The sequence below is a fragment of the Yersinia sp. 2553 StPb PI genome (assembly GCF_052217105.1).
GTDB lineage: Bacteria > Pseudomonadota > Gammaproteobacteria > Enterobacterales > Enterobacteriaceae > Yersinia > Yersinia enterocolitica_E.
Genome location: NZ_JAZGPX010000002.1, coordinates 4,030,557 through 4,088,227, shown reverse-complemented (window position 1 = coordinate 4,088,227; position 57,671 = coordinate 4,030,557). Strand labels below are relative to the sequence as shown.

Sequence of the window (57,671 nt, the reverse complement as noted above, 5' to 3'; positions counted from 1 at the left end):
GTAATCTTGTTACGGCAAAAACCAGCGCCAAACCACAAATCGTCAACGTGCGCGACTTCGGCGCAGTTGATGATGGCAAGACATTGAATACCAAGGCGATCCAACAGGCAATCGATAGTTGTAAGCCAGGCTGCCGGGTTGAAATCCCCGCGGGTACTTTCAAAAGTGGCGCGCTGTGGCTAAAAAGTGATATGACCCTCAACCTGCAAGCAGGTGCAACACTATTAGGCTCAGAGAACCCTGATGATTATCCAGCGGGTTACCGTTTATATCCCTATTCCACCATTGAGCGCCCAGCCTCACTGATCAATGCCATTGACCCGAATAAAAGCACACCAGGGACTTTCCGCAACATCCGTATTACCGGTCCGGGGGTGATTGATGGTAATGGCTGGCAACGGGCAAAAACGGCTGAAGTGACCGATGAGCTAGGTCATCCATTGCCACAATATGTGGCGAGCAAAAACAGCAAAGTGCATGAAGATGGGATTCTGGCTAAAAATCAGGTTGAGAAGGCTGTTTCTGATGGTATGGATTTGAAAAATGCCTATGGTCAACGTCGCTCCAGCCTGATGACATTGCGCGGTGTAGAGAACGTCTATCTGGCAGGTTTTACCGTACGTAACCCCGCATTCCACGGCATTATGAATCTGGAAAACCACAACGTGGTCGCCAACGGTTTAATTCATCAAACCTATGATGCAAACAACGGTGATGGTATCGAGTTTGGTAATAGCCAAAATGTAATGGTGTTTAATAACTTCTTTGATACTGGCGACGACTGCATCAATTTTGCTGCCGGTACTGGAGAAAAAGCACAGCAGCAAGAGCCGATGAAAGGTGCATGGCTGTTTAATAACTATTTCCGTATGGGCCACGGTGCCATTGTAACCGGTAGCCATACCGGTGCCTGGATTGAGGATATTCTGGCGGAAAACAACGTGATGTATCTGACCGATATTGGCCTGCGTGCCAAGAGCACCAGCACCATTGGTGGTGGCGCCCGTAACGTGACATTCCGTAATAATGCCATGCGCGATTTGGCCAAACAGGCGGTAGTGATGACGCTGGACTATGCCGACAGTAATGCCAATATCGACTATCCACCAGCTAAAATACCGGCTCAATTCTATGATTTCACAGTAAACAATGTGACATTAGATAATATAACCGGCAAAAACGCTGCGATTGAAATCAAAGGCGATACGGCAAACCAAGCCTGGCACCGTTTGGTACATGTCAACAATGTGCAATTGAAACAGGTAAACCCAACCGCTATCAGTGATTTACGTGACAGTGAATTTAATAACGTGGTCTTTACTGAGTTACGGGGTGATACCCCTTGGCACTTCAGCGACGTGAAAAACGTGACTGTCGATGGCAAACCCGTAACGCCTTAGCGGGGTAAAAACGGGCAGACCAAGACACTGCCCGTTACTGTTTTCGCCTTCGTGGCAATTCTTAGCTTTCACTACTGTTTCTTCGCATTCGCTAATTGCGCACGAATATTGGCCAGATGACTCTGGCCTTTCTGCATCCGCTCTTCCGGGCTAACAGCTTTGCGCTCATCTTCCCATTTCAAGTCGTCTTGCGGTAACTCCATCAGAAAGCGACTGGGTTCCGGCCGAATCAGCTCACCATACTGCCGCCGCTCTTTGCACAAGGTAAAGAACAACTCACGCTGGGCGCGGGTGATACCCACATAGGCCAAGCGCCGCTCTTCATCTACATTATCTTCATCGATACTGCTTTGATGCGGCAGCAAGCCCTCCTCCATGCCAACCAAAAACACATAAGGGAACTCCAGCCCTTTGGAGGCATGCAAGGTCATTAATTGCACTTGATCCACTTCTTCATCACTTTCTCCCCGCTCCATCATGTCGCGTAGGGTAAAACGTGTAACGACCTGAGTGAGTGTCATCGGCTCATTCAGCTCAGAGCCTTCCAGCATTTCAGTCATCCAACTGAATAAGAGATTAACGTTCTTCATCCGCATTTCTGCTGCTTTTGGGCTGGGAGAAGTTTCGAACAACCAACTTTCATAATCGATGCCGTGAATCAGATCGCGTACTGCCGCCACTGGCTCACGTTCTACCAACCGAATAATACTATCTATCCAGTGCGTGAAACGCTGCAATGACTCCAGACCACGGCCTTTCAGATGCTCGCCTAATCCCAAATCAAAACTGGCTCGAAACAGGCTTTTATTACGTAAATTGGCCCATTCCCCCAGTTTTTGCACGGTCGTTGAACCAATCTCACGCTTGGGTGTATTCACGATACGTAAAAATGCACTGTCATCGTCCTGATTGGTCAATACCCGCAAATACGCCAATAGGTCTTTGATCTCTGGCCGCGAGAAAAATGAATCGCCTCCCGAAATACGATAAGGGATACGGTTTTGCATCAGTAGCTTTTCGAACAACCGCGACTGATGGTTACCGCGATACAAAATGGCGTAATCACTGTATTGAGTCTTTTTGACAAAGTGATGGGCGATAAGCTCACCGATCACTCTTTCCGCCTCATGATCTTCATTATTGGCAGTGATCACTTTCAGCTCATCGCCATAACCCAGCTCAGAAAAGAGTCTCTTTTCAAAAACATGGGGGTTATTGGCAATCAGAATATTTGCCGCCTTTAGAATACGGCCCGAGGAGCGGTAATTTTGCTCCAGCTTGATCACCTGCAATTGCGGGAAATCTTCATTCAATAAGACTAAGTTCTGTGGTCGCGCTCCGCGCCATGAATAGATAGATTGGTCATCATCACCGACTACGGTAAAACGCGCCCGGTTGCCCACCAGTAATTTAACCATTTGATATTGGCTGGTATTGGTATCTTGGTATTCATCGACCAGTAGGTATCGCAGACGATTTTGCCAGCGTTCGCGCACGTCCAGATTGTTTTGCAGCAGCAGTGTCGGCAGGGTGATAAGGTCGTCGAAATCCAACACATTGCAGGCTTTCAAATGGGCGTCATATAAGCCGTAGCAATGCACAAACAGCTTATCACGCTCGGATCGCGCCAGTGCCGCAGCCGCCGCTGGCGAGAGCAGATCATTCTTCCAGTTGGAGATCTGGGATATCAATTGTTGCAGTAACGTTTTATCGTCTTCCAACCACTTGTGGGTCAGATCTTTCAATAGCCCCAATTGGTCTTGTGCATCAAACAGCGAGAAGTTGGATTTCATCCCCAACGCCACATACTCTTTTTTGATAATCTCTAATCCCAGAGTATGGAAGGTTGCTATCATCAAGCCACGTGCTTCTTTACGCCCCAATGTTTGCGCCACACGTTCTTTCATTTCACGCGCCGCTTTATTGGTAAAAGTCACCGCCGCAATATGTTTCGGTTGATAGCCACACTGGCGGATCAAATGGGCAATCTTGTTAGTGATAACTCTGGTTTTGCCCGATCCCGCACCGGCCAACACCAGGCAGGGGCCAGTAACGAATTCGACGGCTTGTTGTTGGCTGGGATTTAATCGCATGGCACTCGGAAGCTCAGTGGGTTAACGGGGGAACAGGATTGTAGCAGAAAGCGGTCGGCGAAAAAAAACCACCTGCTGTTTTTGATTTGTAAAACGCTCGCCGCAGTGGCCCCATTACGACCAAAATACGCTACACTGGCGCGCTTCAAGCCCTATTGAAGATAACCTTCGTTCAAATAACTATGTAGTCTAAATAACTTAGTGGTGATTGTTACTATGGCAAACAAAGCTTCTGCACTGCACATTTTGGTTGATGATGAAAAGCAGGCAAACGATATTCTGGCGCAATTGAATAACGGTGCAAATTTCCAAGAGTTAGCGAAAAAATTCTCTAACTGCCCGTCAAAACGTAATGGCGGCGATTTGGGCGAGTTCAATAAAGGGGATATGGTCCCAGCTTTCGATAAAGCGGTATTTAGCTGCGAACTGCTGCAACCTTATGGACCGGTTAAGACCCAGTTTGGATATCACATTATTAAAGTGTTATATCGTAACTAAGTTAGTGATGCGCCACCTTTCTGGCGGCGCAATAACTCAGTTTTAGTCCAGTGGCTCTCATCTGACGTAATCCTCATGCTATAAGGTTATTTTTAATAAATAATATTATGGATATTATATCCCTCATGATTTTATCTATACTTTCTATACAAATACTCCACTAAACTTTACAAAATAACCAGTAAAATTATATTGAAAAGCTATTTTTAGGTGCTAGAAAACAGCAAAACCAAGATTTTTTAACAAAAACAACAAGAAAGATCCCATTAGTTGTTTTATTTTAAATAAAAAAACCATTTAAATACAATAAGTTGAGATATAATTTATAGACACACAGTTTTTGTAGGAATATTCCCACATAGATTGGTTCGTTTATCTGATGTGAAGTTAAGACAGCTTTCTATATTATCTCCCTCATCAAGTAACAGACGTGGCGGAATAATTACCACCGATTTACTTAAACGAAAAGAATGTGGAAAGCTGACAAGTATAATCGAATAACATTCGCACATATAGTCATTAACCCACTTCATATCTATTAAGTTAAGTATTCATTCATATTTAAATTCGAATGAATGCTCACCCACATTTAATTATTATATTGGAGTTTTAAATGAACAAGTTAACTTTGGCTATGGTGTTATTCTCAGCATCTACAACTATTGCAATGGCAGCAAGTAATAATACAATTACTTTCCAAGGTGAAGTCACAGCACAAACCTGTTCTGTTACCGTCAACGGTGTTGATGCCAACCCAATGGTATTGCTGCCAACTGTATCCAGCAGCGATTTGGATGCTTCAGGGAAAACAGCAGGTAAAACGGCCTTTACCCTGGGTGTATCTGGTTGTGCAGTTGGCCCTGATGATATTGATGTCAAAACTGTTTTCGTCGCTAACCAAGTCACAGCTTCCGGTAACTTAAAAAATACCGGCACAGCAGCAAACGTTGAGCTTCAATTGCTGAAAGACACAACAACGACTTCGGGTATCGATCTGAATAGTGGTTTGGCGCAAGATGGTATAGTGTTAAAGGCTGGTGATACAGCAGCAGAGCATGATTTTGCAGTTCAATATTTTGCAACTGGACAAGCAGGCGCTGGTTCTGTGATCGCATCAGTACAATATGCAGTTTCTTACCTGTAATACCTGCTTTGCCGAATAGGATATACTTTAACTAATTGGCGCTGCAATCAGGCAAAGTAAATGACAAATCGGTCATAGACCTTTTTGAATAGCATTTATGCTAGCCCGCAGGGTGAGCCTCAATGAGGCTCATTAATCCCGATAATCTTCACAATAGTGATTCGGGTAAAGTTCCCCGATGTGTATTCAGCAGCTTCAAGCACCAACAAAATAGCTATTCGGCCAGTTTCATTCAGAGGGTATCCCCATGATGGTTAACATACATAGCTACAGTTATCGTTATCTGTTCATCGCGTTATTAATTCTTATGGGCATCTCTTCTGCTAAAGCCAGCGTCATCATGACGGGTAGCCGAATTATATATTCGGCGGGCGAAAAAGAGCACAGCGTACAATTAACAAATAAAGACAACTTCCCCAATGCGGTTCAGGTCTGGCTAGACAGTGGTGATGCCCAATCAACACCAGAAACAGGCAAAGCACCCTTTATCGTCACACCACCGTTCTTTCGCATGGAAGCCAATGCGGGACAAACATTGCGGCTGAAATATACCGGTAGCGGCCTGCCAACAGATAGAGAATCCGTGTTCTATCTTAATTTTTTACAGGTGCCTCCCGTCAACAAAGCAGAAAAAAGTAATAAAATGTTAGTGTTGATGCGTAACCGCATTAAAGTATTTTATCGACCTGAAAGTATTACTGGCCGTGTTGATCAGGTCTCCAGCGCACTGACTTTCAGTGTGCGCCAACGTGGTAAAGATGTTGTTGTAACAGGGAAAAACCCAACAGGATTCTATGCCACCATTGCCAGTGGTGAAGTTGTTGGCAGTGGTAAAAAACTTAAAATGAAATCCGAGATGATTTCACCGATGTCTCAAGCAGAATGGGTTATCCCAAATTCATCTGTACCTTCTAATGCTATTGTTAATTTCCTGATAGTGAATGATTTCGGCGGGCAAGATACCGGAAGTTATCGTATTTAGCCGGTAAAGGAAGATTTATGAGGCTTGCACGCGCTTCTGTGAAGAGAAAATTCTTTGGACGCAAGAAAGCATTAACACTATGTATTGCTTTAATCTTACATGTTGATACGGCTTTGGCTCAGGATGAGCCACAAAACCTCGAGTTCGATGAATCTCTGTTTTTAGGGACCAATTTTGCTTCAGGTTTGAATCAACTCAATAAAGAGAATTCTGCCACAGCCGGAAATTACGATGCTGTCGATGTCTTGGTTAATAACAAACCGTTTAAACGCACTACCATTGAATTTATTAAGAACGCTGACTCATCAGAGGTTTACCCCTGCCTGAGTGATGAATTCTTAACTGCGGCTGGCGTTGTTCTTACTGGCAAAGACAGTACTGCAACCAAAGAACCTAATACGCTCAAAACAGAATCCGCCCCCTCGGATACTGCGGCTTCGTCTACAGAACAATGCAAGCCGCTGGCTGAGCGGGTAAAAGGTGCCTCTTTTCACTTTGACCAAGCCAAACTTCGTCTAGAATTGTCGATCCCACAAGCTTTGTTGCAAAACCGGCCCAGAGGTTATATCGAGCAAAGTGAATGGCAGGAAGGCGAAAAGCTCGCATTCATTAACTACAGTTCCAACTTTTATCGCAGTGAGACGCAGTCTCAGCAAAACAACACCTCTGATTACGGCTTTGTTGGGGCTTTGTTGAATAATTCGGATTTAGATAAAAGCGCCTCTCGTCACTGACTTCCTCAGGCAATCCGCACACTTTCTGGCATCCCTGCACGCGTCATTTTGTTTAAGGCACGGATCATGGCCATAGTTTCTCCAACCTGCGCATCGTAATCCCTCAACGTAAGATGCCCACCAAACAGCTGTTTTACGCGGTACATCGCCGTTTCGGCCACTGAACGCCGGTTATAAGCCGTGTGCCATTTCCAGTACGCATTGCTCCCAGTAAGCCGTTGCCTCGCCACCGCCTGATTTCTGTCGGCATACTCCACCGGCCAGTAGCCGGCGCGCGTTCGCGGCGGGATAAGCGCCTTAATTTTCTTGCGCCGCAACTCGTCGTGGCACCGCTTTGTGTCATAAGCCCCGTCGGCACAGGCGGCCCTGATTTTCCTGTGCGTCTGACGGATAAGCCCCGGGAATGCCTCTGCATCAGTCACGTTGTTTAGGGACAGGTCAGCGCAGATAATCTCATGCGTATCAGCATCCACCGCCAGGTGCAGTTTCCGCCAGACGCGGCGCTTTTCCTGGCCGTGTTTTTTCACCTTCCACTCACCCTCACCGAAGACTTTTAAGCCGGTGGAATCGATAACCAGATGGGCAATTTCACCGCGTGTTGGGTTTTTGAAAGGGATGCTGACGGATTTAGCCCGCCTGCTGACGCAGGAATAATCCGGGCAACGGAGCGGGAGCTTCATTAGGGTAAAGATGGAGTCAATGAATCCCTGCGCAGCGCGAAGTGTGAGGCGAAAAACGCGTTTGAGCATCAGAACGGTTGAAATGGCCAGCTCAGAATAACGTTGCGGACGACCGCGTAAAGACGTGTTGGGCTCGTCATACCATGCCTGAATGGCCGACTCATCAAGCCAGAATGTCAGTGAGCCCCGATTGACAAGCGCCTTGTTGTAGGTGGCCCAGTTGGTGATTTTGAACTTTTGTTTTGCCACGTGATATCGCTGCAGGATCAGGAGTGTGGTGATCTGATCCTAACTACGGCCAAAAGTTCGATTTATTCAACAACGCCTGTCATGATTCTTAGGTTTTCAATATTGTAAACCTCTCCTCCGTTATTTATAAACTTAACATGATGAATTTCATATTTTTTCCTATCACCAATTTGCTCTATGGAAGGTGGGTATGGGGCTCGTTGATTTAGCATTTCGACGTAGTTAGTTTTATTAAACTGCCCAGATAGCTCAGGATCATTCGCAACCTCCTGCCAAAACGCTGCCCTAAATCTATCAAAACTACTGAACTTCCTGCCACGTAATTTATCGGCAATCTGTACTGGGATGGGTGCTCCCAGCCCCTTACCCGCCTCTGCCAACCAAACGCCTGCAACTTGCTGCCCACGACCGGTTACTTCACCCGGCTCATCCCGTGGCGTTTTAAGATAAATATACACCGGTTCCAGCCCCGACTCTGCTGGGAACCAAATGACGTAATCGTGGAAATCAATCTCCTCATGTGCAAGGAACGTCAGTGCTCGCTTTGTCGCCAGAAAAGTGATATCAGCCCCAGTATGCGACGGAACAACCGGCGCACTGGCAGGTTGTGGTAATACCGAGCTGATATCCATGCTGGGCGGTTGTACTGGAGTAAAAGTAAAGGTGCGTGGCGGCTGGCTGTCGGTGGTAAATGTATAAACACCATTTGACCTATCAAGCTGTGCTTGCCCGACCTTCACCTTAGCAGCAACATTTGCAGCTTGGGTTTTTACCGCATAAACACCGGTCCAATCATCCTTTTGGGCCATCAAAATTCGGACCGGAGAATCTACGTCACCTTGATGTAGTAACGGCGCGCCAAGGGATAATCCTATGTCCCTGAGAGAGAAACTACCGACTAATGGCGGCTGATTCGCTCCTTCCCTATCATTATCCGAATAGAAGCCCGTACCAATAATGACAGCCATTGGATCGGCCAACGAACTTGTGTCTATGCTGCGAAATCGCTCCGATACCTGCCGTAATGAGGTACCTAAATGATTAGCAACCTGAGGACTTAATGTTATAGCACCCGCACCGCCTGCGGCAAAACTGGGAGAATGTGCGCCCCCTGGCGGATGAGCAGATAAGGAGAAGGTATTTTGGGGAGTGACAGCCTGCTGTCTGGCGAGGTAGGCTGCCGCCAGTCGCTCACGTTCAACACGCTGTCTGGCGGGTGCTTCTACAATCCACCGGGCTTCGGCCTCAACCAGTTGCGCCCTGACTACCTGTATATGCTGATCAGCATTGTTGACTTCATTCTTGGCCGTATTTAACTCATGCTGGGCCTGATTTATATTGTCTCGCGCCGTCGTTAAACGCCGATATATCCGTTCTAATGTCGCAATATTTGTATCACGGGCATGTTGCTCACCCTGACTTTCTGACTGAAAGGTATACAAAAGAGGGTACATGACCATCGGCCCCTTTTGTAAAAAATAGTCTCGCGCAACCGCTGAATTAATCGATATATCCATCTTAATGGTTGTTTTTGAGTATTCAAACCAAGCTATAAGGTATTCCTCCATCGGAAATTTTTCCGGGTTTAAGAATGATTTACCCTCAGCCGTCTCCTTGACTGCATGCAATATTGCCTCTTTTTCAGCCACAGTCTGAATGGCACGTTGTTTTTCAAATAGAGCCTGTTGCACTTGTGGATACTTCGCATCCCATTGTGCTTGTTTTTGCCGATTTTCCTCCTCCACCTGTTTAATCTGCTCTGGTATTAGCACTGTCGTGACTGAAATATAGACAGGGTCAGTGTTCGCTTCTGCGGGGAAGTAGACAATCGCGTCATGGCTGTTACTTCCCAGTGGAGAAAATACCGGTGTTACAGGGCTATCCCTCACCTCACTGACACCGCTTGGTTGCGTTGCCGTGGGAGGGGAAGAACTCGTATCAATATGGATGTGGATAGGTGGCATCCCATTGAGGATCTGAGCGGTAAATACCCCTGTCCGATCAGTGGGTTTAGCCTGTACTACTGGCACCGTAATCGGCACATGTTTGGATTTCACTATCGCGATTTTCTGCACACCATCCTGTACCACATCATGCAGCCGGACATTAGCCACTACTGCTGATTGTGTGGGTAATTGTGCCAATGGCACGCTGATGATGCGCTCGGCAGGCAGGGTGACGACCGTGCGCCGGGTCACTGACATATCATCTTTCGCGATTTCAGAGGGTGCCAGCAACATGCCAACAACCCCGGCGAACCGCCCGATATAAGGCGCCGCGTCCACAGCAAACATCGCCATCCGCGTAAGAGCCAGATCAAGTGCCGCAGCAACTACCTTTGGTTTAAGCAGCGTAAACCCCCATTCACCAGCAACCAGTGATAGGGGAACGGCAACACCGGGGACTATTGCTACTTGTAGCTCTGGCCTTTGTGCCAGATTAGGGGGACTTGGAGGATTGCCGCGATGACGTGAACGGTTATTGCCACCTCGATTACCGCCAGAACGGCTACCGAACTTGCTTGGATTATAATTGCGAATAGCCCCATAGGGGGTTTGCGATACTCCCCACCCTCTACCTTTATTAGGATTTCCAGCACTAAGCCCTCTCGGCACGCCCTTGACGCCATCAGTTGAGCCACGGCGGCCCTGACCCATTACATTACTGTGTCCTTTTCCCATACTTTATTTCCTTATTTAAGTTTTTATAATTAACGAGAATATTGACTGCTAAACCTATTTATCTTTTTCACCTCCTTAACATTATTTAAATGTCATGAGTTTTATTCTTTAGCTTTGCCAGACCCACAAATAAAAACACCCCGCTAATTAGCGAGGTGCGTTATTACCTTCATAAGAATATTATGATTAATAGCGTTTAATACTGAGTTTGTCTGCGATGTGTTAAACCACGATTAACACCTTACTGGATTTTTTTCGGGCCGGGATAGCATTAATTTAATAAATTTTCGCCTGTAAGATATGGCTTAAATTTGAGATAAAAAAAAGCCGCTACCATTATTTAATGGCAGCGGCCTGTTTCACGCAGAGTTAAACGCCGCTAAAAACCTGACGGCGTCAAAGACAAAAGGGACTTAGCCCGCAACTGCAATACGCTTCATATCGGTCATATAGCCACGCAGTTTGTGACCTACGGCTTCAATTGGGTGGTTACGAATGGCTTCATTCACATCACGCAGTTGCGCGTTATCAACCGCAGTACCGGCAACGCTCTTACCCAAATCCCCTGCTTGCAGTGAATCCATGAATTTGCCTTTCAGCAACGGAACCGCCGCGTTCGCGAACAGATAGTTACCGTATTCAGCCGTATCAGAAATAACCACGTTCATTTCATACAAGCGCTTACGGGCAATGGTGTTGGCGATCAATGGCAGCTCATGCAGTGATTCATAATATGCAGACTCTTCGATGATACCGGAGTCAACCATAGTTTCGAATGCCAACTCAACACCGGCTTTCACCATGGCAATCATCAATACGCCGTGGTCGAAATATTCTTGCTCAGAGATTTTGCCTTCAAACTGTGGCGCATTCTCGAATGCTGTTCTGCCGGTCTCTTCACGCCAGCCCAGCAATTTAACATCGTCTTGCGCCCAATCAGCCATCATACCGCTGGAGAAAGCACCGGAGATGATGTCATCCATATGCTTTTGGAACAACGGAGCCATGATTTCTTTCAACTGTTCAGACAGCGCATAAGCCCGCAGTTTAGCCGGATTGGACAGACGGTCCATCATCAGCGTAATCCCGCCTTGTTTCAGCGCTTCGGTAATGGTTTCCCAACCGAACTGAATCAGTTTCTCAGCATAAGCCGCGTCAGTACCTTCAGAAACCAGCTTATCGAAACACAGCAATGAACCGGCCTGCAACATACCACACAGGATAGTCTGCTCACCCATCAGATCAGATTTTACTTCCGCAACGAAAGAGGACTCCAACACACCCGCGCGATGGCCACCGGTTGCTGCCGCCCAAGCCTTGGCAATCGCCATGCCTTCGCCTTTAGGATCGTTTTCCGGGTGAACCGCGATCAGCGTCGGCACACCAAAACCACGTTTGTATTCTTCACGAACCTCAGTGCCAGGGCATTTCGGCGCTACCATCACAACGGTGATGTCTTTACGAACTTGCTCACCCACTTCAACGATATTGAAGCCATGAGAATAACCCAGTGCTGCACCATCTTTCATCAGTGGCTGAACTGCCTGAACCACTGCGGTGTGCTGTTTGTCTGGTGTCAGGTTAACCACCAAATCAGCCTGTGGGATCAACTCTTCGTAAGTGCCTACTTTGAAGCCATTTTCAGTCGCTTTACGCCATGAAGCACGCTTCTCGGCAATCGCTTCTTTGCGCAGAGCGTAAGCCACGTCCAGACCAGAGTCACGCATGTTCAAGCCTTGGTTCAGACCTTGTGCGCCACAACCGACGATCACCACTTTTTTACCGTTCAGGTAGCTTGCTTCATCGGCAAATTCGTCACGTGCCATAAAGCGACACTTACCTAATTGCGCCAACTGCTGACGCAGGTTCAATGTGTTGAAATAGTTAGCCATGGTATTACTCCGTTCGGGTTCTGTTTTGTGGGTGCAGCTATTTATTTTGGTTACTGCAAACGAATATTGTGTTTGTGTAGCTAATGTTGTGTGTTGCTGTTTTTCACATCCCCTGTCTGGTCCGGGGATTATCTTGGATTCACTATATGACAGGAAACACATTGCTGAAATTGATATATTAACAATGTGACGTTGCAAATTCTGCAATACAGTTTATTTCTTATGCAATACAATAGCTCTTCTCACCTAAGAGGCTGTCTGTTATGGATTTACGTGACCTGAAATTGTTTCTGCATTTGGCTGAAAGCCGCCACTTTGGCCGCACGGCTAAAGCGACACACGTCAGTCCATCCACCCTATCGCGCCAGATTCAGCGGCTGGAGGAGACGCTCGGACAGCCCCTGTTTTTACGAGACAACCGCACGGTGCAACTGACCGATGCCGGTACACAGCTCAAGGCTTTTGCTCAACAGACATTGCTACAGTACCAGCAGCTGCGCCATGCCTTGGGTCAGCACGGGCCATCACTCAGTGGCGAACTGCGGCTATTTTGTTCAGTCACCGCCGCCTATAGCCATTTACCCCCCATTCTCGATCGTTTTCGCGCACGTCATCCGTTGGTTGAAATCAAACTCACTACCGGTGATGCCGCCGATGCGGTAGATAAAGTGCAATCGAATGAGGCTGATCTCGGTATTGCTGGTCGCCCTGAAGTGCTCCCCACCAGCATCGCCTTTACCCAGATTGGCGAGATTCCGCTGGTTTTGATTGCGCCAGCCCTGCCTTGCGCAGTGCGTTCACAGGTCTCGGTGGAACAGCCCGATTGGGCCACGGTCCCCTTTATTTTGCCTGAGCATGGCCCATCACGAAAACGCATTGATTTGTGGTTCCGCCGCCAGCGCATCAGTAACCCATTGATTTATGCTACGGTTTCCGGCCATGAAGCAATTGTATCAATGGTAGCATTGGGCTGCGGTGTGGCACTGATCCCATCAGTGGTGGTGGATAACAGCCCGGAACCGGTGCGCAACCGTATTTCCTTGCTGGATGATATCTCGTTGGTCGAGCCATTTGAGCTGGGTGTGTGTGTGCCCAAAAAACGGCTCAATGAGCCGTTGATCGAAGCATTTTGGGGGCTGCTGTAGTTTACAATCGTGAAGCGTAATTCATGGCAGGAACAAGACTCCTTGCCCCCAGGCTTATAGGTCCGCTACTGGCCGCTGCCACAGAAATAGATACTTTCTCTCTAGTTGGGAAACTGTTTATCGAATCGGTCAGTTGGCAGGTGTCGCTTTGCAAGTTGTTGGTAATGTTTACGTTGGGATAGGTATCAACCAGGTTATAAGTGATTTCACCAGCAGCATTAGTTTTCTGTTCAGCGCGGTGCGTTATATTATTTTTAGCATCGAAACTTTGTTTTACTACCACTGTTTCGCTCAATTGTACTGCCTTTTTAACTGGGTCATAACTAAAACTTTCAACGACCCTCTTAGTCATATTATTGTTAGAATCAAAGTGCTCGATAGCCTGATTTATCGTATTGGTAGCTGCATCAAAGGTTTTCACTTTAACCGTTTTATTGCTTGCAGCATCGATGCGTTCTCTTGTTACAATTTGCCTAACGATCTCCCCTTTGCGACGCGTTGTTTCAATTGTTGTCGTCCCATCACGCATTGAATAAGACCGAATTGAGTTTTGCAGGGGATTCAAACGGTTACTTAGCGGCGTAGGGGGTATGTAGTCAGGCGCCGATGATTTAATTGATGCTTTAATCAAGGCTAATGTTTCACTCATATAAAAACTCCATATATTATTCAAACCATGAAAAATAATCATTCAACAACATGGTTATTAACTGCGATATTATTCATCTCAATTAATAAATCCACAGATGATATTACGCTGCACTAATACTGAATTTCATTTGGAATGCTTATTTTTGAGAATATATAAGAAGATTAAATATAACTAAGTGGAAATAAAAAACTCAGCGCTTATTAGCCCTGAGTTTTATTGTGGTTGATAGGTATTCACCGCCACTTCATCCAGCCAAAACTTAACCCGCCAAAAAGAACTTAAACGCCGGGTTGTTGGTTTCATCATGGCAATCATAGCCCAAAGCGGCCAAGTGCTCTTCAAATTGCGGCTCAGAATCTGACAACTCAAACCCTGCCAATACCCGACCAAAATCAGTGCCATGGCTACGATAGTGGAACAAAGAGATATTCCAGTGCGTACCTAATGTATGCAAGAACTTCAGCAATGCGCCCGGTGATTCAGGGAATTCAAAGCTGTACAGCCGCTCACGCAATGGTTTGGAAGGTCGACCACCCACCATATAACGCACATGCAGTTTGGCCATCTCGTCGTCAGATAGGTCCACCACCTGATAATCTTTTGCCTGTAGCTCAGCCAATATCTCTGCCCGCTCGGCATAGCCGCGCGTCAAACGTACCCCTACGAAAATGCAGGCATTATCGGCATCCGCATAACGGTAGTTGAATTCAGTGACCGAACGCCCCCCCAGCAACTCGCAGAAACGGAGAAAACTGCCTTTTTTCTCGGGGATAGTTACGGCCAGCAAAGCTTCACGCTGCTCGCCCAGCTCACAACGTTCTGACACATAGCGCAGACCGTGGAAGTTCACGTTAGCACCGGACAGCACATGGGCCAGACGTTCGCCTTTGATATTATGCTGCTGAACATACTTTTTCAGGCCCGCCAGCGCCAAAGCACCAGAAGGTTCGGCGATGGCACGCACATCTTCAAATAAATCTTTTACTGCCGCACAGATAGCATCACTGTCGACGGTTATCACCTCGTCCAAATACTCTTGGCACAGGCGGAATGGCTCATCGCCAATACGTTTAACGGCGACACCCTCGGCAAATAACCCAACACGGGCCAGGTCAACCGGCTTGCCCGCATCCAGTGCGGCACGTAAACAAGCTGAGTCTTCCGCTTCAACCCCGATCACTTTAATCTGCGGCATCAGTTGCTTGATAAGCACCGCCACACCGGCCACCAGCCCACCGCCACCGACCGGGACAAAAATCCGATCAAGGTGTGCGTCTTGCTGGAGTAACTCCATCGCCAGCGTCCCCTGCCCGGCGATAACGGCCGGATGGTCAAACGGCGGCACAAAGGTATAACCCTGCTGCTGGGATAACTCGATAGCTTTGCCTTTGGCTTCATCGAAATTGGCACCGAACAGCAGCACCTCACCACCAAAACCGCGCACGGCATCCACTTTGATGTCAGCGGTTGCTACCGGCATCACGATAAGTGCCTTGATACCCAGCTTACTGGCTGAGAGGGCGACACCTTGCGCATGATTACCGGCAGAGGCGGTTATCACACCACAGGCTTTCTGCTCTTCTGTCAGACCCGCCAGCATCGCATAAGCACCACGCAGCTTAAAACTGTGCACTGGCTGGCGATCTTCACGTTTAACCAAAATAGTATTAGCCAGGCGGGAAGAGATTTTTTCCATCACTTGCAACGGGGTGACTTGCGCCACCTCATACACCGGCGCGCGCAATATCGCCCGCAGATATTCTGCCCCGCAAGGGGCAGCAGATAAGGGTTGTGATACCGCCATGGGTATTAGCCTCCCAGCTTACTTTTGTCGCGCACAGCACCTTTGTCGGCGCTGGTTGCCAGCAGAGCATAAGCGCGCAGTGCATAAGAAACCTGACGTTCGCGGGCTTTAGGCGACCAGGCAGCATCGCCACGGGCTTCTTCAGTTTCACGACGAGCGGTCAGCTCAGATTCGCTCACATCCAACACAATGCCACGGTTCGGGATATCGATATCAATGAAATCGCCATCCTGCACCAGACCAATCAGGCCACCACTGGCCGCTTCTGGTGAAACATGACCAATCGACAAACCAGACGTCCCGCCGGAGAAACGGCCATCAGTCAGCAAAGCACAGCTCTTGCCTAATCCCATGGATTTCAAATAAGTGGTCGGATAGAGCATTTCCTGCATCCCCGGCCCACCTTTTGGCCCTTCGTAACGGATAACGACCACGTCACCCGCCACAACTTTACCGCCGAGAATCGCTGCTACCGCATCATCCTGACTCTCATACACTTTTGCCGGGCCACGGAAGGTCAGGCTCTCTTTATCCACACCGGCGGTTTTAACAATACAACCGTTCGCGGCGATATTGCCGTACAGCACAGCTAAACCGCCGTCTTGGCTGTAAGCATGTTCGCGAGTACGGATACAACCCTCTTCGCGGTCAGTATCCAGTGATGGGAAGCGGCAATCCTGCGAGAAGGCTTTAGTGGTACGAATACCCGCCGGGCCCGCGGCGTACATCTGCTTGACCCCTTCGTCACCGGTAAGCATCACGTCATAGGTTTCCAGCGTATCGGTCAGATTCAGCCCCAACACATTACGCACCTCGCGGTTAAGCAAGCCAGCCCTGTCCAGTTCGCCTAAAATACCCATAACCCCACCTGCACGGTGCACGTCTTCCATATGGTATTTCTGCGTGCTCGGCGCGACTTTACACAAATGAGGCACCTGACGAGATAAACGGTCGATATCACTAATATCGAAATCAACCTCCCCTTCCTGTGCTGCGGCCAGTAAGTGCAGCACGGTGTTGGTCGAGCCGCCCATCGCGATATCCAGCGTCATAGCGTTTTCAAATGCGGCTTTGTTCGCGATGCTGCGCGGCAAGGCACTAACATCATCCTGTTCGTAATAACGTTTAGTCAGCTCAACAATGTGCTTACCAGCATCGAGGAACAGTTGTTTACGGTCAGCATGGGTCGCCAACAGTGAACCGTTACCCGGCAGCGCCAGACCCAGCGCCTCATTTAAGCAGTTCATCGAGTTGGCAGTAAACATCCCCGAGCAGGAACCACAGGTCGGGCAGGCAGAGCGTTCAATCTGCTCACTGTCGGCATCACTGACATTCGGGTTTGCGCCCTGGATCATGGCATCCACCAGATCCAGTTTGATGATTTTATCGGACAGCTTGGTTTTACCCGCTTCCATCGGGCCGCCGGACACAAAGATCACCGGAATATTCAAACGCAGAGACGCCATCAGCATCCCTGGGGTAATTTTGTCGCAGTTAGAGATACACACCATGGCGTCCGCGCAATGAGCGTTAACCATGTATTCTACGGAGTCGGCAATCAATTCACGTGAAGGCAGTGAATAGAGCATGCCGCCGTGGCCCATCGCGATCCCATCATCCACCGCAATAGTGTTGAACTCTTTAGCCACGCCGCCAGACGCTTCAATTTGCTCCGCTACCAGCTTGCCTAAGTCGCGCAAATGAACGTGGCCCGGTACAAACTGGGTAAATGAGTTAACCACTGCAATAATCGGTTTGCCGAAGTCATCATCGGTCATACCGGTAGCGCGCCACAGTGCACGAGCGCCGGCCATATTGCGGCCATGAGTGGTGGTATGGGAACGGTACTTAGGCATTGTCTCTTCACTCCAATGTATTCTGTGTTGCAGGTGGCGAACGAACCACCTGCTGATTCTGTCTGTCAGTTTTTATTGATTATTGATTGATTGGATCCAGCCAACCGTACTTATCTTCAGTTTCACCGGTGAACAGGCCAAAGAATGCTTGTTGGATCTTGGTGGTAACCGGGCCACGTTTACCAATACCGACTTGAATACCATCCACGCTGCGTACCGGGGTAATTTCTGCCGCAGTACCGGACATAAAGACTTCATCCGCCAAATAGAGAGATTCACGTGACAACACTTGCTCACGCACTTCCAGACCCATATCTTTCGCCAGTTTGATAATCGCATCACGGGTGATACCCGGCAGGGCTGAAGAGGTAAACGGCGGCGTGAACAGGATGCCATCTTTTACTTCAAATAGGTTTTCACCCGCACCTTCAGACAAGAAGCCATGAATATCCAGCGCAATCCCTTCCTGATAGCCGTGACGGCGTGCTTCGCTGCCCACCAACAAGGAGGACAGGTAGTTACCACCGGCTTTTGCCGCAGTTGGAATGGTATTTGGTGCCACACGGTTCCATGAGGACACCATGGCATCAATGCCTTGCTCCAACGCTTCCGCACCCAGATAAGCACCCCATGGGAACGCGGCGATTATCACATCTGTTTTATAGCCATCTGGCGGGTTCACACCCATACCGACATCACCAATAAACACTAACGGGCGGATATACGCGCTGGTCAGATTGTTTTTACGCAATGTCGCACGGCAGGCTTCCATCAGCTCATCAACCGACTGGGAAACCGGCATACGATAAATTTTAGCTGAGTCATGTAAACGCTGCATATGTTCGCGGTGACGGAAAACTACCGGCCCTTTGTGGGAGTCGTAGCAACGGACACCTTCGAAGACTGACGTGCCGTAGTGTAACGCGTGAGACATCACGTGAACTTTAGCCTCTGCCCACGGAACCATGTCACCGTTAAACCAAATAAAATCAGCTTTCTTCGTCATTCTTTTCTTTCCTTGTGGCGCATCAGGCGCGTATCTGTAATGTATTAGGTTGTAGGATCTCGACGCAGGCGACATCCATAAGCTTACTTAACTGAGAAGACAGTAAATCGACAGGTCGCCCGCTGGCAACGGTCAATTCAATATTAATATTCTCAGCATTAATCATTGGCGACATATTCATAGCACAAACCTGGAAGCCACGGTGCCGCACAACCCGCAATACACGCTCTAACATTTCAGGGCGGAAGCGGGCTTGGATAGAGATTTGATGTTGGATAGAGGATTGATGGTGCATCATGAGATTTTCTCCAGCATGGTTTCATTACCTGCGCCTGGCGGCACTAACGGCCAAACGTTTTCGAGTTCGTCGATGGAAACCTGGAGCAGATAAGGGCCTTCGCTGTTAAACAGCGCATCCAGAGCGGCGTCGACTTGGTCTTTGCGGGTGATACGTTGGCCGGGGATATTAAACGCACTGGCCAGTGTGATGAAATCGGGGTTATCAGAAAGATTGGTTTCGCTATAACGTCCATCAAAAAACAGTTGCTGCCACTGTCGAACCATACCCAATCGCTGGTTATCTAATAATACGATTTTCAGCGGTAACTGTTTTCGTTTTATCGTGCCCAACTCCTGAACATTCATCATAAACGAACCGTCACCGGAGATACAGATAACCATGTCATCAGGACGGGCCATTTGTGCGCCAACCGCGGCCGGCACACCAAAACCCATCGTGCCCAAACCGCTGGATGTGATGAAATTCTCAGGTCGGGTAAAGTTCATATGCTGCGCCGTCCACATCTGGTGCTGGCCCACATCGGTAGTCACTACCGCTTGTGGTGCTTTGCGTTCAGATATCTGCTTCAGTAACAACGGAGCATAAATTGCCTGGCCAGGGTGATCGTAGCGCCAGCTATGCTGGTGTTTCAATGCCATGACCTCATCACGCCACGGCTGGATATCCAACGGTTGCTGTAATGCGGGCAGCAATACTTTCAAATCGCCCTGCAACGCGACATGCGCCTGACGCAATTTACCCAATTCAGCCGGGTCGATATCCATATGGATAACTTTTGCTTTTGCGGCGAATGTATTCAGCTTGCCGGTGACTCGGTCATCAAACCGCGCGCCAACTGCTATCAATAAATCGCAATCCTGCACCGCAAAGTTTGCGGCTTTAGTGCCATGCATCCCCAGCATACCCAGATAACACGGGTGATTAGTATCCGGTGCGCCTAAACCCTTCAGAGTGGCAACCGCAGGAATACCCGTTACCTCGATAAAAGCACGTAAAGCAGGAACGGCCTGTGCCATGCCAACCCCGCCACCGACATACAACATCGGTTTTTGCGCGGTTGCCAGCATATCCCAGGCTTGTTGTAACTCGGCAGCAGAATCAACAAGATGCTCTTCAACTGGCATCAGGTGCGGGGTTAAATCACCCACAGCTAACTGAATATCCTTCGGAATATCGATTAAAACCGGTCCAGGACGGCCACTGGTAGCAATGGCAAACGCCTCCGCCATGATACCAGGCAACGCCTCTAATGATTCAACCAGAAAACTGTGTTTGGTACAGGCAAGTGACAAACCCAATACGTCAATCTCCTGAAAAGCATCAGTACCGATTAAAGCAGACCCCACCTGACCGGTGATAGCAATGACCGGCACTGAATCCAGCAATGCATCAGCCAAACCGGTGATCAGATTAGTGGCTCCAGGTCCAGAAGTGGCAATACACACCCCGACTTTACCGGTTGCACGGGCATAGCCAATGGCAGCAATCGCAGCACCTTGCTCATGGCGGCAGAGCAAATGCTCGACACCACCATCATACAAAGCATCGTAGACAGGCATTATTGCTCCACCCGGATAGCCGAATACCGTATCAACACCCTGCGCACGCAACGCTTGAACCACCCACTGAGCACCATTCATAGTTATTTCCCCGACCTTTCGCGGGAGGCACAGGATTTTATTCTGTTGTGCATTTTATGTTCCTCGCGTCTTTAACGTACCAATAAAAAAACCCCCGGACCTTTCGGTGCGGGGGTTCTCTTGAGATTAAGGCTTGATTTTTATGCCTTTATTCGTCCAAGTGCAGCCCCGCACGGTGGGATAATAATCACCACCACGCTAATTAGGACTAGGTTAATCACTTGGACAATCGCTTTCATAATTAGGTTGTTCATCTGTCAGTGTCGAACGAATACCTACAGAGTTATCACAGTTATTGGTTATCTGACAATATTTATTTAAATTATTATTCTGTGAGCCGCTACACGATATGACACAAATATATTATTTATCAATTAGTAATACTCATATCAGTAGTTTGGCCATTTTTTGCGTACCGTATCGCAATTTTTAATTTTGATACTTCCCTTGCAGCGAAATTTCTCGCGAGCGTTCGCAAATCAATTCTTTTTCGCTGTACTCAAAAAAGACCTAGGGCACACTGCTGCGGCTACCTCATATCTCAGCCCGGTCGATTAATAAAAGTCCCGGTAGCCCTAAGGACACATCACGGCAAAGGAAAGCAGCATGTCACTGGCAACCATTCATACCCGCGCCACATTAGGCATTCAGGCCCCACCGGTTACAGTAGAAGTTCATATCAGCAATGGGCTCCCCGGATTGATTTTGGTTGGATTACCGGAAACCACCGTAAAAGAGGCTCGAGATAGGGTTCGGAGCGCATTAATCAACAGTGGATTCACCTTTCCGGCGAAACGTATCACTGTTAGTTTGGCACCGGCAGACTTGCCGAAAGAGGGTGGCCGCTATGATCTCCCTATCGCTTTAGCAATACTGGCAGCGTCAGAACAGATTCCTGCGGATAAATTAACCCACTATGAGTTCTTGGGTGAGTTAGCCCTATCAGGTGCGCTAAGGCGGGTTAGCGGCGCAATTCCGGCAGCACTCGCCAGTAGCCAAGTTCAGCGGCAATTAATTCTTCCGGTCGCGAATAATCTTGAGATAGGTCTTATTCCACAAGGTAACAGCCGGGTTGCCGATCACTTGTTAGCCGTGTGCGGTTTTTTACAGGGTGAAAATACCCTTGATCAGGGCCAGCTAGTTGAATCTACACCAGAGTGGGATAGCAGCCTCGACCTGCAAGATATCATTGGGCAGTCACAGGCTAAGCGAGCCTTAGAAATTGCTGCGGCGGGGGGCCATAACCTGCTATTACTCGGGCCACCAGGAACGGGCAAAACGATGCTGGCAAATCGGTTAACTGGATTATTGCCGCCGCTGACGGATCAAGAGGCATTAGAGGCCGCGGCCATTAACGGTCTACTGCACAGTAACGTGCTACCCGCCCAATGGCGTTGCCGGGCTTTTCGCGCCCCCCACCATAGCGCCTCAATGGCGGCACTGATTGGCGGTGGTTCTATTCCACGCCCCGGTGAAATCTCATTGGCGCACAATGGTGTACTCTTCCTGGATGAATTACCTGAATTTGAACGTCGGGTGCTGGATTCACTGCGCGAGCCACTGGAATCAGGCGAAATTATCATTTCTCGTGCAGCGGCTAAAGTGTGCTTTCCTGCCAAAGTGCAACTGATTGCCGCAATGAACCCCAGCCCCAGCGGCCATTATCAGGGTGTCCATAACCGTACACCGCCACAACAGATTCTGCGCTATCTGGCAAAATTGTCGGGGCCGTTTCTGGACAGGTTTGATTTGTCGATAGAGGTGCCATTGCTGCCATCAGGTATGCTGGGGGCTCAGAAACATCAAGGGGAAAGCAGTGAAACGGTCAGGCTACGAGTATTGCAGGCAAGGCAGAGGCAATTGGATCGAGCAGGGAAGATAAATTCTCAGCTTAATAGCCAAGAAATTGCCGAATATTGCTCCCTCACTCCTGAGAATGCGGCCTTTCTGGAGCAAGTTCTGCTGACGCTGGGTTTGTCGGTACGCGCCTGGCACCATATTTTAAAAGTAGCGCGGAGCATTGCCGATCTCGCTCAGGAGAATTACATCCAAAGAAATCATCTTTCGGAAGCACTGAGCTATCGTTGTATGGACCGGCTGCTGTTGCAGTTACACAAGAGCCTGATGTAAATAGGGGAGAAAAAAATCCACTATTATCAAACACCTCTCTGATATCCAAAGTCATTGGAATCGCAGGTAGGCAGCAAGCAAACGCATCCCGATGAGCTTACTCAAGTAAGTGATTCAGGTAAGAGCGCGCCGCTAACACCCCTGTGGTTCCACTAACGAAGAGTATTATCCAAAGTCATTGGAATCGCAGGTAGGCTGCAAGCAAACGCATCCCGATGAGCTTACTCAAGTAAGTGATTCGGGTAAGAGCGCGCCGCGAACACCCCTGCGATTTCAAGGACGAAGGATAAGAGGGGATTAATCGTCGCTATCGGTATAATCTTCCACCGCATCCATCTGCGGCTTGCCGCCTGATAGAGTATGGAATCGTTTAGGACGACGAGTTCGGGTCACATATTTGGACCAGACTTTCTCCTCGGCACTGACGGGCTCACGTTCGCCGCGACAAACAGCAACAAACAACTGTTCTTCTTCCGTTACAGGCTGGCGTTTTCCGAGATCGAGTTCGTTGAAGGCGTAGCCATGGCGCTCTAGTAATTGCGCCTCTTTAATGGTGAAATCGCCGTGGCGCGAGAACCCGCGAGGATAATGCTTATTATCAAAAAAACGATTGGTCGTGATGAAGCTATCCGCCATCTGACACGCTCCTAATTCTCTCATGGTCGTGCTGTTTATGGCGCGGAGTATTAGATAGGCTTGACAGCGTGTAAAACAAAACATTTAAATCTTAACGACAAAAAAAATTGGAGATGGGTTTGGATACCGAATTACTGAAAACCTTTTTGGAGGTCAGTAGGACTCGCCACTTTGGTCGCGCTGCTGAATCTTTGTACTTAACACAGTCGGCGGTAAGTTTTCGTATCCGTCAGTTGGAAAATCAATTAGGTGCAAATTTATTCACTCGTCATCGCAATAATATTCGTCTGACACCTGCGGGAGAACGTTTGGTGCCTTACGCAGAAACACTGATGAGTACCTGGCAACTAGCCAAAAAAGAGGTTGCTCACTCACTACAGCATACCGAGTTGTCCATTGGTGCAACCGCCTCACTGTGGGAGGCATACCTCACTCCGTGGTTGCAACAATTATATAAACAACGAGAGGCATTGCGCCTTGAGGCGCGGATTGCACTGCGGCACTCGCTGGTGAAACAGTTGCACGAGCGGCAACTGGATTTATTGATAACGACCGAACCGCCTAAAATGGATGAACTGGCAAGCCAACTGTTAGGGCATTTTTCGCTGCGACTATTTTCTTTTGAGCCGATTGATTTATCGAAAGAAACTGAGCCAGACGCCGAGCATAAAAATGCAAATGAGGCACCTTACATCAAGCTTGAGTGGGGAGCTGATTTTCATCAGCAAGAGAATAGATTGCTGGAGAGCGAGCAAATGCCGGTATTAACGACCACATCAGCACATTTGACCCGGCAGCTATTGGAAACCACCGGTGGCTGTGCTTTCCTGCCCGAACACTGGCAAAAAGAATACCCTCAATTGGCCATGAACGCTGATATGCCAGCTATTATGCGGCCACTGTATGCTGTTTGGTTGCAAAACAGTGACCAGCAAACATTGATTCGACAACTGTTAAAAACACCGATGAATAACGCAGCTCAGAGCGCTATACGGGATTAAGTGGCGGCGACTGAGGGCGAGCACGCCGGTTCAGATAAAAAGCACTCATCGCCTTCTGAATCGCAATAAAGCTAAATAATAATATTCCGATGACAATTTTGGTCCACCATGAGCTAAGTGTGCCATCGAATGTGATATAGCTCTGAATCAACCCCTGAATCAAGACGCCAAACAGCGTGCCGAAAACTGTCCCGATACCACCGGTAAGTAATGTGCCACCGATAACGACTGCGGCAATGGCATCTAGCTCAACACCACTGGCTGCTAATGCATAGCCAGCAGAGGTATAGAGTGAGAAAACGATTCCCGATAGCGCGGCTAACGTGCTCGATAACATATAAATTTTAATTGTCGTTTGCCTGACAGGAACACCCATCAGTCCAGCAGAAACGCTATTACCGCCAATGGCATAAACATTATGGCCAAAGCGGGTTCGATGAGCCAACAGAATGCCAAATGCCACAACCATTAGCATGATGAAGGCTAATAATGTGAATCGCCCGCCACCAGGAACTTTCCAGGCATAATTCGCCAGCGTGGCATAAAGTGGGTGATCAATAGGTATCGACTCTTCAGAGACGATAAAACTCATACCACGAACGAAGAACATCCCAGCCAGAGTAATAATAAACGCAGGGAGTTTCAGAGAATCAATAATCCATCCCATCAATGCACCAAACATCGCCCCCATAACTAAGACAATGGCAAAAGCATACATTGGGTGAATACCATAAGTTCCGATTAACTTAGCCAATAACACGCCAGTAAATGCAATTACCGACCCAACCGATAAATCGATGCCGCCCGATAGAATAACGAAAGTCATCCCTACGGCGACGATGCCCAGAAAAGCATTATCAGTCAGTAAATCACACCACACTCGGGTGGAGGAGAAACTGGGGAACTGACTGAGACAAAAAGCGTATCCCAGAATAAAAACGGCGATAGTAATCAGCAAAGGAATATTGCGCTTTAACATTATTTTCGCCTCGTGAAGATATGGCTAAATGAGATCATCGGTGACTGCACAATCAAGACGGCTAATACCACAATAGCTTTAAGGACTAGGTTAAATTCTGGCTGATAACCTGAAAGTAAGATCCCTGTATTCATCCCTTGAATAATCAAAGCGCCAATAACCGAAAGCAAAAGATTAAACCGCCCTCCCATTAAAGATGCACCACCAATGACTACCGCCAGAATTGCATCCAGCTCCAGCCATAAACCAGCATTGTTAGCATCGGCACCACGAATATCTGCCGTCACAATAATGCCAGCGACCGCTGCACAGATACCACAAATCACATACACGGCAATCAGCACCAAGCGAGTACTCACTCCCGCATTACGTGCTGATCGTAAGTTGATACCAACGGACTCAATGAATAGACCCAGTGCTGTTTTTCGGGTCAATAACCACACTATAATCAACATACTAAATGCGATGACTACTGACATCGGCAAATACATCAGCGTGCTGCTACCCAACTTCGCCAAGCCACCCGTATCAAATGTAACAATCTGCCCCTCAGTAATAAGCTGGGCTATCCCCCGTCCTGCCACCATTAACATTAAGGTGGCCACAATCGGTTGGATTTGTAATACCGCCACTAAGAAACCGTTCCATAAACCACATAACGCGCCAACCGCAAGGGCGGCGACTAATACCGTGGGTAAAGGATATCCAGCACTGGTCAGTGTGGCTGCAGTTGCACCGGCTATTGCCATTACCGCACCAACCGACAAATCAATGCCGCCAGTAGCAATGACCAGTGTCATACCTAATGCCAGTAAAGCAACGGGAGCACCGCGATTTAGAATATCGATGACACTGCCAAACAACCGTCCATCCTGAATATGGATCGAGAAAAAGTTCGGGGCGACTAAACTATCAATCAATAAAATGACCGCCAGAGCACCAAATTGAGTGGCACCTTTCGGCAAGACCCATTTAACTTTGCGCGGTCGTTGCGGCATTGACAGGCTCCTATTAACCATGAAGTAACTCCTTATTGCACCGCTATCGCCTGCATGATGGCAGGAACGGAAATCTCATCGTGACCGAGTTGTGCAATATGTCGACGGTCACGCAGAACAATGACGCGATCGGCATAACCTGCCAATTCCTCTAATTCGGAAGAGATAATTAACAGTGCCAGCCCTTCATCACATAGTTTCTCAATCAGCCGAATAATTTCAGCATGCGCCCCCACGTCAATACCGCGCGTTGGTTCATCTAAAATCAAAAATCGAGGTTTTGTGGCAAGCCAGCGCGCTAATAAAACTTTTTGCTGGTTTCCACCGGAGAGATACTGAATTTGTTGCTCAGGGCCAGGAGTACGAATACCAAGCTGCTGAATGAATTGCTCAGCAATTTGCGTTTGTTCCCGCATTGAAAGTGGCCTTAGCCATCCGCGCTGGGCCTGTAAGGCCAGAATAATATTCTCCCGAACTGTTGCAGCACCGACGATGCCATCAGTTTTACGATCTTCTGGGCAATAGCCAAAACCGAATTTTGATGCCGTGCGTGGTGTTCGGATCTTAACGGGCTTGCCTTGTATTTTGGCCTCCCCAGTATCCGGTGTCGTAACACCAAAAATTAATTGCGCAGTCTCGGTGCGCCCAGACCCCAATAGCCCAGCAAGTCCGACAATTTCACCAGGAGAAACAGCCAAATCGAAGTTTTCCACCACACCCCGCCGACCATAGTTTTTAAACTCAACCAGTGGGTTGCTTGCCACAATATTATGTTCACCACGTTTGAGTAATTGCTCATCAAAGCTATGACCCAACATCATCTGAACCAATTCGATACGGGGAAGTTCTGCGGTTGTTTTAGTGCCAACAAGTTTGCCATTGCGTAAGACAGTAATACGATCACTGATCCGATAAACCTGATCGAGGAAATGCGTCACGAATACCATACCGATACCCTGATCTCGTAACTGACGCAAAATATCCAGCAACATACTGACTTCTTTAGCATCTAAACTTGCCGTTGGCTCATCCAGAATAAGTACTTTTGCTGATAGATCGACCGCACGAGCAATGGCGACAATCTGTTGTATTGCAATAGAAAAGTTAGCTAACGGTTGCTGCACATCTAATGTAAGACCATAGCCCGTTAGCAGCTTTTCTGCCTGTAGATTCATTGTGCGATGGTCAATTAGCCCCCAACGTAATGGCTCACGGCCAATGAATAGATTTGCCGCAACAGATATATTGGGCAGCAAGTTGACCTCTTGATAAACAGTGCCAATCCCCAGTTTCTGGGCATCCGCAGTATCAAGGGGACAAATGGCCTTACCATCTAAATAAACTTCACCGGCGGCCCGCTTATAGACCCCAGTTAATGCTTTGATTAAAGTCGACTTTCCTGCACCATTTTCCCCTAACAATGCGACAACTTCACCGCGAAGCAGAGAAAAATCGACAGAGTCCAATGCCTTAACACCAGGAAATTCAACTGACAAGCCACGGACTTCTAGCAGTGTTTCCATCAGATGTACCCACGTTCAAAAACGACTCAGATATTGCCCAAATACAGGTGACGAAAGCAGGCGGGGCAAGCCCCGCCATTTGAATCAATAACCAAGGCTCTTCTTAGATTCGTATTCCTGTTTAGCCGTATCAGGCTGTAACAGACGAGATTCTGTCTGGATAAACTTAGGCGGTTGGGTGCCATCTTTCTTCAGCGCAATTAATGCATCGAAAGCAGGGCCTGCCATATTCGGTGTCAACTCAACAGTAGCATTAGCCTCTCCGCTACTCATCGCTTTAAAAATATCAGGAACGCCATCGATGGATACAATTTTGATCTCTGAACCTGGTTTCAACCCGGCTTCTTTAATGGCTTGAATGGCACCTATCGCCATATCATCGTTATGTGCATAGACAGCACAGATGTTCTTACCGTTTTGCTCCGCTTTAATGAAACTCTCCATTACTTCTTTGCCTTTACTCCGTGTGAAATCCCCGGACTGAGAGCGAATTATTTTTACGTTAGGTGCCGACGCTATCCCGTCAGCAAAACCTTTCTTACGGTTAATAGCCACACTCGAGCCAACAGTGCCTTGTAGTTCAACAACATTACAAGGTTTACCTGCCACATCTTTCAGTAGCCACTCACCAGCGACTTTACCTTCATATACACTGTCTGAAGCCACTGCGGCGGTGTACAGGGAGGGGTCATTCACCTCTATCATTCGGTCAAGCAGGAATACCGGGATTTTAGCTTCTTTCGCTTCCTGCAAAACCGGTGTCCAACCCGTTGCAACCACAGGAGCAATAAAAATGGCATCAACACCCTGAGCAATAAACGATCTAACAGCCTTGATTTGGTTCTCTTGTTTTTGTTGAGCATCCGCGATTTTTAATGTAATACCGCGCTTTTCAGCCTCTTGTTTAGAAACCTTAGTTTCCGCAGAGCGCCAACCGGACTCTGAACCAATTTGAGAAAAACCCACGACTAGCGGAGCCGCTTGGACTGCACTACACATTGCCGCTGTTACAGCTGCTGCTAACAGTAAACGCCTGTACATATTTCTCTCCTCACTTGTCATCGTCGAGCCGCTGACTCACTACCATTCCGAAGAACAGTTAAGGTAATCATTCAGGTCATTTACTGTCCTGAGCATCGGCCAATTTGCAAATTATGTTGTTCTAAAAGCATATGATGTTTTTTAAGGTGAGCTTCCTGATAGCTAAAATGTTAATTAGTTTTAGTACATTTTGTAAAAGTAATAATGAGCAACGTCACACCACAGAATAACAATCGTTTTGTACATAAATTCAGCTAAATAGGTATGCATTGGGAACGTTACCTTTTAAAACTTTGTCAGGTTTAAAAAAGAACTGTTGTTAATGGCAGAATATTGTTCGAACAAAAAGATCTTTTCGGAATTGGTAAAATGGATGGAAAATATGAGGGAATAGAGGCCAGAACAGAGGTCAAGATAAAAGCAGAACTATGTTAAAGAAGTAGTGTAAGTGTATCGACGTATCATAAATGTACTAATTACGATTTTTGGGCATAAAAAAACCCCTCGCTTTCGCGAAGGGCTATTTATATGGCAGGGGCGGAGAGACTCGAACTCGCGACACCCGGTTTTGGAGACCGGTGCTCTACCAACTGAGCTACGCCCCTAAATTATGCTTAACATTATGCCTGCTAAGATAAGCAGGCATAATTTAAATAAGTGGCGGAACGGACGGGGCTCGAACCCGCGACCCCCTGCGTGACAGGCAGGTATTCTAACCAACTGAACTACCGCTCCACCGATTCTTTTACGCGTATCTTCCCGATACTTACCCTTGACAGGGCCAGCGCTCCGCGCTGTGCAAAACCGCTCTAAGCGATTTTGTCAGTTACCAGATGTCACTCTGGTAACTCGTGTTTGATGCCTGGCAGTGTCCTACTCTAGCATGGGGAGACCCCACACTACCATCGGCGCTACGGCGTTTCACTTCTGAGTTCGGCATGGGATCAGGTGGGACCACCGCGCTATGGCCGCCAGGCAAATTCTGTCTAAACTAACCCGCTATGCAATCCTGCACACAGCCAGCCAGCCCAATCTCGGAACTTCGCTGAAAATTTCTATCTCTCAATCTAAAACACCTTTGGTGTTGTAAGGTTAAGCCTCACGGATCATTAGTACTGGTTAGCTCAATGCATCGCTGCACTTACACACCCAGCCTATCAACGTCATAGTCTTTAACGTTCCTTCAGGGGGCTTAAAGCCCCAGGGAAGACTCATCTCGAGGCAAGTTTCCCGCTTAGATGCTTTCAGCGGTTATCTCTTCCGAATTTAGCTACCGGGCAATGCCATTGGCATGACAACCCGAACACCAGTGATTCGTCCACTCCGGTCCTCTCGTACTAGGAGCAGCCCCTCTCAATCTTCCAACGCCCACGGCAGATAGGGACCGAACTGTCTCACGACGTTCTAAACCCAGCTCGCGTACCACTTTAAATGGCGAACAGCCATACCCTTGGGACCTACTTCAGCCCCAGGATGTGATGAGCCGACATCGAGGTGCCAAACACCGCCGTCGATATGAACTCTTGGGCGGTATCAGCCTGTTATCCCCGGAGTACCTTTTATCCGTTGAGCGATGGCCCTTCCATTCAGAACCACCGGATCACTAAGACCTACTTTCGTACCTGCTCGAGCCGTCACTCTCGCAGTCAAGCTAGCTTATGCCTTTGCACTAACCTCACGATGTCCGACCGTGATTAGCTAACCTTCGTGCTCCTCCGTTACTCTTTGGGAGGAGACCGCCCCAGTCAAACTACCCACCAGACACTGTCCTCACCCCGGATCACGGGGCCGAGTTAGAACATCAAACATTAAAGGGTGGTATTTCAAGGTTGGCTCCATGCAGACTGGCGTCCACACTTCGATGCCTCCCACCTATCCTACACATCAAGGCTCAATGTTCAGTGTCAAGCTATAGTAAAGGTTCACGGGGTCTTTCCGTCTTGCCGCGGGTACACTGCATCTTCACAGCGAGTTCAATTTCACTGAGTCTCGGGTGGAGACAGCCTGGCCATCATTACGCCATTCGTGCAGGTCGGAACTTACCCGACAAGGAATTTCGCTACCTTAGGACCGTTATAGTTACGGCCGCCGTTTACTGGGGCTTCGATCAAGAGCTTCGCCTTGCGGCTGACCCCATCAATTAACCTTCCAGCACCGGGCAGGCGTCACACCGTATACGTCCACTTTCGTGTTTGCACAGTGCTGTGTTTTTATTAAACAGTTGCAGCCAGCTGGTATCTGCGACTGGCTTCGGCGCCGAGAGCAAGTCTCTTTACCTAATGCCAGCGTGCCTTCTCCCGAAGTTACGGCACCATTTTGCCTAGTTCCTTCACCCGAGTTCTCTCAAGCGCCTGAGTATTCTCTACCTGACCACCTGTGTCGGTTTGGGGTACGATTTAATGTTACCTGATGCTTAGAGGCTTTTCCTGGAAGCTTGGCATCAACTACTTCACCACCGTAGTGGCTCGTCATCACACCTCAGCGTTGATAAGCAACCGGATTTACCAAGTCACTCCGCCTACATGCTTAAACCGGGACAACCGTCGCCCGGCTAGCCTAGCCTTCTCCGTCCCCCCTTCGCAGTAACACCAAGTACAGGAATATTAACCTGTTTCCCATCGACTACGCTTTTCAGCCTCGCCTTAGGGGTCGACTCACCCTGCCCCGATTAACGTTGGACAGGAACCCTTGGTCTTCCGGCGTGCGGGTTTTTCACCCGCATTATCGTTACTTATGTCAGCATTCGCACTTCTGATACCTCCAGCAACCCTCACAGGTCACCTTCAACGGCTTACAGAACGCTCCCCTACCCAACAACACCTAAGTGTCGCTGCCGCAGCTTCGGTGCATGGTTTAGCCCCGTTACATCTTCCGCGCAGGCCGACTCGACCAGTGAGCTATTACGCTTTCTTTAAATGATGGCTGCTTCTAAGCCAACATCCTGGCTGTCTATGCCTTCCCACATCGTTTCCCACTTAACCATGACTTTGGGACCTTAGCTGGCGGTCTGGGTTGTTTCCCTCTTCACGACGGACGTTAGCACCCGCCGTGTGTCTCCCGTGATAACATTCTTCGGTATTCGGAGTTTGCATCGGTTTGGTAAGTCGGGATGACCCCCTAGCCGAAACAGTGCTCTACCCCCGAAGATGAGTTCACGAGGCGCTACCTAAATAGCTTTCGGGGAGAACCAGCTATCTCCCGGTTTGATTGGCCTTTCACCCCCAGCCACAAGTCATCCGCTAATTTTTCAACATTAGTCGGTTCGGTCCTCCAGTTAGTGTTACCCAACCTTCAACCTGCCCATGGCTAGATCACCGGGTTTCGGGTCTATACCTTGCAACTAGACGCCCAGTTAAGACTCGGTTTCCCTACGGCTCCCCTATTCGGTTAACCTTGCTACAAAATATAAGTCGCTGACCCATTATACAAAAGGTACGCAGTCACCCAACAAAGTAGGCTCCCACTGCTTGTACGTACACGGTTTCAGGTTCTATTTCACTCCCCTCGCCGGGGTTCTTTTCGCCTTTCCCTCACGGTACTGGTTCACTATCGGTCAGTCAGGAGTATTTAGCCTTGGAGGATGGTCCCCCCATATTCAGACAGGATGTCACGTGTCCCGCCCTACTCATCGAGTTCACAGCAAGTGTGTTTTGGTGTACGGGACTATCACCCTGTACCGTGCGACTTTCCAGACGCTTCCACTAACACACAAACTGATTCAGACTCTGGGCTCTTCCCCGTTCGCTCGCCGCTACTGGGGGAATCTCGGTTGATTTCTTTTCCTCGGGGTACTTAGATGTTTCAGTTCCCCCGGTTCGCCTTGCATGGCTATGTATTCACCATGCAATAGTGCAACGAATTGCACTGGGTTTCCCCATTCGGGTATCGTCGGTTGTAACGCTTCATATCAGCTTACCGACGCTTTTCGCAGATTAGCACGCCCTTCATCGCCTCTGACTGCCTAGGCATCCACCGTGTACGCTTAGTCGCTTAACCTCACAACCCAAAGGTGTTTCTTATGTTCAAGTCGGTTGCGCGTCGTGAATACAGTGTTGTGCGGTACTCGGAATGCTCATGAACATGAAGTTCACTCCGCTTCCTCCGTGCCGTACGCCTTGCCTTCACTTAGCTCACGCGACTCTCTTCATCAGAATGCACATTGGCATTGCGATTATTTGAGAGACTCTAATACAGGTTAATCCTTACCTCAGTAATTCTACGGAGAGATAAGTTTCAGCTGTATTGTTTCAATTTTCAGCTTGTTCCAGATTGTTAAAGAGCAATATTTCACAACACACTGTGCCTTACGACCGCAGTACGTTTTGAAATAGTTTTTTATATGGTGGAGCTAAGCGGGATCGAACCGCTGACCTCCTGCGTGCAAGGCAGGCGCTCTCCCAGCTGAGCTATAGCCCCATATAAAAGCAAAATACCTTATCGGCATAACTCATTCTCAGACAAGGCGCAGTCACGCGACGTTTATGGGTATAAACGAGTGTGTCTGTAACGCACTATGAGGATGAGTTGGTGGGTCTGAGTGGACTTGAACCACCGACCTCACCCTTATCAGGGGTGCGCTCTAACCACCTGAGCTACAGACCCAACAAGGTACTAAAGCCCGACTAATCTCTCAGTCCGGCCTTATTTGCTCGTTACTTTCTATCAGACAATCTGTGTGGACACTACGCAATGCGTATCGTTAGGTAAGGAGGTGATCCAACCGCAGGTTCCCCTACGGTTACCTTGTTACGACTTCACCCCAGTCATGAATCACAAAGTGGTAAGCGCCCTCCCGAAGGTTAAGCTACCTACTTCTTTTGCAACCCACTCCCATGGTGTGACGGGCGGTGTGTACAAGGCCCGGGAACGTATTCACCGTAGCATTCTGATCTACGATTACTAGCGATTCCGACTTCATGGAGTCGAGTTGCAGACTCCAATCCGGACTACGACAGACTTTATGTGGTCCGCTTGCTCTCGCGAGTTCGCTTCACTTTGTATCTGCCATTGTAGCACGTGTGTAGCCCTACTCGTAAGGGCCATGATGACTTGACGTCATCCCCACCTTCCTCCGGTTTATCACCGGCAGTCTCCCTTGAGTTCCCACCATTACGTGCTGGCAACAAAGGATAAGGGTTGCGCTCGTTGCGGGACTTAACCCAACATTTCACAACACGAGCTGACGACAGCCATGCAGCACCTGTCTCACAGTTCCCGAAGGCACCGAAGCATCTCTGCTAAGTTCTGTGGATGTCAAGAGTAGGTAAGGTTCTTCGCGTTGCATCGAATTAAACCACATGCTCCACCGCTTGTGCGGGCCCCCGTCAATTCATTTGAGTTTTAACCTTGCGGCCGTACTCCCCAGGCGGTCGACTTAACGCGTTAGCTCCGGAAGCCACGCCTCAAGGGCACAACCTCCAAGTCGACATCGTTTACAGCGTGGACTACCAGGGTATCTAATCCTGTTTGCTCCCCACGCTTTCGCACCTGAGCGTCAGTCTTTGTCCAGGGGGCCGCCTTCGCCACCGGTATTCCTCCAGATCTCTACGCATTTCACCGCTACACCTGGAATTCTACCCCCCTCTACAAGACTCTAGCTTGCCAGTTTCAAATGCAGTTCCCACGTTAAGCGCGGGGATTTCACATCTGACTTAACAAACCGCCTGCGTGCGCTTTACGCCCAGTAATTCCGATTAACGCTTGCACCCTCCGTATTACCGCGGCTGCTGGCACGGAGTTAGCCGGTGCTTCTTCTGCGAGTAACGTCAATCAATCGTGCTATTAACACGACTGCCTTCCTCCTCGCTGAAAGTGCTTTACAACCCGAAGGCCTTCTTCACACACGCGGCATGGCTGCATCAGGCTTGCGCCCATTGTGCAATATTCCCCACTGCTGCCTCCCGTAGGAGTCTGGACCGTGTCTCAGTTCCAGTGTGGCTGGTCATCCTCTCAGACCAGCTAGGGATCGTCGCCTAGGTGAGCCATTACCCCACCTACTAGCTAATCCCATCTGGGCACATCCGATGGCGTGAGGCCCTAAGGTCCCCCACTTTGCTCTTGCGAGGTCATGCGGTATTAGCTACCGTTTCCAGTAGTTATCCCCCTCCATCAGGCAGTTTCCCAGACATTACTCACCCGTCCGCCGCTCGCCGGCAAAGTAGTAAACTACTTCCCGCTGCCGCTCGACTTGCATGTGTTAGGCCTGCCGCCAGCGTTCAATCTGAGCCATGATCAAACTCTTCAATTTAAGATTTGTTTGATTTGCTGCTAATAAAAGCAGCGATGCTCAAAGATTACTTTCTGCAAATAAGCATTCGAACCGAAGTTCAAATGTGTACTGCTTTGGTCACTCTTCAAGACTTTGATATTTCTTCTGCCTGCCGAAACAGGCTTCGATATCGTCTTGCGAGTGCCCACACAGATTGTCTGATAAATTGTTAAAGAGCGTTCGTTACCCGTTTGCCTTTCGGCGAATCTTACGGTAACGCGGGAGGCAGATAATACGCTTTCCCGCTGAAGAGTCAAGAGTTTCTTTGGTTTCTTTCGAAGTCAAAATCATTCTTTTCGCTTCCTGACCCGGCGAAGTATGTTTCGTTGTTCCCGGTCAGTGGAGGCGCATTATAGGGAGTTCCTGCCAGCCTGCAACCCCTAATTTGAAAAAACTTTTCAACCGCTGAATCTTTAGTCAAAACGCCTTTAAATTGGCAGTTTTTGCAGCACCGGGAAGCCATAACCCTGCAAAACGGGTAATAAAACGTCAGTATCTGCATTCAACGCCATGCAGTAAGCAATATTATCTTCCTGAGAAGAAACTACATTTTCTTGAGAAGAGATGAGCCAAGCAGTGCGACGAGCAATTGCGGCACCGGAATCGACCATGCGAGTACCTTCAGGCAACACTTGCGCCAACTCTTCTACTAATAGAGGGAAATGAGTGCACCCCAATACAATGGTGTCCGGCGGCTCACGCATTGCCAACCATGGGTGGAGGATTTTCTTTAATGTTTCGATAGGTACAGCACCACCATGCAACTTGGACTCTGCCAGTTCCACCAGCTCAGATGAACCCAGCAATTCAATTTTGCAATCGGTAGCAAAGCGCTCAATCAAGTCCCGTGTATAGGAAGCATGTACCGTGCCACGGGTAGCCAATAAGCCAACAACACCATTGCGGGTTAATCGCACCGCCGGTTTGATAGCAGGAACAACCCCAACCACAGGGAATGCAAAGCGTTCACGTAAAGCAGGAAGTACTACTGTGCTGGCGGTGTTACAGGCAATGACGACGATTGCCAGCGGATGGCGCTGCTGCACCGCAGTGACAATTTCCAGAACGCGTTCAACGATAAACTCACCGGACTTCTCCCCATAAGGGAAAGCGACATTGTCGAAAGCATATATATAGTGGAGATCCGGCAACAACTGCCGAATCTCTTGATAGACAGATAGCCCGCCAACACCTGAGTCAAAAATCAGTGCTGTCGGGCGAGGGGCAGTATCAGCCTTAGAAGTTATAGCTTCCGGTGAGGTAATACTCTCGTCCAGCGGTTTTATAGCCATAAGCCGTTTCGTAATCTTTATCAAACAGGTTAGCAATTCTACCACGAACTGTAAGATGAGAAGTAACCAGATAACTCGCTGAAACATCTACCGTGCTATAACTCGGTAATTCACGTTGAGTCGAGCTATAGGCTGAGGTGCTATTGTCATAGCGTTTACCGTAGTACTGATAAGAAACGTCCATATCCAGATTGAACATTGTCCAATCTAATTGATACTTGGCTTGCTGTTTAGAACGACGGGCTAAAACTTCATTATTCTTATCATTACGCGGATCCATATATTGCAATGTGATCTGGTGATTGAAAATGCCGGTATCGACGCTACCTGTCCATTCAACCCCTTTTATCGTTGCCGAATCAACATTGTAATACTGCCCTTTGTATGTATTTGGGTCGGAGAAGTAATCGATCAGGTTTTCAATTTTGTAGCGATAAGCAGACAAACGCCAATCAAGTGGGCCAGTCAATCCTTCCAGACCTGCCTCCCATTGGCGGGACTCCTCAGGTTTCAAATCACTGTTTGATATGATATCAAAGCGCTGCGAACCATACTGCTGACCCAGTGACGGGGCCAAAAATCCTGTTCCATAGGATAATGTCGCACGATAATCGGGGATAAATTCCCAACCTGCGGCGGTTTGCCAGGTCTCATGCCAGCCAAACTGCTCATCTTTATCTTCACGGCCCGAGGCTTCCAGCGTCACACTACCTATCTTCTGCTGCCCGCTAAGATACAAACCGGTATTATCCCGCTTATATGTATCAGAGATAGTGGTACTCGATGAGGTCAAACGCTGTTGCTGCCAGTCAACGCCAGCACTCAGCGTTGCACTCTCAAAACTGTATGTATTACCCCATTGCACGTTACGCTGATCCATATCGTCCAGCGTAGTCGCCTCGCCATAACGCCCATATTGGCTGCTGTAGTTATAATCTTTGTATTTCTGATAGCTACCGATTAATTGAGAGGAGAAAGCCCCCGCAGCATAACGTAGCCCTGCGTCATAAGTATGGTTATATAATCGCTCCTCATCGCCACTGTAAGCAGGGGAAGAAATACTGCCAACATCGTAATCAGTATTGTTGGTGTAACCATAACCTCTGACGAAACCGGATATATCTTGGTTGAACTGATGCTCTAGCCCTACCCAAAAATTTTTATTACGAAAACCATCCCGATCGCTATCCACTGGATTAGGTGAGTCGGGTTTAATGTTAAAACCGTTCGTGGTTTGATAGCCGCCCGCTATCGTCGCTAAAGTATCACCAAAACGTTGGCGAACGCTGCCGTCATATTGCTGGTAACCTTTAGAACCAACCCCGGCATTAATCTGCCCACCTTCCTGGTCTGACTGTGTAATCACGTTAATTACACCACCAATCGCCCCAGAGCCATATACGGCAGAGCGAGGCCCGCGAATATATTCAACACGTTGCACCAGAGAGAGAGGTATTTGATTAAAGTCGACACTATTGATGATACCGGTTCGCGCCAGAGGAATGCCATCGATCAGCACTAATACATGGCGGGCTTCGGTACCACGGATATACATAGAAGAGCCTTGGCCTAGCCCCCCGGTTTGGGCAATATCCACGCCAGGTAGCCGGCGCATCACTTCATTGAGGCTTTTTGCCTGCCAGCGGTCGATATCATCACGCGTTACTACATCGGTGGGTGCCAATACCGTGGAAACTGGCTGTTTGAAACGGTTGGCGGTAACCACCATTTCGTCTTTATTACCTGTTGTGGTGCTGTCCTGGGCCCATCCAGAAAATGCCGTCACAGAAAGGGCTGTGATCAGCGTATATTTTTTAATTGTCATGAATACAAGCATCCAAACTCAATTGGCGGATGCCGCAGTGCCATGGCCGATAGTTCGCGACGACCACGCATATTGCGACGTAATACCGGCAGGTCTTCGGGCTTGGGATCTCTGATGTCACGTCTTCTTCATTACTTAAATGAATTAATACCGTGAAATAGAGCTGGCGATGACTTCCCGCCCTTGCGGACAGTGTCTGGTTGAAACCTATCGCCGTAACTTCCCCTTACCGCTGCGCGTCAGCTCCGGATTTACACCGGATTCCCTTTTAACTCGTAGGTGTTTAAGTAACAGCATGAGGCCGGACCGCAATGCTACGATCAAGTAAAATAGATGTCTAGACTTCCATCCTCGTTATAGGGAATAAACACAACAAAACTGGACATCACTCCCACTTTCCCTACAATCCGCAGCAATACCTCTCTTTTATAATGGCCAGACGAGAAGAAACATGACTCCCGACATCCTGCCAACAGACAGTTACGACCAACAACTGGCGGAAAAATCTGCCCGTCTTCAGACGATGATGTTGCCGTTTCAGGCACCTGCTGCGGAAATATTCCGTTCTCCGGCAGAGCATTACCGCATGAGAGCCGAGTTTCGCGTTTGGCACGATGAAGATGACTTGTACCACATCATGTTTGACCAGCAGACCAAACAGCGTATCCGTGTTGAACAGTTCCCGGTGGCAAGTTTGTTGATCAATCGTCTGATGAGTGCGCTGATGACGGCCATCAGGGCCGAACCGATTTTGCGGCGTAAACTGTTCCAGATTGATTACTTATCTACCCTAAGCGGTAAATTGATCGCCTCTTTGCTGTATCACCGTCAATTAGATGAAGAGTGGCAGCAGAAGGCGCTGGAATTGCGTGAAAAGCTACGCGAACAAGGTTTTGATCTGCAACTGATTGGCCGGGCATCGAAAACTAAAATCATGCTAGATCACGACTATATCGATGAAGTGTTACCGGTTGCTGGGCGTGAAATGATTTATCGTCAGGTGGAGAATAGTTTCACCCAACCGAATGCAGCAGTGAATATTCATATGCTGGAATGGGCGATTGATGCCACTAAAAACGCCAGCGGTGATTTATTGGAGTTGTATTGCGGTAATGGTAATTTCTCGTTGGCGCTAGCACGCAATTTTGCACGGGTGTTGGCAACAGAAATCGCTAAACCCTCAGTGGCAGCAGCACAATACAATATCGCGGCAAATAATATCGATAACGTGCAAATTATCCGCATGTCGGCTGAAGAGTTTACCCAGGCAATGCAAGGTGTACGCGAGTTTAACCGTTTGAAGGGTATTGATCTGAGCAGTTATAACTGCGAGACCATTTTTGTCGATCCCCCGCGCAGCGGGCTGGATAGCGAGACAGTCAAGCTGGTACAAGGTTATCCGCGTATCCTTTATATCTCCTGTAACCCTGAAACGCTGTGCGCCAATCTGGAACAGTTACAACAGACACATAAAATCAGCCGATTAGCACTGTTCGATCAGTTCCCCTACACCCATCATATGGAGTGTGGGGTATTGCTGGAAAAGCGCGGCTGACAGGCAATAGATAAGTAAAAGGGCAACGCGATGTTGCCCTTTTTCGTTTTAAAATATGTCGTTTTAAAACATATCGCTTTCAGGTTATTGCGGCTGCTGGTTATCCGAATTATCTGGCTCAGATTCTGATTGCACCGACTTACGTGCTTTTAGCTTAAACAAGATCCAGAACACCAACACGACACTGAGAATAGAAGGAACGAAATTAGAACCAATTGCCGGATGCTCAACCCGAACAATCGCGCTATACAGCAAAATCCCGAGCAAGAAACACGCGGAGGCCAGTACTGGCAAGCCATGTGGCATGGCGAAATTGAGGTAGCGCTGATGCAAACAATATACGGCTAATATTAACGTTAGCAGCGGAAAAACTGAAAAAGGCACAAACGCGCTGAATAACGTGTTAAATGAACCATTTATTGCCAGGCCAGTAATCAACGCCAGCAGCAGGGTGCCGATTTCACGGCGAGACTGTTCCATCATTTTCCTTACCTTATTAAGTGCGAGATACGGCGAGTTTTTCCTGCTCGCGGCGATACCAATAATAAGCGCCCTTGGAGATCATCCGCAGTTGTAAGACCAAGCGTTCCTCTAACTGTCGCCGTTGTTCAATATCCACGTCCAGCACTTCTGCACCAGCACTGAAGACAATTGTGACCATGGCCTCAGCCTGAGCTTCAGTGAAGCTGCGTGGCATGTGGTTTTCCAATTCGAGGTAATCTGCCAGCTCAGCAATAAAATGCTGAATTTCACGAGCCACTGCGGCACGAAATGCGGCGGACGTGCCGGAACGCTCGCGCAGCAATAAGCGAAATGCATTCGGGTTATTACCGATAAATTCCATAAATGTAGATACGGAGGTACGGATAACACTGCCGCCCTTGGCAATCCGCTGGCGAGCCTGACGCATCAGTTGGCGCAACATCAGGCCGCTTTCATCGACCATTGTCAGGCCAAGTTCGTCGACATCGCGAAAATGCCGGTAGAAAGAAGTCGGTGCGATACCAGCTTCGCGAGAGACTTCCCGCAAGCTAAGGCTGGCGAAACTCCGCTCAGCGCTCAGTTGGCTGAACGCCGCTTCGATAAGGGAACGACGAGTCCGCTCTTTTTGTTGTGCTCTGACGCCCATAATCGTGCCCAAGGGATATCCAAATTCTCAATCTAAGATATATAGTCAGCAATATACCAAACTTTATAGTAACAACCGTTATACAAACGTATCATCCCAATACTGAATTGCCGCTTTACAACACACATCACGGTGATTTACCCATGGTTGATTGATTTATACCTGTCATCTTTCAATTTACAGATGTGTTGGCTGCATCTTGAAATCTATTGGGTATCTGGTTGGGATGATGTTAATGTATCGTTGTAATTTTGTATAAGAATAGGTCTCTCCTACATGCAACAGCACTTCCATTTTGATGCCATTGTTATTGGCTCGGGTCCTGGCGGTGAAGGTGCCGCTATGGGGTTGGTCAAGCAAGGTGCCCGTGTTGCCGTAATTGAACGGTATAATAATGTGGGCGGTGGATGTACCCATTGGGGCACTATCCCTTCCAAAGCTTTGCGCCACGCCGTTAGCCGTATTATCGAATTCAACCAAAATCCACTCTACAGCGACAATGCCCGAACCATCAGTTCTTCTTTCGCTGATATTTTAAACCATGCTGATCGTGTTATTAATCAACAGACACGTATGCGTCAGGGTTTTTACGATCGCAATCACTGCCATATGTTTTCAGGCGATGCCAGCTTTATTGATGCCAATACTATCAACGTGCGTTATGCCGATGGCACCAACGATACACTACGCGCTGATAACATTGTGATTGCTACAGGTTCACGCCCCTATCGCCCGGCGAATGTTGATTTTAGCCATGAACGGATTTACGACAGCGATACCATTTTACAGCTCAGCCATGAACCTCAGCACGTCATTATCTATGGCGCAGGGGTTATTGGTTGTGAATATGCTTCAATCTTCCGTGGTTTGAGCGTCAAAGTTGATTTAATCAATACCCGCGACCGCCTACTGGCCTTCCTTGATCAGGAAATGTCAGATGCCCTCTCTTACCACTTCTGGAATAACGGTGTCGTTATCCGTCACAACGAAGAGTTTGAGCAAATTGAGGGAACCCTTGATGGGGTTATTGTCCATCTGAAATCAGGTAAAAAGGTCAAAGCAGACTGCTTGTTGTATGCCAATGGTCGTACCGGTAATACCGGCGGTTTAGGGTTGGAAAACATCGGCCTGGAAGCTGATAGCCGTGGTCTGCTGAAGGTCAATAGCATGTACCAGACAGCGCTGCCCCATGTGTATGCGGTGGGTGATGTGATTGGTTACCCGAGTCTGGCCTCTGCGGCCTATGATCAGGGGCGTATCGCGGCACAAGCAATGATCAAAGGCGAAGCCAACGTTCATTTGATCGAGGATATTCCGACGGGTATTTACACCATCCCGGAAATCAGTTCGGTTGGGAAAACCGAGCAAGATTTGACCGCGATGAAAGTGCCCTACGAGGTCGGCCGGGCGCAATTTAAACATCTGGCGCGCGCGCAAATCGTCGGGATGGATACCGGTAGCTTAAAAATCCTGTTCCATCGAGAAACCAAGCAGATCTTGGGTATTCATTGCTTTGGCGAACGTGCAGCGGAAATTATCCACATCGGACAGGCGATTATGGAACAGAAAGGAGAAGGTAATACTATCGAATATTTCGTTAATACAACCTTCAACTATCCGACGATGGCTGAAGCCTATCGTGTGGCAGCACTGAACGGTTTAAACCGCCTGTTCTAGCTTTTCCTTTATAACATCTGGATTCATACGCGGTTGCATGTGTTCACGTATCGCCTCGGCCAGTTGCTCATAGCGGCCACGCAGTGGGGAACCGGGGCGGTACACCAACGCGATAGTGCGTTTAGGCACAGGCTTGTAGCACTCCAGATAGCATACGCCATCACGCTTGCGCTCATTCGGTACCGCCAACGACGGCAGCAAAGTAATGCCGCTCCCCGCAGCCACCATATTACGCAGAGTTTCCAAACTGGTGGCGCGGAAATGGGTGTCTTCCTCTGCACCGGCCTGGAAACAGAAGCCCATCGCCTGATCGCGCAGGCAGTGGCCATCTTCCAACATCAATAATTTCTCACCCGCCAGCTCATGCATTTGCACTCTGTCACGATCGGCCCATGGATGATCGGCATAAATAGCCAGGCTCATCGGCTCATCAAATAGCGGAACTTCGATAAAAGCTTCGGTCTCTTTGACCAGTGCCAGAATGGCACAGTCCAGCTTGCCACTGTCCAACTGAGCCAGAAGATTCTGGGTTTGTGCTTCATGCAGATACATTTCCAGTTTCGGGAATGCCTTATGCAACATGGGAATGATTTGCGGCAACAAATAAGGCCCGACAGTAGGTATCAGGCCGATATGCAGTGGACCGGACATGCTTTCGCCCTGCAAGCTGGCCATCTCTTTCAGTACCTTTACTTCTCGCAATATAGTTCTGGCTTGTTCCACTAGCAACAGCCCAGCCTGCGTAAACAAGACCTTACGGCTAGTGCGCTCCAGCAACATCACGCCCAACTCATCTTCCAGCTTACGAATCTGACCACTTAATGTGGGTTGGCTGACATGGCAAGAGTCGGCAGCACGCCGGAAATGCCTGAATTCAGCCAGCGCCACCAAGTATTCTAAATCACGAATATTCATCTGTGCTCCGCTTTATGATAGCCATTGACGATAGATAAGATAGCAATCAGTGATTAGATCTATCAAGTGATAAAATGAATAATGTGCCCCAACGAAAAGATATTCATAAAAATTTAAATATTTTATTTTTTAATTAAGGAGTTACAGATGTTTACTAGCCAAGAAGGTAAAAAAATCCCACAAGTAACTTTCCATACCCGTCAGGGGGACCAGTGGGTTGATGTAACCACCGACGATTTGTTCAGCAATAAAACAGTGATTGTATTTTCACTACCGGGTGCATTTACCCCGACTTGTTCTTCCAGCCATCTGCCACGCTATAACGAACTGGCCGCTGTGTTTAAACAGCACGGTGTTGATAGCATTCTGTGCGTATCAGTCAACGATACCTTCGTGATGAATGCCTGGAAAGCTGACCAGCATGCTGAAAATATTACTTTCGTTCCAGATGGTAACGGCGAATTCACCAAGGGCATGAACATGCTGGTTGAGAAAGCTGATCTGGGCTTCGGTCCACGTTCATGGCGTTACTCGATGCTGGTGCGTAACGGTGTGGTTGAGAAAATGTTTGTGGAGCCAAATAAGCCGGGTGACCCGTTTGAAGTGTCCGATGCCGATACCATGCTGAAATATCTGGCACCCGACTTTAAAGTACAGGAGTCGGTATCTGTCTTTACCAAACCGGGCTGCCCATTCTGTGCCAAAGCGAAACAAATGCTGCAAGAACGCGGGATTCAGTATGAGGAGATCGTGCTGGGTAAAGATGCGACAACCGTCAGCTTGCGTGCTGTCACTGGTCGTGGAACTGTGCCACAAGTATTTATCGGTGGCCGTCATATTGGTGGCAGTGATGATTTGGAAAATTACTTATCTGCTTAATAATATTAATAGAGTGAAGATAATGTGAATACCCAAAGTCATTGGAGTTACAGGTAGGCGGCAAGTGAACTCATCTCGATGAGCTTACTTATTTTTAAGGTCAAGACCAGTAAGTGATTCGGGTGACAAATCTGCCGGGAGCAGATTTGAACGCTGCTGGCAGCGGCCTCGCAGAGGCGAGGCCCAAGGATGGGCCGAGTAACAAATGTAGCCAGCAACCCTGTAGCTTCAAATACGAAGGGTATACTTGGTAGGCTTCGGCCTACCCTTTTTATGTTAGGAGCAGACATGAAAACCTTAAACGTTGATGTCGCCGTAATTGGCGGCGGCACTGCCGGACTTGGCGCTTATCGCGCTGCCAAACTGTCAACCCCAAGTGTGGTGATGATTGAAGGTGGCGAATACGGTACCACCTGTGCACGCGTTGGTTGCATGCCATCCAAACTGCTGATTGCAGCAGCCGAAGCCGTACATCATATTGAAAAAGCGCCTAAATTTGGTATTCACCCGCAAGGCGATATTCTGATTAATGGCCGTGAAGTGATGAGTCGTGTTAAACGTGAGCGCGACCGGTTTGTTGGTTTTGTGCTGGAGGGTGTAGATAACATTCCAGCTGCGGACAAAATTCAAGGCTATGCCCGTTTCATTGATGATAATACGCTACAAGTTGATGATCATACGCGTATTGTTGCGCAGCGTATCGTGATTGCGACTGGCTCCCGCCCAACCTGGCCCACAGCCTGGGATGAGCTGGGTGACCGACTGATAGTTAATGATGATGTGTTTAGCTGGGATGACCTACCCGAATCTGTTGCGGTATTCGGACCTGGTGTTATTGGTCTGGAACTCGGTCAGGCACTGCACCGGCTGGGCGTTCAAGTAAAAATGTTCGGTGTCGGTGGTGGTGTTGGCCCACTGACTGACAGCATTGTACGTAATTACGCCGCGAAAGCCTTGGGTGAAGAGTTCTATCTTGACCCAGACGTGAAAGTGGAAGTCATGCAGCGTGAGGGGGATAAAGTCTTTATCCGCTATCTGGATAAAACCGGTAAACCGCAAGAGACCATGGTTGATTACGTGTTAGCTGCCACTGGTCGTCGCCCTAATGTGGATAAACTGGGTCTGGAAAATACGTCCCTCATTCTGGACGAACGAGGGGTTCCGCAAGCTGATCGACTTACCCTGCAAACCAGCGTGCCACATATCTTTATCGCCGGTGATGCCAGTAACCAATTACCATTACTGCATGAGGCTAGCGATCAAGCCCGTATCGCCGGAGTGAATGCAGGTGGATTCCCTGAAGTGGTTCCCGGCTTACGTCGCAGCCCTATCTCGGTTGTTTTCTCTGACCCACAAATTGCGATGGTAGGCTCAACCTTCCGTGAGTTATCACAAAAATTCAGTGCATGTGGTTGTTTTGAAATCGGTGAAGTCTCTTTTGAAAATCAGGGGCGCTCGCGTGTCATGCTGAAAAACAAAGGTATTTTGCGCGTTTATGGCGAACAGGGAACCGGCCGTTTCCTCGGCGCCGAGATGATGGGGCCGAGTGCCGAACATATCGCACATCTGTTAGCTTGGGCACATCAACAACAGATGACCATCAATCAAATGCTGGATATGCCATTTTATCACCCAGTCATTGAAGAAGGCTTGCGTACTGCGCTGCGTGATTTACAGTCCAAGTTAAGGTTGGGTACCGATGAGGCTGAACGCTGCCTGCGCTGCCCAGGTGACTAATTTAACTCACGGAAGTTTTTTTGTTTTCCCACACCGGGCTTTATGCCCGGTTTTTTATTCCTTATTTTGCACACTGCTTCCATGAATTGAATCATCCCGCTTGGCATCTGAAGCCGTAATGCCCACTATTTGTTCAATTCTAGTCGTTTTAAAACGGCACTAGTGGGTCTATCACTATTGATTTGATACCACTAATGATACTAAAATGGAGGTACTATGAAAGACATGGACAGTCGGGTTGCTCAGATTAAAGCTAACCCCGCTGGGGTTAAATTCCGCGAACTCGTCAAAATCTGTAATTTTTACTTTGGCTTTCCCAGGCATTACTCCAGTAGTCATCATGTCTATGGTACTCCCTGGCAAGGAGACCCTCGGATCAACATTCAAAAGGACAGCAGCGGAATGGCCAAATTTTATCAGGTAAAACAGGTGATCGCTGCATTGGCTAAACTCGAGGAAATGGATAATGGTTAACATCGAACACTATACGTATCGGATTACTTGGTCGGCAGAAGATAATGAGTTTGTTGGTTTGTGTGCGGAATTCCCTGGCTTGTCATGGCTTGCAAAAGAGCGCTTCGAAGCCTTGGCAGGTATCACTGCGTTGGTTGCCGATATTCTGCGCGACATGCAGACTCATGGTGAAATACCACCACAACCCTTGGCAGAAAAGCATTATAGCGGGAAACTGGTTCTTCGCTTACCACCGGAACAGCACCGGCGTCTGGCAATTAATGCCTCGGAGGAAGGGATTAGTCTAAACCGCTATCTGTGCGCTCGGTTGGCTATCTGAATAAGACTAAACAGGGCGAAGTTTATCCCCTGTTTAGCCAAACTACTCGCCTTATAGATTGCCGTGCTCGTTACCGCTATTACTCGCGTTTATTTTTTAAATCAAAACCAATGGGCAGAGCTAATGTTATTTGCCCATGCAATAACAACTCGGCAGGTGGTTTAGGTAATGGCTGAGCACGTTTAATAAGTGCCAATGCTTCATGATCTAAAATAGCGGCCCCACTGCTTTTTATAAGCTGAGCAGATAGAACATGCCCATCTTTATTGACCACAAAACGGATAGTGGCGATGCCTTGTTGTCGCTGTTTTCTGGCTCTGGGTGGATAGCGTTTAAACTCCACCAGATGCCCTTGCAAGCGGCTTCGCCAATTCATTTTAACCTTTTGTTTATGCACGGAATCACTATTTGCTGCGGCAGCAATTTGATGGCTCTCGCCAGATAGTGTTGTGCTGGCTACGGCTGCTGGCGGAGAAGGCTTATTGCGGTTTTCTGGTGTTTCCTCAATGACAGGTTTACGCGGTTTCATTACTTGCTGTTGTGGACGTTTTATTTTCACTGGTTCTTCTACAGGTTTTTCTTCAGTGATTTCCACCTCTTTCTCAACTAGCAGTACAGCATTAGGTTGCTCAGGTGCTGTCAGCAAATTACTCACGTCTTCTGGTTGAGCTTCCTGTTGTTCAACCTGCGGTTCGTTAAAAGTCTGTTGTATTCCCACCACCGGATTTTGTTCCACGTTTTGGGTGAACTGCGTTTCTGCCGACAAGGTAAGCATCACTGCCGCCGGGGCGTCATCAGGATGTTTAACCAGTACAGATTCGGTACTCAGCAACCAGAGCAGGTACATATGGGTGCTGCTGGTAAACATGGCACTCCCCCACCAAAGAAGAGTGCGGGTATTATTTTTTCTTATCATCATGAATTAAATCGCCATATTCCTTTATCTTCCATGAGTTACCAACAGTGACTCGCCAAAAGCGTTATTCTTCAGCAAATGCTACATGCAGGCGATCCGCTAACGGTTTAAACAGATAATTGAGTAATGATCTTTCCCCGGTTCGGATAAAGACATCAACAGACATACCGGGCCGGATGGCCAACTCGGTTTGAGACATATCAATAGCGACGGTTAAAGGGTAATAAGGCTGTGAGGTTTGCGGATGCTGTATACGGTCGGCCCCAACATGTAATACAGAACCGTATAATTTAGGGGTATTACTCTGATTAAAAGCAGAAAAATTGAGATCAACGGGTAAGCCTGCTCTGGCCTTATCAATTAGCTCTACTGGTAACTGGGCTTCAACTAATAATGGTTGCCCACTGGGGACCAGTTCCATTAATGTTTGCCCGCTACTCACCACGCCTCCCACCGTATGCTGAGCCAGAGCAATAACCGCACCACTGACTGGGGCATATATCCGGGTATTATCCAACTCATATTCTGCTATGCTCAAACGCTGCTTCAAGTCTTGGGTATTTTGCTGCGCTTTCGCTAATTGCTCACGATTCTCACTTTGATACTGTTCACGCCGTTGTGAAATATGCTGTTCGGTTTCATCAATTAGTTTATGAGCCTCTTCAATATCACTGGTATCCTGCTCTACCCGTGCATGGAGTGATATCGCCTGACGCTCCATATCCAGTAACTGATTGTTAGCAACATGACCATTTTTCGCCAACAGTTGAACACCTTGTAATTGTCGCTGGAATAAGTCCGATTGACGCTGATTATTACGCCGCATCACCTGCAAACCATTCAACCGGTCTTGATGACGCGTAATTTGTACGGATAAGCGAGCAATCTCACTCAATTGAGCCTGGCGACGGTGATGGAAAAGTTGTTGCTGCAAGACAATATTACGTTCAACCAGCGGTTGGGTTGGATGCAGGAGTAATGTTTCAGGAAAAATAATTTCACTCACACCATCCTGCTCAGCGGTTAAGCGAGCCTCCTGCGCCAAAGCACTTAAGTACTGATTTTTCAGGCTATCCCGCTGACTACGAATCACTGAATCATCCATGGTGATGAGTAATTGCCCTATGGTTACCTCTTCCCCTTCAGCAATATGTAACTGTTGGATACGCCCCCCTTGCAGGGGCTGGATAACTTTGCGATTTTCAGCAACCACAACCTGGCCAATAACCGCAATCCCTTTATCCAGTGGTGCCAGCGCAGCCCAAAGTAAAAAACCAATAAAACCACCGACAACCAGTAACCCACCAAGATTTAGATAGTAGCAACTATTTATCTGTGGCCGTAATCGGTTTTGCTGCTGATGGTTTTCATCAGTAACTGGAAAACGGCTTGATTCAGGTAGCATTGTTTTATCTCCCTCCGTGGTGTTTATTTTTGTGATGCGGTGCGAATGGGAGCAACGTCATATGACACCCCACTACCCCAGCCATTACGCGTGTTAAATGCTTTGGTCTCAGGTTCAACTGCTGCTTTATCTTTTATTTTCAATATGCTCTGAGTACGATCAAACAGCTCTATTTGCCCACTTTTTAAAAACAATAAGTAATCACTACCCGATAACAGTTCTGGTTTATGGGTGACCATCACAATCGTGCTGCCCTGCTGTTTTAGCTGGCAAATGCCAGCTAATAAGGCTTTTTCACCTTCTTTATCCAAACTGGCATTTGGCTCATCTAATACGATAAGCCTTGGTATCCCATACACAGCCCGCGCCAAGGCGATTCGCTGCCGCTGGCCGCCGGATAACCCTTCGCCTTCGTCTCCTAGCTGAGAGTCATAGCCTTGCGGCAGATGCAGAATCAAGTCATGCACATCGGCTAATTGTGCGGCAGCAATAACTTTTGCATTATCAATCGGGCCAAAACGCGCAATGTTTTCAGCAATTGAACCGCGAAATAGCTGAATATCTTGGGGTAGATAACCAATAAAGGCCCCTAAATGGCTTTTATCCCACTGAGAAATGTCTGCACTGTCTAGACGAACCGAGCCACTGAATGCAGATTGGCTTGCGACCAACAACTTCGCCAGAGTGGATTTACCACTGCCTGACGGCCCCAAAATGCCAAGCACATCACCGGGTTGCAGTTCAAAGTTGATAGATTGCAATACCGGAATATGTGTTCCCGGTTTGCAAACTGTAAGTTGTGTGACGCTTAATTTGCCCTGTGGAGGCGGCAAAATCATACCAGTAGCGGGTTGAGGCTGTTGCGCCAACAGATAAGAGAGACGTTGGTAGGCCAGTCGCGTGTGACTCCACTGTTTCCAAACCGCAATCAGTTGATCAATTGGCCCTAACACCCGACCGACCAAGATAGAGCCAGCAATCATCACACCTGCGGTAATAGCACCATCGATTACCAACAACGCGCCTAGCCCCAACATCATAGATTGCAACGCCTGACGGCTAGATTTGGATAAAGCCGTCACGCGGCTGCTTTTATCGCTGGCAACATTTTGCTGATAGAGAAATTGAGAGTGTTGCCTCAGCCAGCGTTCACGTAAGGCTTTTAACATCCCCATTGCTTGGATGGCATCTGCATTGCGCAAATTCGCATTAGCATGCTGTGTTGCTTGTGCCGTGATTATTGAGGCTTCTTTTAGCGGCTTTTTACATATCCAATGATTGAGCCAAGCCAAAAATATCAATATACAAGCGCCGGCGGCTGCCAGTGCCCCCAGCCAAGGGTGGAGGAGAAAAATCACCAGCAAATACAACGGGAACCACGGCGCATCAAAAAAGGCAAACAAAGCACTGCCCGTCGCGAACTGGCGCAGAGAAGTTAAATCATTCAATGCCTGAGCCGCAGGTGTTTTATGGCCCATAAGTTGGGAAGCAAAAGCAGCATTAAAGACTCGTTGATTAAGCTGCATATCAATACGTGTGCCCAGCCGAATAACTACCGCACTGCGAATCCATTCTAATAGTCCAATAAAGGCAAATATGCTCAATACTAGAATCGTCAGCATTAATAGCGTCATGGTATTCGCTGAAGCGAGAACACGATCATAAACTTGTAGCATGTAGATTGCGGGTGCCAACATCAGCAGATTGATTACAGCAGTAAATAGCCCTATACCCCAGAGACTTTTTTTATGATGGGCCAGAGCTGAGAATATCGTTGGCGATGCCGACGAAGAGCTAGCGTTTTTGCTTGATTCCATGGCATCAATTTCCATACAGAATGTATATTCTTCGTAATAATTCCTGCGACTGATATTAAATTAAAGTAATATATATTTATCAGAACAGATTGATGTTCAAAAGAAAGTCATTTTCAGAAAAGCAACAAAATGAACTACCGCCTATATAGTAATAAAAAGTGAATTAGAGGATATGGCGGTAGTATTATTTTTCTAACCAGAAAGTCATTTGTCGGTTGTCTTTATTACGCGGCTAATAATATGTCACTCCCGTCAGTTACACCAATAGTGTCAATAACCGGCATATCAACAATAACGTCAAACTGAGTGGCAGTCGCCATATCGTTAAGTGGTATGTTTACATCAATACCTTGGGCTTTGAGGAGTTCCAGCATAGGGGTAGCATTACCTCTCAATAAATTGTAAATGCCTTCACCCTCGCCACCTTGGTAAGGTTTTCCTGGCTCTGCATGCATCGTTCTGGACAATGAACATACCGAATAATAAAAATCACCGTCAATACTTAAACCATCTAGTCTCAACTGTACTTGATCAAGCTGCTTAGGGGTATTAGAGGTGTTATCTGCATTAGGAACAAATGAATTACCAAATTCTAAGGATTGGATGTAATTCCCCCGTTCCATGAAGCCATTATCGCCCAATAGAGTTCCACCAATAATTAGCGCGGCTGGCCCATCTGGGTTTTGAAACTCAGCCAGAGCGATTCTATTATTATTCATATCAGTGCCGCTGGAAAAAGTATAATTATCATGGATGTTGGGTATGTTAATTAAGTCACCATAAGCCGCAGCCCACTGGTGAGTATAAGAGGAAATAGTTTCATATTTAATTGATTCATTGTATTTTAGAGTTACTGTCATAATGATATCCTTTTAATTTTAAATAATATTTAATCATTGAACTATCTTTACTACTGAATAAATTATTTAATCCACTTAAATAATTTTAAAGTTAATATACGACACTAACTTTGTTAAACGTTAAGCGGCTAATAATAGCTCACTGCTATCAGCCACGGTGTCAATGACGGGTATATCAACAATAACGTCAAACTGACTGGCAAGCGCCAAGTCTTTGAGTGGCGTGTTTACATCTACACCTTGGGATTCGAGTATTTTTAGTATGGAAGCGTTATTGCCTCTCAGCAAGCCATAGACACCAAGATCCATATCACTCGGATAGCTATTATCTCTAAGCATTGCATAAAGGATCTCTAAAACAGAGATATCAATATCACTTGAGATATCTAATCCGCTGAATTTCAGTTGCACTTGCTGGAGTTGAAGCTGATGAAACTGAGGATCCTCCAAGTTAATATCAGGAATAGGAATTAAATTCGCACCAAATTGCAGACTTTCGTTTTCACCGGGGATTATGGGAGACACTTCGGATAACTTCACTCCGTGAGCTTCCATAACCATCGCCGCGTGTACTCCCTTAGATTCCATCACTATTGCAGATTTACTTTGAGGGGAGCTATTTTGAATCGCGAGTTTTATACCAACGGTGGGTGGATTTGGACCAGCCGAGTAAATACTATATCCTCCGTCACCCGATTTTTGAGCTATATCACCAAAATCAGTGGCCCACCAGTAGGTATAAGAAGAGATAGTTTCATTTTTAAATTCTTCATGATACTTAATCGTCACAGTCATATTAAAATCCCTTTAATTAAAAATATCACTCATCATTAAGTTATATTATTCTGTAGGTAAATTAATCTGCGAATTTTAATCTAATATTTAAAATATCAATATGAACCACCGCCGCAGCCAAGAAGAAACCAGATCTACCAGAGTACGGTGGTGGCGCACTTATACTCATTACAAATACACTGACACATATTACACAGCAGCGAGAATCAACCAGAAAATCCTTTCCCGGCGGTTCTATTTATTAAGCGGCTAACAACATATCGCTGCTTTCAATCACACCAACGGTATCAATCATTGGTGCATCTGACGCCATAACGTCAAATTGGCTGGCGATTGGCATATCCTTCAGTGGGGTATTCACATCAATACCCTTAGCGGCGAGGATTTCCAACAATGGTTCTGCATTGCCTCTCATCAAACCGTAGGTGGCTTTATGCATATCCCCTTGATGGTTTTCTACCATTGTTTTGGTAGGGTCATATTCACCGGTTAGATCTATGCCACTCAATTTCACTTCCACTTGGTCAAGCTGTTTACCAGTGATATCTGAGTTATCTTTCAAGTTTTTACCCAACTCCAAGTTTGCCATTTTCCCGTGGAAGGTATGGTGGGCCATATTATAGTTCAAATCACCCTCTACGATCATTGCAGTACTAGCACCACTATGAGAGCTGCCAATTGAATATTGGTTACCACTAAACCACCCCCCGCCAGAAAATTGACCAACGTCCTTGGCATAGCCTGGTGCCTGCGTGTCTTTTATATCACCATGAATGGTAGCCCACTGCTGAGTATAAGAGGTTAGAGTGTCGTTACTGAATTGGCTTTGATATTGGATCGTTACTGTCATGATAAATTTCCTTATTGTTAACAACCATTATATGACTCATCACTGAGTCAGTGTGACTACAGACGAAGTTATTATTCCATCTGAAGATTTTAAATTCATATTTAGTATGTTTATTTAAGGCTTCATATTTAACATTGATAACTAAAATTTATATTCAAAACCGCCCTGAATAGTTCGACCACGATTTGGCGCAAAAGAAAGTGAATCACCATAACTGACTATATAAGCGCGATTAGTTATATTTTCTATTGTGCTACGCAAAGTTAAATTATTAGTTACCTTATAACTAGCATAAAGATCAAATAAGGTATATTTCGGCCAATCCGCAACATAAGCGGTATTAGCGTGGCCGTAGCTATTAATAACCGATGCGTCTTGATGTCCTTTGTTATAGCGAATAATGGTGCCGAGATCTAGCTTTTTATCAAATAATCTTCCACCTAAAGTTAAACTGCCACGATCACCGGGCAAATAAGCAGAAGAACCAAATAAGTTATTCCCCGCCAAGCAATCAATCATATTGTTCATGTTATCATTTTCGAGAGGATAAATACCATCCTTATTAGATGTAAAGGTTTGCGCTCCACCTAACCAAGCCCTTTTAGAACAAAAGTTATTAACACCAATCATTCTGGTATAATTTAAACTGGTATAAAAAAAACCCATGTCATAGCTTAATTGATATTCAAGACCACGAAAACGGGCTGCCAATAAATTATTAATGTAGGTAGCATTTGCAAAGGAACCGTAACCTAGCAGTGGTTTGGTCTTGGATAATTCAAGATTAATATAATTGCTGACGCGGGTATCAAAGTAGGCCATTTTGGCCACCAGGCGGTCTTGTTCACTAAACAGATTACTGTGTTGAATATTAATGCCCGCTTCCCAGGCTTTGGAATGCTCTGCGGCCAGAAACGGATTGGGCAAAATCCAGCCGTGACCATGTGCACTGCCGGTCGCCAGCACTTCGGTAATCGCCGGTGGCCGCCAGGATTTGCCGTAATTACCAAAAAACTCCAGCCACTGCACACCAGGTTTGATACCGATAGCCAAGGTGGGCGAAAGCTGTTGTTCACGGCGATCCACATCCCAGGTCATTTTGACCGTGTTATTATAGGAACACCGCCTGTTTTCAGCGAGATGTTGCTCATGTATCTTTGTGTTGCATGGGTTTTCACGGGAATAGTTGCTAAGGAAAGATTTGCTCTGCATCCAGGTATTACCCTTTAAGCGAAATAGATCATAACGCAGGCCACCTTCCAGCCGCAGCCAGTCTGCATGTTCGTAATTCAACTGGGCAAAGGTGCTGGTCATGGTGCGCTTGCCGGGTGGGGTGACACCCAGCATTGTTTCTTGAGTTGAGTTGCCGGTGGAGCGGTCACTAAACCACTCGAGGCCATATTTGACTTGTAATTGATGGTGGTCGGCGAAGGTAAAGTAATTGGTATTTTGCAGTTGTAAACCACGGGTGTTCAAACGGGTTTGAGTCCAAAACTTTTTACAAAAAACGGCATCAGAACACAGGGTATCGGTTTCATCATTGGTATCAACGTAATAGATTTTAGCCGCCACATCCAGCCAGGCAATATGTTCAGGCTTGAGGCTATAATCCAACCCTATACTACGGTTCAGCACATCACTTACGCTGCTCTTTTTCCAGCCCATTTTAATTCTACGGTAGGGATCTGACTTATCGACAATCTGCGTTAACATACTGGCATTGGGGCTATTTATTTGCGTTTGCAAATAGCTGAGTACCAGCCGTTGGTCGGCGGGCAAATTCCAGCCCAGTTTAGCGAGCCGTGAGCTCATTTTATAGTTGGCAAATTCAACTTTGTTATTTGTAATTTCTCTGCCTAAAACTGGGGCGGCTTCTCTGCCAAAACGAAGAGCACCAATATCCCCTTTATTGCCGGGCCAATAATCTTTTAGATTGCGCTCACTGGCAGCAATTAATAGATCACCATATTCATTACCCAGCGCCAGGACACCACCACCAATAAACTGAGTGCCATTATCACCGGTCATGGCACGTATTTGCCCCCCCAGTTCTTTGCCCGGTTCGAGGAAATCACTGGCATTGACTGTATTAAAGGTGGCAACCCCACCAATGACGCCAGCACCGCCCATACCGCTGGTGGCCCCCTTTTCAATCACAACACTACTCAATATTTCTGGATCGATATACATCACACCATGGCGCTGACCATGACCGCTTTTCATAAAGTTTTGCCGCATGCCGTCAATATTCATATTGACGCGGCCGTAGTCTTGGATACCACGGATATTCACGGAAAGCGCGGGGTCTTGCTGGCTGACGCTGGAATAGACACCGGGAGTTTGTTCCAATATATCTGCCGCATGGCGGGCAGGGCGATTATCCAATTGTTCGCGAGAGATTTCACTGACTGAGTGCAGCTCATCATATACCCAGTCACCGTCCTGGGAGTTATTCGCTCCTTCTACCTTGAGTTTATCCAATAGCATATCATTTTCAGCCGAAGGGGTTACCGTTGCCTCCGCACGAACTTTGCCAGAATAGCCTTGCGCTGTTGCCAGAGCTATAAATATACCAAGGGCAATTTTATTCATTGAGGTTATTATTTTTCTTTTATCTCTCACTATATTGTCCATTTATTAGATTTCATCCTTACGATATGAATATAATTAACCTGTTAACTATTTTAGTTCTTGAATAGCAGACGTGATAATGGCCAGCAATAAATCTAATGCCGGATAACCAGAGATGTTTGAACAAAGGAAAGTCATTATCTATTAACGATATGACTGACCTTTTTCAAAATAGAAAAATCATAAAGAATTAAATCTAATAGCAGCCCAGCCACTTTATTAATGGATCAGGTAATGCAGGAATAAAATAGGTTTTCGGCTATTTTGAATTATATGTCTCTATTTTTAATCTTAGTAGAGGTTTCACTACAACGCCACTGGTTGATAATGATTATTATAATCACTAAGAGGTATAAACTCAACTGAATATTAAAATTAAAATCTTATTAGGCTGAAAATATTGGTTTTATAACGTAGATTAAATAAGAAAAATAATCGTTAGAGTAACGTCAATCAAAATAAAACAATATGAAAAATAACATGTAAATTATTTCAAATACGTTTAAATGTAAAATGGGCCACTATAAAGCGGCCCATTATCAATATTAATAGCTAACTAATTAAATTAGGCGTGCTTTCGCTTCGACAATAGCAGAAGCCACTTGCTGTGGTGAGACCCCACCTTTAGCAACACGTTTATCCAGGCAAGATTGCAATGCCAGAATCGGATAAACATCATCGCCAATCACTGCGCTGAACTTCTGCAAATCAGCCAGCAAGAGTGCTTCCAGCGCTTTACCCTGACGAATAGCTTCAACGACCGCTTCACCAACAATATGGTGCGCCTCACGGAAGGGTACGCCCTTGGCGACCAGATAATCAGCCAGTTCAGTGGCATTGGCGTAACCCTGTTCTGCCGCTTCTTTACAACGTGGCCGTTTTACCTGAATACCGTCTAATACCAGCGCCGCCATATGCAGGCAATCGAGCCAGGTATCCAACGCATCAAACAGCCCTTCTTTGTCTTCCTGCATGTCTTTGTTATAAGCAAGAGGCAAGCCTTTCAACGTCATCATCATTCCGGTCAATGCACCTTGTACCCGGCCACATTTACCACGGATTAATTCCAACGCATCTGGGTTTTTCTTCTGTGGCATCAAGGAAGAACCGGAGGTCACACGATCCGATAAATCAACAAAAGCCGCTTCGCCACTGTTGAAGAAGATCAGATCCTCAGCAAAACGAGACAAATGCACCATGCCGATGCTGGCATCAGACAGTAGCTCTAAGACGTGGTCGCGGTCTGAAACACTGTCGAGGCT

The 57,671-nt window shown here is 47.5% G+C and carries 42 protein-coding genes, 4 tRNA genes, 3 rRNA genes, 1 pseudogene and 1 riboswitch (2 of these 51 cut by a window edge); of the genes and pseudogenes, 14 read left to right on the top strand and 36 right to left on the bottom strand.

From position 1 onward, the window contains the following. On the top strand, window positions 1-1,400 hold the 3' portion of the coding sequence (locus V2A84_RS20095; protein ID WP_083161868.1) for a glycosyl hydrolase family 28 protein. It extends 427 nt beyond the left edge of the window; only the last 1,400 of its 1,827 coding nucleotides appear in the window; its start codon lies beyond the left edge, outside the window; it ends in the stop codon at window positions 1,398-1,400. A 71-nt stretch (window positions 1,401-1,471) separates the two neighbouring features. On the opposite strand, the gene rep is transcribed toward V2A84_RS20095, so the two are convergent. After that, window positions 1,472-3,493: a DNA helicase Rep gene (rep, locus tag V2A84_RS20090; protein ID WP_083161866.1), complete on the bottom strand. Its 2,022-nt coding sequence runs from the start codon at window positions 3,491-3,493 to the stop codon at window positions 1,472-1,474. A 216-nt stretch (window positions 3,494-3,709) separates the two neighbouring features. On the opposite strand from rep, the gene ppiC reads away from it, so the two are divergent. The 4 genes and pseudogenes from ppiC to V2A84_RS20070 form a co-directional block, all read left to right on the top strand. Continuing rightward, on the top strand, window positions 3,710-3,991 hold the full coding sequence (gene ppiC, locus V2A84_RS20085; protein ID WP_004704164.1) for a peptidylprolyl isomerase PpiC: 282 nt from the start codon (window positions 3,710-3,712) through the stop codon (window positions 3,989-3,991). A 613-nt stretch (window positions 3,992-4,604) separates the two neighbouring features. Next, on the top strand, window positions 4,605-5,135 hold the full coding sequence (locus V2A84_RS20080; protein ID WP_083161864.1) for a fimbrial protein: 531 nt from the start codon (window positions 4,605-4,607) through the stop codon (window positions 5,133-5,135). A 250-nt stretch (window positions 5,136-5,385) separates the two neighbouring features. Beyond that, window positions 5,386-6,117 (top strand): fimbrial biogenesis chaperone, encoded by a 732-nt coding sequence (locus V2A84_RS20075; protein WP_193784857.1) that lies wholly within the window; start codon window positions 5,386-5,388, stop codon window positions 6,115-6,117. Window positions 6,118-6,134: 17 nt separating this feature from the next. Next, window positions 6,135-6,803, top strand: a pseudogene (locus tag V2A84_RS20070) (FimD/PapC N-terminal domain-containing protein); the annotation flags it as partial. A gap of 53 nt (window positions 6,804-6,856) precedes the next feature. Here V2A84_RS20070 and V2A84_RS20065 read toward each other — a convergent pair. The 3 genes from V2A84_RS20065 to ilvC all read right to left on the bottom strand — a co-directional run bounded on the left by V2A84_RS20065 (window position 6,857) and on the right by ilvC (window position 12,353). Continuing rightward, window positions 6,857-7,780 (bottom strand): IS5 family transposase, encoded by a 924-nt coding sequence (locus tag V2A84_RS20065; protein ID WP_226717630.1) that lies wholly within the window; start codon window positions 7,778-7,780, stop codon window positions 6,857-6,859. A gap of 62 nt (window positions 7,781-7,842) precedes the next feature. Further along, complete coding sequence (locus V2A84_RS20060; RefSeq protein ID WP_442849030.1) at window positions 7,843-10,461, bottom strand: colicin-like bacteriocin tRNase domain-containing protein; 2,619 nt, start codon at window positions 10,459-10,461, stop codon at window positions 7,843-7,845. Window positions 10,462-10,874: 413 nt separating this feature from the next. Further along, window positions 10,875-12,353 (bottom strand): ketol-acid reductoisomerase, encoded by a 1,479-nt coding sequence (gene ilvC / locus V2A84_RS20055; protein ID WP_083161846.1) that lies wholly within the window; start codon window positions 12,351-12,353, stop codon window positions 10,875-10,877. Window positions 12,354-12,616: 263 nt separating this feature from the next. Between ilvC and ilvY the strand changes: the two genes are divergently transcribed. Beyond that, complete coding sequence (gene ilvY, locus V2A84_RS20050) at window positions 12,617-13,498, top strand: HTH-type transcriptional activator IlvY (RefSeq protein ID WP_005190304.1); 882 nt, start codon at window positions 12,617-12,619, stop codon at window positions 13,496-13,498. A gap of 1 nt (window position 13,499) precedes the next feature. On the opposite strand, the gene V2A84_RS20045 is transcribed toward ilvY, so the two are convergent. From V2A84_RS20045 to ilvL, 7 genes are all read right to left on the bottom strand, one after another. After that, on the bottom strand, window positions 13,500-14,147 hold the full coding sequence (locus V2A84_RS20045; protein WP_442848258.1) for a hypothetical protein: 648 nt from the start codon (window positions 14,145-14,147) through the stop codon (window positions 13,500-13,502). A 262-nt stretch (window positions 14,148-14,409) separates the two neighbouring features. Next, on the bottom strand, window positions 14,410-15,954 hold the full coding sequence (gene ilvA, locus V2A84_RS20040) for a threonine ammonia-lyase, biosynthetic (protein ID WP_083161842.1): 1,545 nt from the start codon (window positions 15,952-15,954) through the stop codon (window positions 14,410-14,412). A 5-nt stretch (window positions 15,955-15,959) separates the two neighbouring features. Beyond that, the gene (gene ilvD, locus V2A84_RS20035) at window positions 15,960-17,810 is read right to left on the bottom strand and encodes a dihydroxy-acid dehydratase (protein ID WP_083161840.1); all 1,851 of its coding nucleotides are present in this window, start codon (window positions 17,808-17,810) and stop codon (window positions 15,960-15,962) included. Window positions 17,811-17,889: 79 nt separating this feature from the next. Beyond that, complete coding sequence (locus V2A84_RS20030; protein WP_083161838.1) at window positions 17,890-18,816, bottom strand: branched-chain amino acid transaminase; 927 nt, start codon at window positions 18,814-18,816, stop codon at window positions 17,890-17,892. 22 nt (window positions 18,817-18,838) lie between these two features. Beyond that, window positions 18,839-19,111, bottom strand: coding sequence for an acetolactate synthase 2 small subunit (ilvM, locus tag V2A84_RS20025; protein ID WP_372560674.1), 273 nt, complete (start codon window positions 19,109-19,111; stop codon window positions 18,839-18,841). Continuing rightward, window positions 19,111-20,757, bottom strand: a complete 1,647-nt coding sequence (gene ilvG / locus V2A84_RS20020) for an acetolactate synthase 2 catalytic subunit (protein ID WP_083161836.1) — start codon at window positions 20,755-20,757, stop codon at window positions 19,111-19,113. Before ilvG ends, ilvM begins: the two co-directional genes overlap by 1 nt. A gap of 140 nt (window positions 20,758-20,897) precedes the next feature. Next, window positions 20,898-20,996: an ilv operon leader peptide gene (gene ilvL, locus V2A84_RS20015; RefSeq protein ID WP_071817873.1), complete on the bottom strand. Its 99-nt coding sequence runs from the start codon at window positions 20,994-20,996 to the stop codon at window positions 20,898-20,900. A 367-nt stretch (window positions 20,997-21,363) separates the two neighbouring features. Here ilvL and V2A84_RS20010 point away from each other — a divergent pair, with 367 nt between their 5' ends. Further along, the gene (locus V2A84_RS20010; protein ID WP_083161834.1) at window positions 21,364-22,887 is read left to right on the top strand and encodes a YifB family Mg chelatase-like AAA ATPase; all 1,524 of its coding nucleotides are present in this window, start codon (window positions 21,364-21,366) and stop codon (window positions 22,885-22,887) included. Between the two features lie 297 nt (window positions 22,888-23,184). On the opposite strand, the gene V2A84_RS20005 is transcribed toward V2A84_RS20010, so the two are convergent. After that, window positions 23,185-23,523, bottom strand: coding sequence for a DUF413 domain-containing protein (locus V2A84_RS20005; RefSeq protein WP_005190326.1), 339 nt, complete (start codon window positions 23,521-23,523; stop codon window positions 23,185-23,187). A gap of 119 nt (window positions 23,524-23,642) precedes the next feature. Here V2A84_RS20005 and hdfR point away from each other — a divergent pair, with 119 nt between their 5' ends. Beyond that, the gene (hdfR, locus tag V2A84_RS20000; RefSeq protein WP_442848259.1) at window positions 23,643-24,524 is read left to right on the top strand and encodes an HTH-type transcriptional regulator HdfR; all 882 of its coding nucleotides are present in this window, start codon (window positions 23,643-23,645) and stop codon (window positions 24,522-24,524) included. Here hdfR and yjfF read toward each other — a convergent pair. From yjfF to btuB, 13 genes are all read right to left on the bottom strand, one after another. Beyond that, on the bottom strand, window positions 24,511-25,503 hold the full coding sequence (gene yjfF, locus V2A84_RS19995) for a galactofuranose ABC transporter, permease protein YjfF (RefSeq protein WP_083161832.1): 993 nt from the start codon (window positions 25,501-25,503) through the stop codon (window positions 24,511-24,513). The two genes, hdfR and yjfF, sit on opposite strands and share 14 nt — an antisense overlap. Continuing rightward, complete coding sequence (ytfT, locus tag V2A84_RS19990) at window positions 25,503-26,522, bottom strand: galactofuranose ABC transporter, ATP-binding protein YtfT (protein WP_083161830.1); 1,020 nt, start codon at window positions 26,520-26,522, stop codon at window positions 25,503-25,505. The genes yjfF and ytfT overlap by 1 nt, the downstream gene beginning before the upstream one ends. Before the next feature lie 11 nt (window positions 26,523-26,533). After that, window positions 26,534-28,024, bottom strand: coding sequence for a galactofuranose ABC transporter, ATP-binding protein YtfR (gene ytfR, locus V2A84_RS19985; RefSeq protein WP_083161828.1), 1,491 nt, complete (start codon window positions 28,022-28,024; stop codon window positions 26,534-26,536). A gap of 84 nt (window positions 28,025-28,108) precedes the next feature. After that, on the bottom strand, window positions 28,109-29,065 hold the full coding sequence (gene ytfQ, locus V2A84_RS19980; protein ID WP_005162730.1) for a galactofuranose ABC transporter, galactofuranose-binding protein YtfQ: 957 nt from the start codon (window positions 29,063-29,065) through the stop codon (window positions 28,109-28,111). Between the two features lie 529 nt (window positions 29,066-29,594). Beyond that, window positions 29,595-29,670, bottom strand: a tRNA-Trp gene (locus V2A84_RS19975). Between the two features lie 53 nt (window positions 29,671-29,723). Beyond that, a tRNA-Asp gene (locus V2A84_RS19970) sits at window positions 29,724-29,800 on the bottom strand. Between the two features lie 125 nt (window positions 29,801-29,925). Then, window positions 29,926-30,041, bottom strand: a 5S ribosomal RNA gene (gene rrf, locus V2A84_RS19965). A 112-nt stretch (window positions 30,042-30,153) separates the two neighbouring features. Next, a 23S ribosomal RNA gene (locus tag V2A84_RS19960) occupies window positions 30,154-33,061 on the bottom strand. A gap of 344 nt (window positions 33,062-33,405) precedes the next feature. Continuing rightward, window positions 33,406-33,481, bottom strand: a tRNA-Ala gene (locus tag V2A84_RS19955). Between the two features lie 109 nt (window positions 33,482-33,590). Next, window positions 33,591-33,667 (bottom strand) — tRNA-Ile (locus tag V2A84_RS19950). A 102-nt stretch (window positions 33,668-33,769) separates the two neighbouring features. Then, window positions 33,770-35,312: ribosomal RNA gene (locus tag V2A84_RS19945) — 16S ribosomal RNA — on the bottom strand. Together the 16S, 23S and 5S rRNA genes with 4 tRNA genes alongside form the textbook arrangement of a ribosomal RNA operon. Window positions 35,313-35,761: 449 nt before the next feature. Further along, window positions 35,762-36,625, bottom strand: coding sequence for a glutamate racemase (gene murI / locus V2A84_RS19940; protein WP_083161826.1), 864 nt, complete (start codon window positions 36,623-36,625; stop codon window positions 35,762-35,764). After that, complete coding sequence (btuB, locus tag V2A84_RS19935; protein ID WP_442849029.1) at window positions 36,570-38,450, bottom strand: TonB-dependent vitamin B12 receptor BtuB; 1,881 nt, start codon at window positions 38,448-38,450, stop codon at window positions 36,570-36,572. The genes murI and btuB overlap by 56 nt, the downstream gene beginning before the upstream one ends. A 70-nt stretch (window positions 38,451-38,520) precedes the next feature. Beyond that, a riboswitch (cobalamin riboswitch) is annotated at window positions 38,521-38,771 on the bottom strand. A gap of 130 nt (window positions 38,772-38,901) precedes the next feature. Here btuB and trmA point away from each other — a divergent pair. Then, the gene (trmA, locus tag V2A84_RS19930; protein WP_442821378.1) at window positions 38,902-40,005 is read left to right on the top strand and encodes a tRNA (uridine(54)-C5)-methyltransferase TrmA; all 1,104 of its coding nucleotides are present in this window, start codon (window positions 38,902-38,904) and stop codon (window positions 40,003-40,005) included. An 84-nt stretch (window positions 40,006-40,089) separates the two neighbouring features. Here the strand turns inward: trmA and V2A84_RS19925 are convergent, their stop codons facing one another. Both V2A84_RS19925 and fabR read right to left on the bottom strand, forming a co-directional pair. Next, window positions 40,090-40,488 carry a YijD family membrane protein gene (locus V2A84_RS19925; RefSeq protein WP_226716428.1) on the bottom strand — a complete coding sequence of 133 codons (399 nt, stop codon included), beginning with the start codon at window positions 40,486-40,488 and terminating at the stop codon, window positions 40,090-40,092. A gap of 13 nt (window positions 40,489-40,501) precedes the next feature. Further along, window positions 40,502-41,134 carry an HTH-type transcriptional repressor FabR gene (fabR, locus tag V2A84_RS19920; RefSeq protein WP_005192099.1) on the bottom strand — a complete coding sequence of 211 codons (633 nt, stop codon included), beginning with the start codon at window positions 41,132-41,134 and terminating at the stop codon, window positions 40,502-40,504. A gap of 276 nt (window positions 41,135-41,410) precedes the next feature. Here fabR and sthA point away from each other — a divergent pair, with 276 nt between their 5' ends. Then, window positions 41,411-42,811 carry a Si-specific NAD(P)(+) transhydrogenase gene (gene sthA, locus V2A84_RS19915; RefSeq protein WP_083161820.1) on the top strand — a complete coding sequence of 467 codons (1,401 nt, stop codon included), beginning with the start codon at window positions 41,411-41,413 and terminating at the stop codon, window positions 42,809-42,811. Here the strand turns inward: sthA and oxyR are convergent. After that, a complete protein-coding gene (gene oxyR / locus V2A84_RS19910) occupies window positions 42,794-43,726 on the bottom strand; it encodes a DNA-binding transcriptional regulator OxyR (RefSeq protein ID WP_083161818.1) in 933 nt (310 codons plus the stop codon). The genes sthA and oxyR overlap by 18 nt on opposite strands. Window positions 43,727-43,873: 147 nt before the next feature. On the opposite strand from oxyR, the gene V2A84_RS19905 reads away from it, so the two are divergent. From V2A84_RS19905 to V2A84_RS19890, 4 genes are all read left to right on the top strand, one after another. Further along, window positions 43,874-44,605: a glutathione peroxidase gene (locus V2A84_RS19905; RefSeq protein WP_083161816.1), complete on the top strand. Its 732-nt coding sequence runs from the start codon at window positions 43,874-43,876 to the stop codon at window positions 44,603-44,605. Window positions 44,606-44,893: 288 nt separating this feature from the next. Next, on the top strand, window positions 44,894-46,342 hold the full coding sequence (locus V2A84_RS19900; protein WP_083161814.1) for a dihydrolipoyl dehydrogenase: 1,449 nt from the start codon (window positions 44,894-44,896) through the stop codon (window positions 46,340-46,342). Window positions 46,343-46,558: 216 nt separating this feature from the next. Further along, window positions 46,559-46,816, top strand: coding sequence for a toxin HicA (locus tag V2A84_RS19895; protein ID WP_083161812.1), 258 nt, complete (start codon window positions 46,559-46,561; stop codon window positions 46,814-46,816). Further along, the gene (locus tag V2A84_RS19890) at window positions 46,809-47,135 is read left to right on the top strand and encodes a type II toxin-antitoxin system HicB family antitoxin (protein ID WP_083161810.1); all 327 of its coding nucleotides are present in this window, start codon (window positions 46,809-46,811) and stop codon (window positions 47,133-47,135) included. The genes V2A84_RS19895 and V2A84_RS19890 overlap by 8 nt, the downstream gene beginning before the upstream one ends. Before the next feature lie 79 nt (window positions 47,136-47,214). Here the strand turns inward: V2A84_RS19890 and V2A84_RS19885 are convergent, their stop codons facing one another. From V2A84_RS19885 to argH, 8 genes are all read right to left on the bottom strand, one after another. Further along, window positions 47,215-48,054 carry a TonB family protein gene (locus V2A84_RS19885; protein ID WP_442848261.1) on the bottom strand — a complete coding sequence of 280 codons (840 nt, stop codon included), beginning with the start codon at window positions 48,052-48,054 and terminating at the stop codon, window positions 47,215-47,217. Window positions 48,055-48,115: 61 nt separating this feature from the next. Next, window positions 48,116-49,456: an HlyD family type I secretion periplasmic adaptor subunit gene (locus V2A84_RS19880; RefSeq protein ID WP_420073481.1), complete on the bottom strand. Its 1,341-nt coding sequence runs from the start codon at window positions 49,454-49,456 to the stop codon at window positions 48,116-48,118. Between the two features lie 23 nt (window positions 49,457-49,479). After that, window positions 49,480-51,273: a type I secretion system permease/ATPase gene (locus V2A84_RS19875; protein ID WP_083163988.1), complete on the bottom strand. Its 1,794-nt coding sequence runs from the start codon at window positions 51,271-51,273 to the stop codon at window positions 49,480-49,482. 224 nt (window positions 51,274-51,497) lie between these two features. Next, window positions 51,498-52,133, bottom strand: coding sequence for a heme acquisition protein HasA (locus tag V2A84_RS19870; protein ID WP_442848262.1), 636 nt, complete (start codon window positions 52,131-52,133; stop codon window positions 51,498-51,500). Between the two features lie 120 nt (window positions 52,134-52,253). Next, a complete protein-coding gene (locus tag V2A84_RS19865; RefSeq protein WP_420074092.1) occupies window positions 52,254-52,928 on the bottom strand; it encodes a heme acquisition protein HasA in 675 nt (224 codons plus the stop codon). Window positions 52,929-53,169: 241 nt separating this feature from the next. Beyond that, window positions 53,170-53,778 carry a heme acquisition protein HasA gene (locus V2A84_RS19860; RefSeq protein WP_420073915.1) on the bottom strand — a complete coding sequence of 203 codons (609 nt, stop codon included), beginning with the start codon at window positions 53,776-53,778 and terminating at the stop codon, window positions 53,170-53,172. Window positions 53,779-53,919: 141 nt separating this feature from the next. Further along, on the bottom strand, window positions 53,920-56,412 hold the full coding sequence (locus tag V2A84_RS19855; RefSeq protein WP_442848263.1) for a TonB-dependent hemoglobin/transferrin/lactoferrin family receptor: 2,493 nt from the start codon (window positions 56,410-56,412) through the stop codon (window positions 53,920-53,922). Between the two features lie 557 nt (window positions 56,413-56,969). After that, a protein-coding gene (gene argH / locus V2A84_RS19850; RefSeq protein ID WP_442848264.1) for an argininosuccinate lyase crosses the window boundary here: on the bottom strand, window positions 56,970-57,671 show its 3' portion. 672 nt of this gene lie beyond the right edge of the window; the window shows 702 of its 1,374 coding nt (coding positions 673-1,374); its start codon lies off the right edge, out of view — the gene reads right to left on this strand; the stop codon is at window positions 56,970-56,972.

Excerpts from the sequence above, each read along its gene's own strand:
- rep (WP_083161866.1), bottom strand. The coding sequence starts at position 3,493 with ATGCGATTAAATCCCAGCCAACAACAAGCCGTCGAATTCGTTACTGGC.
- ppiC (WP_004704164.1), top strand. The coding sequence starts at position 3,710 with ATGGCAAACAAAGCTTCTGCACTGCACATTTTGGTTGATGATGAAAAG.
- V2A84_RS20080 (WP_083161864.1), top strand. The coding sequence starts at position 4,605 with ATGAACAAGTTAACTTTGGCTATGGTGTTATTCTCAGCATCTACAACT.
- V2A84_RS20075 (WP_193784857.1), top strand. The coding sequence starts at position 5,386 with ATGGTTAACATACATAGCTACAGTTATCGTTATCTGTTCATCGCGTTA.
- V2A84_RS20060 (WP_442849030.1), bottom strand. The coding sequence starts at position 10,461 with ATGGGAAAAGGACACAGTAATGTAATGGGTCAGGGCCGCCGTGGCTCA.
- ilvC (WP_083161846.1), bottom strand. The coding sequence starts at position 12,353 with ATGGCTAACTATTTCAACACATTGAACCTGCGTCAGCAGTTGGCGCAA.
- ilvY (WP_005190304.1), top strand. The coding sequence starts at position 12,617 with ATGGATTTACGTGACCTGAAATTGTTTCTGCATTTGGCTGAAAGCCGC.
- V2A84_RS20045 (WP_442848258.1), bottom strand. The coding sequence starts at position 14,147 with ATGAGTGAAACATTAGCCTTGATTAAAGCATCAATTAAATCATCGGCG.
- ilvA (WP_083161842.1), bottom strand. The coding sequence starts at position 15,954 with ATGGCGGTATCACAACCCTTATCTGCTGCCCCTTGCGGGGCAGAATAT.
- ilvD (WP_083161840.1), bottom strand. The coding sequence starts at position 17,810 with ATGCCTAAGTACCGTTCCCATACCACCACTCATGGCCGCAATATGGCC.
- V2A84_RS20030 (WP_083161838.1), bottom strand. The coding sequence starts at position 18,816 with ATGACGAAGAAAGCTGATTTTATTTGGTTTAACGGTGACATGGTTCCG.
- ilvM (WP_372560674.1), bottom strand. The coding sequence starts at position 19,111 with ATGCACCATCAATCCTCTATCCAACATCAAATCTCTATCCAAGCCCGC.
- ilvG (WP_083161836.1), bottom strand. The coding sequence starts at position 20,757 with ATGAATGGTGCTCAGTGGGTGGTTCAAGCGTTGCGTGCGCAGGGTGTT.
- ilvL (WP_071817873.1), bottom strand. The coding sequence starts at position 20,996 with ATGAAAGCGATTGTCCAAGTGATTAACCTAGTCCTAATTAGCGTGGTG.
- V2A84_RS20010 (WP_083161834.1), top strand. The coding sequence starts at position 21,364 with ATGTCACTGGCAACCATTCATACCCGCGCCACATTAGGCATTCAGGCC.
- V2A84_RS20005 (WP_005190326.1), bottom strand. The coding sequence starts at position 23,523 with ATGGCGGATAGCTTCATCACGACCAATCGTTTTTTTGATAATAAGCAT.
- yjfF (WP_083161832.1), bottom strand. The coding sequence starts at position 25,503 with ATGTTAAAGCGCAATATTCCTTTGCTGATTACTATCGCCGTTTTTATT.
- ytfT (WP_083161830.1), bottom strand. The coding sequence starts at position 26,522 with ATGGTTAATAGGAGCCTGTCAATGCCGCAACGACCGCGCAAAGTTAAA.
- ytfR (WP_083161828.1), bottom strand. The coding sequence starts at position 28,024 with ATGGAAACACTGCTAGAAGTCCGTGGCTTGTCAGTTGAATTTCCTGGT.
- ytfQ (WP_005162730.1), bottom strand. The coding sequence starts at position 29,065 with ATGTACAGGCGTTTACTGTTAGCAGCAGCTGTAACAGCGGCAATGTGT.
- murI (WP_083161826.1), bottom strand. The coding sequence starts at position 36,625 with ATGGCTATAAAACCGCTGGACGAGAGTATTACCTCACCGGAAGCTATA.
- btuB (WP_442849029.1), bottom strand. The coding sequence starts at position 38,450 with ATGACAATTAAAAAATATACGCTGATCACAGCCCTTTCTGTGACGGCA.
- trmA (WP_442821378.1), top strand. The coding sequence starts at position 38,902 with ATGACTCCCGACATCCTGCCAACAGACAGTTACGACCAACAACTGGCG.
- V2A84_RS19925 (WP_226716428.1), bottom strand. The coding sequence starts at position 40,488 with ATGATGGAACAGTCTCGCCGTGAAATCGGCACCCTGCTGCTGGCGTTG.
- fabR (WP_005192099.1), bottom strand. The coding sequence starts at position 41,134 with ATGGGCGTCAGAGCACAACAAAAAGAGCGGACTCGTCGTTCCCTTATC.
- sthA (WP_083161820.1), top strand. The coding sequence starts at position 41,411 with ATGCAACAGCACTTCCATTTTGATGCCATTGTTATTGGCTCGGGTCCT.
- oxyR (WP_083161818.1), bottom strand. The coding sequence starts at position 43,726 with ATGAATATTCGTGATTTAGAATACTTGGTGGCGCTGGCTGAATTCAGG.
- V2A84_RS19905 (WP_083161816.1), top strand. The coding sequence starts at position 43,874 with ATGTTTACTAGCCAAGAAGGTAAAAAAATCCCACAAGTAACTTTCCAT.
- V2A84_RS19900 (WP_083161814.1), top strand. The coding sequence starts at position 44,894 with ATGAAAACCTTAAACGTTGATGTCGCCGTAATTGGCGGCGGCACTGCC.
- V2A84_RS19895 (WP_083161812.1), top strand. The coding sequence starts at position 46,559 with ATGAAAGACATGGACAGTCGGGTTGCTCAGATTAAAGCTAACCCCGCT.
- V2A84_RS19890 (WP_083161810.1), top strand. The coding sequence starts at position 46,809 with ATGGTTAACATCGAACACTATACGTATCGGATTACTTGGTCGGCAGAA.
- V2A84_RS19885 (WP_442848261.1), bottom strand. The coding sequence starts at position 48,054 with ATGATGATAAGAAAAAATAATACCCGCACTCTTCTTTGGTGGGGGAGT.
- V2A84_RS19880 (WP_420073481.1), bottom strand. The coding sequence starts at position 49,456 with ATGCTACCTGAATCAAGCCGTTTTCCAGTTACTGATGAAAACCATCAG.
- V2A84_RS19875 (WP_083163988.1), bottom strand. The coding sequence starts at position 51,273 with ATGGAATCAAGCAAAAACGCTAGCTCTTCGTCGGCATCGCCAACGATA.
- V2A84_RS19870 (WP_442848262.1), bottom strand. The coding sequence starts at position 52,133 with ATGACAGTAACTCTAAAATACAATGAATCAATTAAATATGAAACTATT.
- V2A84_RS19865 (WP_420074092.1), bottom strand. The coding sequence starts at position 52,928 with ATGACTGTGACGATTAAGTATCATGAAGAATTTAAAAATGAAACTATC.
- V2A84_RS19860 (WP_420073915.1), bottom strand. The coding sequence starts at position 53,778 with ATGACAGTAACGATCCAATATCAAAGCCAATTCAGTAACGACACTCTA.
- V2A84_RS19855 (WP_442848263.1), bottom strand. The coding sequence starts at position 56,412 with ATGGACAATATAGTGAGAGATAAAAGAAAAATAATAACCTCAATGAAT.